Origin of the sequence: Stenotrophomonas sp. SAM-B, from assembly GCF_013387485.1 — a bacterium.
In the GTDB taxonomy this organism is placed as follows: Bacteria; Pseudomonadota; Gammaproteobacteria; order Xanthomonadales; family Xanthomonadaceae; genus Stenotrophomonas; species Stenotrophomonas maltophilia_AA.
This window is the reverse complement of record NZ_JABBXB010000004.1, coordinates 391,704-441,909: the sequence shown is the minus strand read 5'-3', so window position 1 is coordinate 441,909 and position 50,206 is coordinate 391,704. Positions and strand designations below refer to the sequence as shown.

Annotated in this window: 51 protein-coding genes and 1 tRNA gene (1 of these 52 running past the window's edge); 12 read left to right on the top strand and 40 right to left on the bottom strand. The window is 67.1% G+C overall.

From position 1 onward, the window contains the following. The first annotated feature begins 219 nt into the window (after positions 1-219). From HH110_RS12110 to mtnC, 3 genes are all read left to right on the top strand, one after another. A complete protein-coding gene (locus HH110_RS12110; protein ID WP_026069746.1) occupies positions 220-861 on the top strand; it encodes a methylthioribulose 1-phosphate dehydratase in 642 nt (213 codons plus the stop codon). Positions 862-978: 117 nt separating this feature from the next. Continuing rightward, positions 979-1,542 (top strand): acireductone dioxygenase, encoded by a 564-nt coding sequence (locus tag HH110_RS12105; RefSeq protein ID WP_176989891.1) that lies wholly within the window; start codon positions 979-981, stop codon positions 1,540-1,542. Between the two features lie 3 nt (positions 1,543-1,545). Next, positions 1,546-2,244: an acireductone synthase gene (mtnC, locus tag HH110_RS12100; protein ID WP_176989890.1), complete on the top strand. Its 699-nt coding sequence runs from the start codon at positions 1,546-1,548 to the stop codon at positions 2,242-2,244. 191 nt (positions 2,245-2,435) lie between these two features. Here mtnC and HH110_RS12095 read toward each other — a convergent pair whose 3' ends face one another. From HH110_RS12095 to HH110_RS12070, 6 genes are all read right to left on the bottom strand, one after another. Next, on the bottom strand, positions 2,436-5,069 hold the full coding sequence (locus HH110_RS12095) for a glycoside hydrolase family 2 protein (RefSeq protein WP_176989889.1): 2,634 nt from the start codon (positions 5,067-5,069) through the stop codon (positions 2,436-2,438). Positions 5,070-5,150: 81 nt separating this feature from the next. Beyond that, the gene (locus HH110_RS12090; RefSeq protein WP_176989888.1) at positions 5,151-6,344 is read right to left on the bottom strand and encodes an AGE family epimerase/isomerase; all 1,194 of its coding nucleotides are present in this window, start codon (positions 6,342-6,344) and stop codon (positions 5,151-5,153) included. Further along, positions 6,341-7,336 (bottom strand): carbohydrate kinase, encoded by a 996-nt coding sequence (locus tag HH110_RS12085; protein ID WP_176989887.1) that lies wholly within the window; start codon positions 7,334-7,336, stop codon positions 6,341-6,343. The genes HH110_RS12090 and HH110_RS12085 overlap by 4 nt, the downstream gene beginning before the upstream one ends. A 7-nt stretch (positions 7,337-7,343) precedes the next feature. Then, positions 7,344-8,654: an L-fucose:H+ symporter permease gene (gene fucP / locus HH110_RS12080; protein WP_176989886.1), complete on the bottom strand. Its 1,311-nt coding sequence runs from the start codon at positions 8,652-8,654 to the stop codon at positions 7,344-7,346. Positions 8,655-8,698: 44 nt separating this feature from the next. Next, the gene (locus HH110_RS12075) at positions 8,699-9,742 is read right to left on the bottom strand and encodes a LacI family DNA-binding transcriptional regulator (RefSeq protein ID WP_176989885.1); all 1,044 of its coding nucleotides are present in this window, start codon (positions 9,740-9,742) and stop codon (positions 8,699-8,701) included. Between the two features lie 118 nt (positions 9,743-9,860). Then, positions 9,861-12,260, bottom strand: a complete 2,400-nt coding sequence (locus HH110_RS12070) for a GH92 family glycosyl hydrolase (RefSeq protein WP_241696559.1) — start codon at positions 12,258-12,260, stop codon at positions 9,861-9,863. 655 nt (positions 12,261-12,915) lie between these two features. Between HH110_RS12070 and HH110_RS12065 the strand changes: the two genes are divergently transcribed. Continuing rightward, positions 12,916-15,984 carry a TonB-dependent receptor gene (locus tag HH110_RS12065; RefSeq protein ID WP_176989883.1) on the top strand — a complete coding sequence of 1,023 codons (3,069 nt, stop codon included), beginning with the start codon at positions 12,916-12,918 and terminating at the stop codon, positions 15,982-15,984. A 137-nt stretch (positions 15,985-16,121) separates the two neighbouring features. Here HH110_RS12065 and HH110_RS12060 read toward each other — a convergent pair whose 3' ends face one another. The 15 genes from HH110_RS12060 to hisS form a co-directional block, all read right to left on the bottom strand. Then, positions 16,122-16,871 carry a copper homeostasis protein CutC gene (locus HH110_RS12060; RefSeq protein ID WP_176989882.1) on the bottom strand — a complete coding sequence of 250 codons (750 nt, stop codon included), beginning with the start codon at positions 16,869-16,871 and terminating at the stop codon, positions 16,122-16,124. Beyond that, positions 16,868-17,866: a N(4)-(beta-N-acetylglucosaminyl)-L-asparaginase gene (locus HH110_RS12055; RefSeq protein ID WP_176989881.1), complete on the bottom strand. Its 999-nt coding sequence runs from the start codon at positions 17,864-17,866 to the stop codon at positions 16,868-16,870. Before HH110_RS12055 ends, HH110_RS12060 begins: the two co-directional genes overlap by 4 nt. Before the next feature lie 33 nt (positions 17,867-17,899). Then, positions 17,900-18,901 (bottom strand): glucokinase, encoded by a 1,002-nt coding sequence (locus tag HH110_RS12050; protein WP_176989880.1) that lies wholly within the window; start codon positions 18,899-18,901, stop codon positions 17,900-17,902. A gap of 145 nt (positions 18,902-19,046) precedes the next feature. Beyond that, complete coding sequence (locus HH110_RS12045) at positions 19,047-20,645, bottom strand: calcineurin-like phosphoesterase family protein (protein ID WP_176989879.1); 1,599 nt, start codon at positions 20,643-20,645, stop codon at positions 19,047-19,049. A gap of 93 nt (positions 20,646-20,738) precedes the next feature. Next, positions 20,739-21,377 carry a bifunctional phosphoribosyl-AMP cyclohydrolase/phosphoribosyl-ATP diphosphatase HisIE gene (gene hisIE, locus HH110_RS12040; protein ID WP_176989878.1) on the bottom strand — a complete coding sequence of 213 codons (639 nt, stop codon included), beginning with the start codon at positions 21,375-21,377 and terminating at the stop codon, positions 20,739-20,741. After that, a complete protein-coding gene (gene hisF, locus HH110_RS12035) occupies positions 21,367-22,143 on the bottom strand; it encodes an imidazole glycerol phosphate synthase subunit HisF (protein WP_070472955.1) in 777 nt (258 codons plus the stop codon). The genes hisIE and hisF overlap by 11 nt, the downstream gene beginning before the upstream one ends. Then, the gene (gene hisA, locus HH110_RS12030; protein WP_176989877.1) at positions 22,137-22,871 is read right to left on the bottom strand and encodes a 1-(5-phosphoribosyl)-5-[(5-phosphoribosylamino)methylideneamino]imidazole-4-carboxamide isomerase; all 735 of its coding nucleotides are present in this window, start codon (positions 22,869-22,871) and stop codon (positions 22,137-22,139) included. The genes hisF and hisA overlap by 7 nt, the downstream gene beginning before the upstream one ends. Next, the gene (gene hisH, locus HH110_RS12025) at positions 22,868-23,470 is read right to left on the bottom strand and encodes an imidazole glycerol phosphate synthase subunit HisH (RefSeq protein ID WP_176989876.1); all 603 of its coding nucleotides are present in this window, start codon (positions 23,468-23,470) and stop codon (positions 22,868-22,870) included. The genes hisA and hisH overlap by 4 nt, the downstream gene beginning before the upstream one ends. Further along, positions 23,467-24,540 carry a bifunctional histidinol-phosphatase/imidazoleglycerol-phosphate dehydratase HisB gene (gene hisB, locus HH110_RS12020; RefSeq protein ID WP_176989875.1) on the bottom strand — a complete coding sequence of 358 codons (1,074 nt, stop codon included), beginning with the start codon at positions 24,538-24,540 and terminating at the stop codon, positions 23,467-23,469. Before hisB ends, hisH begins: the two co-directional genes overlap by 4 nt. Further along, the gene (gene hisC, locus HH110_RS12015) at positions 24,537-25,625 is read right to left on the bottom strand and encodes a histidinol-phosphate transaminase (protein WP_176989874.1); all 1,089 of its coding nucleotides are present in this window, start codon (positions 25,623-25,625) and stop codon (positions 24,537-24,539) included. Before hisC ends, hisB begins: the two co-directional genes overlap by 4 nt. Then, entirely contained in the window at positions 25,622-26,917 is a 1,296-nt protein-coding gene (hisD, locus tag HH110_RS12010; RefSeq protein ID WP_176989873.1) for a histidinol dehydrogenase, read from the bottom strand. Before hisD ends, hisC begins: the two co-directional genes overlap by 4 nt. Next, a complete protein-coding gene (gene hisG, locus HH110_RS12005) occupies positions 26,914-27,825 on the bottom strand; it encodes an ATP phosphoribosyltransferase (RefSeq protein ID WP_121036643.1) in 912 nt (303 codons plus the stop codon). The genes hisD and hisG overlap by 4 nt, the downstream gene beginning before the upstream one ends. A gap of 11 nt (positions 27,826-27,836) precedes the next feature. Then, positions 27,837-28,157 carry a YerC/YecD family TrpR-related protein gene (locus HH110_RS12000; protein WP_176989872.1) on the bottom strand — a complete coding sequence of 107 codons (321 nt, stop codon included), beginning with the start codon at positions 28,155-28,157 and terminating at the stop codon, positions 27,837-27,839. A gap of 82 nt (positions 28,158-28,239) precedes the next feature. Further along, the gene (locus HH110_RS11995; RefSeq protein WP_241696533.1) at positions 28,240-28,602 is read right to left on the bottom strand and encodes a hypothetical protein; all 363 of its coding nucleotides are present in this window, start codon (positions 28,600-28,602) and stop codon (positions 28,240-28,242) included. A gap of 23 nt (positions 28,603-28,625) precedes the next feature. Then, entirely contained in the window at positions 28,626-30,023 is a 1,398-nt protein-coding gene (gene hisS / locus HH110_RS11990) for a histidine--tRNA ligase (protein WP_176989871.1), read from the bottom strand. A gap of 141 nt (positions 30,024-30,164) precedes the next feature. On the opposite strand from hisS, the gene HH110_RS11985 reads away from it, so the two are divergent. Continuing rightward, positions 30,165-30,926, top strand: a complete 762-nt coding sequence (locus HH110_RS11985) for a Crp/Fnr family transcriptional regulator (protein ID WP_176989870.1) — start codon at positions 30,165-30,167, stop codon at positions 30,924-30,926. 49 nt (positions 30,927-30,975) lie between these two features. Here HH110_RS11985 and thrC read toward each other — a convergent pair whose 3' ends face one another. The 4 genes from thrC to HH110_RS19515 all read right to left on the bottom strand — a co-directional run bounded on the left by thrC (position 30,976) and on the right by HH110_RS19515 (position 35,969). Beyond that, on the bottom strand, positions 30,976-32,268 hold the full coding sequence (gene thrC / locus HH110_RS11980; protein WP_176989869.1) for a threonine synthase: 1,293 nt from the start codon (positions 32,266-32,268) through the stop codon (positions 30,976-30,978). Positions 32,269-32,299: 31 nt separating this feature from the next. Next, positions 32,300-33,232: a homoserine kinase gene (locus HH110_RS11975; RefSeq protein ID WP_176989868.1), complete on the bottom strand. Its 933-nt coding sequence runs from the start codon at positions 33,230-33,232 to the stop codon at positions 32,300-32,302. After that, the gene (gene thrA, locus HH110_RS11970) at positions 33,229-35,751 is read right to left on the bottom strand and encodes a bifunctional aspartate kinase/homoserine dehydrogenase I (protein ID WP_176989867.1); all 2,523 of its coding nucleotides are present in this window, start codon (positions 35,749-35,751) and stop codon (positions 33,229-33,231) included. Before thrA ends, HH110_RS11975 begins: the two co-directional genes overlap by 4 nt. 89 nt (positions 35,752-35,840) lie before the next feature. Continuing rightward, positions 35,841-35,969 (bottom strand): hypothetical protein, encoded by a 129-nt coding sequence (locus tag HH110_RS19515; protein WP_275135822.1) that lies wholly within the window; start codon positions 35,967-35,969, stop codon positions 35,841-35,843. On the opposite strand from HH110_RS19515, the gene HH110_RS19510 reads away from it, so the two are divergent. Then, positions 35,968-36,102: a hypothetical protein gene (locus tag HH110_RS19510; protein ID WP_275135820.1), complete on the top strand. Its 135-nt coding sequence runs from the start codon at positions 35,968-35,970 to the stop codon at positions 36,100-36,102. The two genes, HH110_RS19515 and HH110_RS19510, sit on opposite strands and share 2 nt — an antisense overlap. On the opposite strand, the gene HH110_RS11965 is transcribed toward HH110_RS19510, so the two are convergent. After that, complete coding sequence (locus HH110_RS11965; RefSeq protein WP_176989866.1) at positions 36,099-37,046, bottom strand: DMT family transporter; 948 nt, start codon at positions 37,044-37,046, stop codon at positions 36,099-36,101. The genes HH110_RS19510 and HH110_RS11965 overlap by 4 nt on opposite strands. 66 nt (positions 37,047-37,112) lie before the next feature. After that, positions 37,113-37,802, bottom strand: coding sequence for an AraC family transcriptional regulator (locus HH110_RS11960; protein ID WP_176989865.1), 690 nt, complete (start codon positions 37,800-37,802; stop codon positions 37,113-37,115). Between the two features lie 89 nt (positions 37,803-37,891). On the opposite strand from HH110_RS11960, the gene HH110_RS11955 reads away from it, so the two are divergent. Further along, positions 37,892-38,380: a GNAT family N-acetyltransferase gene (locus HH110_RS11955; RefSeq protein ID WP_176989864.1), complete on the top strand. Its 489-nt coding sequence runs from the start codon at positions 37,892-37,894 to the stop codon at positions 38,378-38,380. Positions 38,381-38,434: 54 nt separating this feature from the next. Here the strand turns inward: HH110_RS11955 and HH110_RS11950 are convergent, their stop codons facing one another. From HH110_RS11950 to HH110_RS11905, 10 genes are all read right to left on the bottom strand, one after another. Further along, positions 38,435-38,722 carry a hypothetical protein gene (locus tag HH110_RS11950; protein WP_046272599.1) on the bottom strand — a complete coding sequence of 96 codons (288 nt, stop codon included), beginning with the start codon at positions 38,720-38,722 and terminating at the stop codon, positions 38,435-38,437. A gap of 159 nt (positions 38,723-38,881) precedes the next feature. Next, entirely contained in the window at positions 38,882-39,331 is a 450-nt protein-coding gene (locus HH110_RS11945) for a PA2169 family four-helix-bundle protein (RefSeq protein ID WP_019183020.1), read from the bottom strand. A gap of 169 nt (positions 39,332-39,500) precedes the next feature. After that, on the bottom strand, positions 39,501-39,770 hold the full coding sequence (locus tag HH110_RS11940; RefSeq protein ID WP_176989863.1) for a PQ-loop domain-containing transporter: 270 nt from the start codon (positions 39,768-39,770) through the stop codon (positions 39,501-39,503). Beyond that, positions 39,770-40,483: a glycosyltransferase family 2 protein gene (locus HH110_RS11935; RefSeq protein ID WP_176989862.1), complete on the bottom strand. Its 714-nt coding sequence runs from the start codon at positions 40,481-40,483 to the stop codon at positions 39,770-39,772. The genes HH110_RS11940 and HH110_RS11935 overlap by 1 nt, the downstream gene beginning before the upstream one ends. After that, positions 40,480-41,067 carry a class I SAM-dependent methyltransferase gene (locus HH110_RS11930; RefSeq protein ID WP_176989861.1) on the bottom strand — a complete coding sequence of 196 codons (588 nt, stop codon included), beginning with the start codon at positions 41,065-41,067 and terminating at the stop codon, positions 40,480-40,482. Before HH110_RS11930 ends, HH110_RS11935 begins: the two co-directional genes overlap by 4 nt. Then, positions 41,064-41,786: a PIG-L family deacetylase gene (locus HH110_RS11925; RefSeq protein WP_342589240.1), complete on the bottom strand. Its 723-nt coding sequence runs from the start codon at positions 41,784-41,786 to the stop codon at positions 41,064-41,066. The genes HH110_RS11930 and HH110_RS11925 overlap by 4 nt, the downstream gene beginning before the upstream one ends. A gap of 23 nt (positions 41,787-41,809) precedes the next feature. Next, positions 41,810-42,802: an acyl-CoA dehydrogenase gene (locus HH110_RS11920; protein ID WP_241696531.1), complete on the bottom strand. Its 993-nt coding sequence runs from the start codon at positions 42,800-42,802 to the stop codon at positions 41,810-41,812. Between the two features lies 1 nt (position 42,803). Further along, positions 42,804-43,967 carry a zinc-dependent alcohol dehydrogenase gene (locus HH110_RS11915; protein ID WP_176989860.1) on the bottom strand — a complete coding sequence of 388 codons (1,164 nt, stop codon included), beginning with the start codon at positions 43,965-43,967 and terminating at the stop codon, positions 42,804-42,806. A 186-nt stretch (positions 43,968-44,153) separates the two neighbouring features. Continuing rightward, a complete protein-coding gene (locus HH110_RS11910) occupies positions 44,154-44,393 on the bottom strand; it encodes a hypothetical protein (RefSeq protein ID WP_176989859.1) in 240 nt (79 codons plus the stop codon). A 92-nt stretch (positions 44,394-44,485) separates the two neighbouring features. Then, positions 44,486-44,974, bottom strand: coding sequence for a DUF421 domain-containing protein (locus tag HH110_RS11905; RefSeq protein ID WP_176989858.1), 489 nt, complete (start codon positions 44,972-44,974; stop codon positions 44,486-44,488). A gap of 156 nt (positions 44,975-45,130) precedes the next feature. Between HH110_RS11905 and HH110_RS11900 the strand changes: the two genes are divergently transcribed. Beyond that, positions 45,131-45,523 (top strand): hypothetical protein, encoded by a 393-nt coding sequence (locus HH110_RS11900; protein WP_176989545.1) that lies wholly within the window; start codon positions 45,131-45,133, stop codon positions 45,521-45,523. 257 nt (positions 45,524-45,780) lie between these two features. Next, positions 45,781-46,245: a hypothetical protein gene (locus HH110_RS11895; RefSeq protein ID WP_176989857.1), complete on the top strand. Its 465-nt coding sequence runs from the start codon at positions 45,781-45,783 to the stop codon at positions 46,243-46,245. 550 nt (positions 46,246-46,795) lie between these two features. Here the strand turns inward: HH110_RS11895 and HH110_RS11890 are convergent. The 3 genes from HH110_RS11890 to HH110_RS11880 all read right to left on the bottom strand — a co-directional run bounded on the left by HH110_RS11890 (position 46,796) and on the right by HH110_RS11880 (position 48,783). Continuing rightward, positions 46,796-47,845 (bottom strand): acyltransferase, encoded by a 1,050-nt coding sequence (locus HH110_RS11890; protein WP_176989856.1) that lies wholly within the window; start codon positions 47,843-47,845, stop codon positions 46,796-46,798. 195 nt (positions 47,846-48,040) lie between these two features. After that, entirely contained in the window at positions 48,041-48,310 is a 270-nt protein-coding gene (locus tag HH110_RS11885) for a hypothetical protein (RefSeq protein WP_176989855.1), read from the bottom strand. A gap of 396 nt (positions 48,311-48,706) precedes the next feature. After that, positions 48,707-48,783, bottom strand: a tRNA-Arg gene (locus tag HH110_RS11880). A 126-nt stretch (positions 48,784-48,909) separates the two neighbouring features. On the opposite strand from HH110_RS11880, the gene HH110_RS11875 reads away from it, so the two are divergent. From HH110_RS11875 to HH110_RS11865, 3 genes are all read left to right on the top strand, one after another. After that, a complete protein-coding gene (locus HH110_RS11875) occupies positions 48,910-49,470 on the top strand; it encodes a phosphatase PAP2 family protein (RefSeq protein ID WP_176989854.1) in 561 nt (186 codons plus the stop codon). 99 nt (positions 49,471-49,569) lie between these two features. Beyond that, the gene (locus HH110_RS11870) at positions 49,570-49,914 is read left to right on the top strand and encodes a hypothetical protein (RefSeq protein WP_176989853.1); all 345 of its coding nucleotides are present in this window, start codon (positions 49,570-49,572) and stop codon (positions 49,912-49,914) included. Positions 49,915-49,996: 82 nt separating this feature from the next. Beyond that, a protein-coding gene (locus HH110_RS11865) for a polysaccharide biosynthesis/export family protein (RefSeq protein ID WP_176989852.1) crosses the window boundary here: on the top strand, positions 49,997-50,206 show its 5' portion. 900 nt of this gene lie beyond the right edge of the window; 210 of the gene's 1,110 nt are visible here — the first part of the coding sequence; it begins with the start codon at positions 49,997-49,999; the stop codon falls past the right edge of the window.

Genomic DNA, 50,206 nt, shown 5'->3' with positions numbered 1-50,206 from the left:
TCAAAGCGGTCTAATCCCCGCCTGAAGCACGCCCGGGCACATCTCCAAAGGCTGCCGGCCAGCGGCCGGCACTACCGCGCCCGTCTGCTGGAGGGGCCGAAGTCCCTCCAACAACACAGTTGCTACAGGGACGTACTTGCGGCGTCCCCCGCAAACCCCATCCCGTCCGGCCCAGCATAGAACCTGCTTTTAGCTGTTGACCTAGCTAAAATGACCGGCATGAGCACTCCCACCTTCCCGTACGACACCGCGCGCCTGAGCGAACTGGCCCAGCTGCTGATCGACAACGTCCGCGAGCTGGCCCACGCCGGCTGGACCCCGGCCACCAGCAGCAACTTCTCCCACCGGCTGGATGACCGCCATGCCGCGATCACCGTCTCCGGCAAGGACAAGGGCCGGCTGGTGGAGGACGACATCATGGTGGTGGATTTCGACGGCAAGGCCGTCGGCCGCCCGCTGCGCCCCTCCGCCGAGACCCTGCTGCATACCCAGCTGTACCGCCGTTTCCCGGAGATCGGCTGCGTGCTGCACACCCATTCGCCGGTGCAGACCATCGCCTCGCGGCTGTATGCGCCGCAAGGCCACATCCGGCTGGAAGGCTACGAGCTGCTGAAGGCCTTCCACGGCAACAGCACCCACGAGATGGCGGTCGATGTGCCGGTGTTCGCCAACACCCAGGACATGGACGTGCTCTCGGCCCAGGTCGATGCCCTGCTCGACACCCAGCCGCTGTGGGGTTACCTGATCGACGGCCACGGCCTGTACGCCTGGGGCCGCACCATGGCCGAGGCGCGCCGCCACATGGAAGCCTTCGAATTCCTGCTGCACTGTGAGCTGGAACTGCGCAAGCTGCGTGGCTGATCGCGCTCAGATTCCTGAAGAGAATCTGTATTCCGCGCTTCGGCATCAGTGCGTCGCCCCCACCCCGGCGCCGCACTGGTACCCTTTCCTTCCCCTCTTCGCCTCGATGCTGCCGCCATGAGCCGACTCCGCATATTTGATGACACCGCCCCGGATGTCCCGCTGTTCGACAGCCGGGATGGCGAGGCGATCGCCGCCGAACTCAAGCCGATCGGCGTCACCTTCGAGCGCTGGCAGGCGGCCCATGAGGTCGCGCCGGGCGCCAGCCAGGACGAGGTCTTCGCCGCCTACAGGGTCGATATCGACCGGCTGGTTGCCACGCACGGCTTCAAGAGCGTGGACGTCGCATCGATCGCACCGGACAACCCGAACCGCGCCGAGCTGCGCAGGAAGTTCCTGGACGAGCACTTCCACAAGGAAGACGAGGTCCGCTTCTTCGTTGCCGGGTCGGGGCTGTTCACCCTGCACGTGGACGGCAAGGTCTACGAGATCGAGTGCGTCAAGAACGATCTGATCGCCGTGCCCGATGGCATCACCCATTGGTTCGACATGGGCGAGGAGCCGAGCTTCGTGGCGATCCGCTTCTTCACCGAGCCGGATGGCTGGGTCGGCCATTTCACCGGCAGCGACATCGCCCAGACCTTCCCGCGTTACCACCCCGCACAGCACCAGGCCGACTGATCCATGCCGCATCCGACCGTCATCCTCACCGATATCGAGGGCACCACCAGCAGCATTTCGTTCGTCAAGAACGTGCTGTTCCCGTACGCGCGCAAGGCGCTGCCGGCATTCGTTGCCGCGCATGGCCAGGAGCCGCAGGTACGCCGCTGGCTGGACGCGGTGGCGGTCGAGATCGGCGGCGCCTGCCAGGACAGCCTGATCGTGGAGACGCTGCAGGGCTGGATCGACCAGGACCGCAAGCACACCGCGCTCAAGGCGCTGCAGGGCATGATCTGGGAAGCCGGTTACCGCAACGGCGACTACAAGGCGCACTTCTACCCGGAAGTCGCCGCCGTGCTGAAGGGCTGGCATGCGGAGGGCAAGCCGCTGTACGTGTATTCCTCCGGTTCGGTCCCGTCGCAGAAGCTGTTCTTCGGCTTCAGCGAGGCCGGTGACCTGACGGGGCTGGTGTCGGGCTGGTTCGACACCGAAGTCGGCGGCAAGCGCGAGGCGGACAGCTACCGCCACATCGTCGAGGCCATCGGGGTGCCTGCCGGGCAGATCGTGTTCCTGTCCGATGTGGTGGAAGAGCTGGATGCTGCGCGCGAGGCCGGCCTGCAGACCCGCCTGCTGGATCGGCTTGAGGATTACCCGCTGCCGCGCAATGGTGAGGCCACGCACGGCCACGACCGCCTCGAGAATTTCCAGCAGATCACGCTGTAACCGGGTACATCCTCCACGCCCTGCGGATGCTGTTCGCACGATACAGGCCCAGCGCCAGCCACGCATGGCGTGGCTCTACACCCTCCGGATGTCTGCCGCGATTGCACGTTCGTGATACGAGGTAGATCCACGCCATGCGTGGATGCTGTTCGCACGATGCCGGCACCACGCCAGCCACGCATGGCGTGGCTCTACCGGATGACGTCTGCCAGGGACTGCAGGCGCAACGTCCGGCGCAGCGTCGCAAGATCCGCATCCGCGCGCAGCCGGATCGTCACCGTCGCGCCCGGCACCAGGTCCAGCGCGTTGTCGTCGAGCGTGGCATCCAGCCCTTCGAACGCGATCCACAGCGCCCGCGCCAGCGTGGCCGAGCGCAGCGTCAACATGTAACCGTCGCCATCGGCGCGCAGTTCGCTGTCGATGGCCGGCCGTGACAGCGCCAAGGCCTTGGCCGGCACGAAATACACCACCTGCTGCGACAGCAGTTTCCCGCCGTCGAACAGCTCGACCACCGCCACGGTGCGCGTCGGATCGGCCCCCTTCAACAGATCGGCATCGGCAAATCGCCCCACCTCCAGCGCGGACAACGGCGGCAGGGCCACGGTATGCCGCTGCTCGCTGCGCAGCGCGCCATCGAGATCGAACACGCGCAGCCGCCATGTCGCCTGCAGGCCCTGTTGGCGATCATTGAGCAGACTCACCCGGGTCATGCCGTCATCGCGCAGCGCCGCGACCGCGTGGTCGGCGAAGAAGCGCCTGGCGTGGAAATGCAGCGCCTTCCAGCGCCCGGCGTAGTCGATGCTCGACCACGACGCACCCGGCCACACATCGTTGAGCTGCCAATACAGCGAGCCCATCGTGTACGGCCGTGAGGCACGGTGATGCAGGGCGGCCAGCTGGATGCCGTCGGCCTGCATCACCTGGCTCAGGTACACGAATGCCGGGAAGTCGCGAGGCGTGCCGTACTCCTCCTCGATATACTTGAGCAGGCGCTGGTTGCCCTCGCCCGCCATGAATTTCTGGTGCGCGCGCACCGTCGGGCTGTCGACCTGCTGCTCGTCGGCGGGAATGATGCCGTCCAGCGTGCGCAGCACCGGCCAGGCCTGCAGTCCGTACTCGGACATGAAACGCGGTGTCTCGCGCAGGTAGGCGGTCACCGGCAGCGCCGGATTGCCCCACACCTGCCAGTAGTGCTTGTCGCCGCGGGTGGAATCGTTGGCCTTTTCGTCCAGGTCGTTGCCCGGTGAGCTCGACCAGTACGGCACGCCCAATCCCTCCTCGGCCACCACCTGGCGCAGATCATTGCCGAACAGGTCCACGTAGCCCTGCCAGACCTTCGCGGCGAACACGGGGTCCGCCGCCGTCAGGTTACGGCCGTGGCCCCAGTCCTTCCACGCGGTCTCTTCTTCGTTGTTGCCGCACCACACCACCACGCTGGGGTGATGGCGCAGGCGCCGCACGTTGTCGCGCGCTTCGTCGACCACGTTCGCGCGGAACGCCGGATCGTAGCCGGGCTGCATGCCGCCCCCGAACATGAAGTCCTGCCAGACCAGCAGGCCCAGCTCGTCGGCGATGTCGAAGAACACATCGTCTTCGTAGTAACCGCCGCCCCAGTTGCGCAGCATGTTCATGTTGGCATCGCGCGCCGCGGTCAGCTCGCGCCGGATCCGCGCCTCGTCCACGCGCGCCGGGAACATGTCGAACGGAATCACGTTGGCGCCCTTGGCGAAGATCGGCACGCCGTTGATCACGAACGCGAAGCCCTGCCCGCCGTTGCGGTCCGCCTCCCGCCGCAGTTTGACGGTGCGCAGGCCGGTGCGCTGCTCGATGCGGGACGCATCGGCGGTCCCCGGTGCCAGGGTGGCGCGCACGGTATAGCGCGCCTGCTCGCCCTGCCCGACCGGCCACCAGCGTCGCGGCTTCTGCAGCGTCACCGGGATCGTGATGCGGTTGTCGCCCGCCTGGAGCATCGCCGTGCGGTCGATGCGCGCTACTCGCTTACCGTCCGGATCGAGTACCTCCAGTTGCACCGCCGCGGTCCCCGCCGCCGCACTCTCCACCTCGACCGCGACCTCGAGGTCCGCGCGGGCCGCGTCCAGGGCGCGGGTCTGCACGGCCAGCGCCGTGAGCCGCTGTGCGTCCCAGCTCTCCAGCCGCACCGGCCGCCAGATGCCGGCAGTCACGTAACGCGGACCCCAATCCCAGCCGAAGTGGTAGCCCGGCTTGCGCACGAAATTGCCGACCATCGCGTCTTTGGGTTCATCGCCATAGGGCGAGGGGTAGTTGCCGGCGATCTTGTGCGGCATCGCCTGCACGTCCGGCAGCAGCGTGCGGATCGGCGAGCGCAGCACGATGCGCAGTTCATTGCCGCGGGCGCGCAACCTGCCGTCGACCCGCGCACGCCAGGTGCGATGGCTGTTGTTCGCCTGCAGCAGCGGCTGGCCGTTGAGGGTGACGGTCGCGAACGTATCCAGGCCTTCGAACGCAAGCTCGGCATGTGCGCGCGCCAGCGTCGCCGCATCCACATCGAACTGCGCACGGTATTCCCAGTCGGCCAGGCCGATCCACTGCAGGCCGGCCTCAGGGGCGCCGACGTACGGATCGGGAATCTGTCCCTGTGCCAGCAGGTCGGTATGCACCGCGCCAGGCACCTGCGCGGTGCGCCAGCCGGCCAACTGTGGATGGGTGCGCAGCTGGGCGTCGCCGGGCAACAGGCGGAAGCTCCACTGGGCCTGCAGCGGCGCTGCCGTCACCGGCAGCACCCACGATCCCACCAGCAGCAACAGCAGCCAGCAGGCCGCACGGACGACACGGAAATGACGCATGGCAGTCTGCCTCGTTGTTGACCCGCTTATGCCGGCCGGCCCGGGGCCGGCACGTTCAGACACCCACTGGCGACCCGCCGATCAACGCACCACGTTGAGCACTTCGTAGCACGCGCCCATGGTGTGGTAATCGGTCTTGCCCGCCGGGCTCTTCTCGTCGCTGTATTTGCGGTTGTCCGCATCCAGGATGCGATACCAGGCGCCATGGCGATGATCGATCATGTGCTGCCAGGCGTAGCCCCACAACCTGTCATACCAGTCCCAGTACACGACGTCGCCGGTGCGCTTGGCCAGCAGCGCGGCGGTGGCCAGGGATTCGGCCTGCACCCAGAAATACTTGTCGTCATCGCAGACGCTGCCATCCGGCGCGAAGCCGTAATACAGCCCGCCGCGCCCGGCGTCCCAGCTGCGTTCCACCGCCACATCGAACAGATGCCGCGCCGTCGGTACCAGCCAGTCGGCCTGCACGTGGCGGTCCAGGATCAGCAGCAGCTTGGCCCACTCGGTCTGGTGGCCCGGCTGGAAGCCCCACGGGCGGAACAGGTGCTTGGGGTCGTCGCGGTTGTAATCCCAGTCGATCTGCCACTGGGTGTCGTAGTGCTCCCACACCAGGCCATCGCCCTGCGCCGCCTGGCGACGGGTCATGTGATCGGCCAGCAGCAGCGCACGATCGAGATAGCGCCGCTCACCGCTTGCCTCGAACGCGGCCAGCATCGCCTCGCACATATGCATGTTGGCGTTCTGGCCACGGTAGTCGCTGAAGTGCCAGTCGGCGTCGGCTTCGTCCTTGTACAGGCCGAACGCCGGTTCCCAGAAGCGCGCTTCCAGCAGCTGCCAGGTCTCGTCCATCCACGACCGCGCTTCGCCGATCCCGGCCTTCAGCGCGCAGCTGTAGGCCAGCAGCACGAAGGCCACGCCATAGCAGTGGTTGGTCGCATCTTCGACCACGCCATCGCGCAGCGTCCATGCATAACCGCCCGTCGCTGGGTTGCGATGCACCTCGCGCAGGTAGCGCAGACCATGCTCGACCGCCGCCAGGTCCTCGGGCTTGCCGAATTCGCGGTAGGCCATCGCATGGTTGAACACGAAGCGGGCGCTGCTGACCAGATGACGGTGGCCGGCGTCATACACGCTGCCATCGTCACGGTAGTAATGGAAGAAGCCGCCGTTCGGGTCGATTTCATGCGGCTGGTAGAACGCCATCGTCTGCGCGATGTGGGCGCGCAGGAACGCGGGCGAGCGGAAGTCGGGGGTCGGCGGAACCGGCGTGGTCATGCGGCGTCATCCTGTTGTTGCTGCAGCAGTTGCTGGACTTCATGGAGGCTGGGCATCGCGGCGAAAGCGCCCTTGCGGGTCACGGCCAATGCACCGACGGCCGCGCCGAAGCGGATCGCCTCGACCAACCCGGCGGGGTCCTGGCAGAACGCGGCGAAACCGGCGCCGTCCCCGCCGCGCTCGCCGATTCCGAACAGCAGGCCGCCGACGAAGGCATCGCCGGCCGCGGTCGAATCCACCGTGGTGACGCGGAAGCCGGTGAGCACGCCGTGGGTGTGGCGGGTATGCCAGCGGATCGGTGCGGCGCCGTCGGTGATCACCACCGCCTGGGCCTGCGCAGCGAGCAGGCGCTCGACCACGGCGGCATCACCGCCGGGCACCGAGGCCGCCAGGTACTCCAGTTCCTCGCGAGAGAGCTTGACCAGGTCGGCCAGCGACAACGCTTCCCACAGCCGCGGCAGCGGGTCGACACCGGTCGGCCACAGCGCCGGGCGCAGGTTGAGATCGAGGCTGACCATCGCACCGGCCTGGCGGGCGCGGCGCATGCCCTCGAGCGTGGCGTCGGCGATCTCCGCTTCGGTCAGGCTGTTGGAGCACACGTGGAAGCTGCGCGTACCGTCGAAGCAGTTCGGGTGGAAGTGCGCGCTGCGGAACAGCAGGTCGGCTGCCGGCGGGCGGTAGAAACTGAAGCTGCGCTCGCCGCTGGCATCCAGCGCGACGAACGCCAGCGCGGTCTTGGCCGCGTCGGTGCGCACGATGCAGTCGGTCGCCACGCCGGCACTGGCCAGGCTCTCGGCAAGGAAGTCGCCGAACATGTCCTGGCCGAGCATCCCGGCAAAATGGGTATCCGCACCGAGCCTTGCGGCCGCCACGGCGACGTTGGCCGGCGCACCGCCGGCGTACTGCAGGAAGGCACGCGGGGTGTCCGGGGTGGCCGGCGGCTGGGCAAGTAGATCGATCAAAATCTCGCCGAAACAAACAATCTTGGACATCGTGGCCTCAAGCTCCCTGGCGGAATCCGACGGCCGGGCGCGAACCGGACAGGCCGTAGAAGATGATGTAGCCGTAGCACAGCAGCGGCAGGATGAAGGACTCATGCAGCCCGATGCTGTCGGCCAGCAGGCCCTGCAGGTACGGCACCACCGCGCCACCGACGATGGCCATGATCAACAGGCTGGAGGCCTTGTTGGTCAGCGTGCCCAGGCGTTCGATGCTCAGCGCGAAGATGGTCGGGAACATGATGGAGTTGAACAGACCCACCGCCACGATCGAGTACAACGCGACCTGCCCCTGGCTGAGCATGGTCAGCGCCAGCAGTGCGACGTTCATGCCTGCGAACAGGGTGAGCAGCACGCGCGGCGAGAACCGGGTCATGATCGCCGAGCCGGCGAAACGACCGATCATCGCCAGCGTCCAGTACGCCGAGACGTAATGGGTGGCTTCCTTCTCGGTGAAGCCGCCGATGTTGGGCAGCGACAGGTAGTTGACCAGGAAGCTGCCGATCGACACTTCCGCACCCACGTAGAAGAAGATCGCCAGCACGCCGAACAGCACGTGGCGATGGCGCAGCGCATCCAGCAGGGTGTGCTTGCTGGTATCGGCCTGCTCGGTGGTTTCAGTCAGCGCCGGCAGGCGGAACAGATAAACGAATACCGCCAGCAGGAACAGCGCCACGGCCAGGCCCACGTACGGGCCCTGCACGGACTGCGCTTCCTGCACGCGGTAGGCGATCTGCTCGGCGGCCGGCAGCGCGCCGATCTCGTCGGCACTCTTGACCGTGTTGCCCAGGATCAGCAGCCCGCCGAAGATCGGCGCGATCGCGGTACCCAGCGAGTTCAGCGCCTGGGCCAGGGTCAGGCGGCTGGAGGCCGTCTGCTCCGGGCCAAGCAGCGCCACGTACGGGTTGGCCGCGACCTGCAGCACGGTGATGCCGGTGGCCAGCACGAACAGGGCACCCAGGAAGGCTTCATACACGCGCAGTTCGGCCGCCGGCCAGAAGCCCAGCGCACCGACCGCGGCAATCGCCAGGCCGGCCACGATGCCCTTCTTGTAGCCCAGATGCGCGACCAGCCGGCCGGCCGGGAGCGACATCAGGAAGTACGCACCGAAGAAGGTGAACTGCACCAGCATCGCGCGGGCGTAGTTCAGTTCGAACACCGCCTTCAGATGCGGGATCAGGATGTCGTTGAGGCAGGTGAGGAAGCCCCACATGAAGAAGATGGTGGTCGCCACGGCCAGCGCGACACGCGTGTTCACCACGGGCGCAGCGGAGGATGAGGATGGGAGGCGGGGCGTAGGAGAGATGGGCATTCAGGTACGCGCCTCAGTGCGCGAGCAGGTGATTGGGGAAACCATCAGACGGTCATCGCGCCACTGCTCTCGCGAACGCGGAGCTGGACCGGTGCAACGGTACGGGCCGGCGCAGCGTCGGGATGGTCCAGACGCAGCAACAGCAGTTCGGCTGCCTGCCGCCCGCGCTCGCGCGGATTGACGGTCAGCGTGGTCAGCGGCGGCGATGCCACCGAGGCCTCGGAAATGTCATCGAAACCGGTCACCGCGAAGTCGCGGCCCGGCTGCACGCCGCGCGAGGCCAGGCCCAGCATCAGGCCCAGCGCGACGCTGTCGTTGTAGCAGACCGCTGCGGTCGGCACGTCACCGAGCGCGAACAGCTCGCCGGTCCGCGCGGCCGCATCCAGACGACTGGGCGATGTTTCGATCAGCCACGCCGGCTGCACCGGCATGCCCGCCTCGACCAGCGCCTGCGCATACCCGGTACGACGCTGATGGCACGAACTGGAGACCGCATGGCCGCCATAGAACGCGATGCGGCGGTGGCCCTGTTCGATCAGATGGCGGGTGGCCAGGTAGGCACCCTGCTGGTTGTCCAGGGTCAGGAAGTCCCACTCTGCGCCGGGCAGTTCGCGATTGAACAGCAGCACGTTGGCATGGCCGAGCACCTGCCGGAGCTGCCCCGTATCACTGCCCTCGGCCGGCGACAGGATCAGCCCGGCCGGCATGTGCTCCATCAAGGTGGTCAGCACGGCCTGCTGCCGCTCCGGCGATTCACCGGTGCTGCCGAGCAGGGTCACGAAGCCCTTGCCGCCCAGCGCTTCGTCCACCCCGGAGGCGAATTCGGCGAAGAACGGGTTGGACAGGTCGTTGATGACCAGGGCCACACTCGAAGACGTGCGCCGACGCAGGTTGGCCGCGCCGCGGTTGTAGACGTAGCGCTGGCGCCGCAGTTCGGCCTCCACCTTGGCACGGGTGTCGACGTTCACCAGGGGGCTGCCACGCAGCACCAGCGACACGGTCGCGCGCGACACGCCGATCGCTTCGGCGATGTCGGTCACGGTGACCGCGCGCGTGCCTTTGCCGGCGGGGGTGGCCTTGTCTTTCATCGGGTCGTCGGGTTCCTCAAGCAAGGTGCAAGCCTAAACGATCGCATTGGCCAGCGGTCCGCGCCCGTGCCGGCGGTCAGCCCCGGGGGGACGACCTCGGCGCAGGCGGGCGCGCCGCTCATTCCAGCACTGCGCCGGGGGTGGCGCAGAACGAGGCCGGCAGCGCCTCGGCCTGCGTACCCCAGCCGTTCTCCGGGGCGGTGCTGCCCAGCGCGAAGGCGATGGTGCCACCGCGCTGCAGCTGCGCCCAGTCCAGCCACACGGGCGCATGCGCGCGGCCGTCGATCTGGACGTTCTGGACGTACTGCAGCTGGCGGCCATCGGCGCCCGGCGCCTTCAAAGTGAGTGTCTTGCCCTGGCCCAGATCGATCTCGGCACGGGCAAAACGCGGCGTATGCAGCAGGAACTCGCCGCTGCCCGGCACCGCCGGATACAGACCGAGCGCACTGAACAGGTACCACGCCGACATCGTGCCCAGGTCATCGTTGCCGGTCACGCCGTTGGGCGCATTGGTGAACAGCTGCTGCGCGGCACGCACCACGGTCGCGGTCTTCCACGGCTGCCCGATCAGCGTATACATCCACGGCGCGTGCAGGTCGGGCTCGTTGTTGGGGTTGTAGCGGTACTGGTTGTAATAGCTGTACGGCCCGACCACCCATTCCTTGCGCGCGGCGGTCAGCGGCGACTTCACGAGTGCGTCATAGGCGAAGAACGTATCCAGCCGACGGGCCGCCTGCTCACGACCGTGCATGGCCTGGACCAGGCCGGGCACGTCCTGCTGCGCCAGCCACTGGTACTGCCACGCGGTGCCTTCATGGAAACCATGGTGCGAGCGCGGGCTGTACTTGCCGTCGGCGGGCAGGTACCACGCGCCATCTTCCATGCGCGGACGCGGGAAACCGTTGAAGTCGCCCTCCTCGTCCCGCACCGACGGGTCCCACACCTTGTGCCAGTTGCGGCCGCGCTCGCGCAGCACACCGGCATCGGCGGCATGCCCGAGGCCATCGGCCATCTGCGCCAGCGCGCAGTCGGCCAGCGCGTATTCCAGCGTCGCCGAGCCACCGTGGTGCGGATCCACGTCCATGCCCTTGGAGGGGAAGGCGCGGTCGTACTGCACGTAGCCGTTGGTCAGGTAGCTCGGGTTGCCCGAACGGCCTGCATGACGCGAGTTCATCGGCGGTACCTCGAACGCGTTCTTGCGCAGCGCGGTGTAGGCCTCGCCTTCGCGGCCGGCGAGCGCGCCGAACCGCCAGAGGTCCACCAGGAACGGCGTGACCGGATCACCCGTCATGATGTTGGTTTCGAAGTTGGCATAGCCCCAACGCGGCAACCAGCCACCCTGCGCTTCGATGGCCAGCAGGGTCCGGCCGATATCGCGCGCGACCTCCGGCTTGGTCAGCGCCAGCCACTGGTTCTGTGCGCGGTAGGTATCCCACAGCGAGAAGTACTCGTAGTAGGTCCAGCCATCGGCGCGATGGATGGCGTCGTCGTAACCGCGGTAGCGGCCATCGGCATCACTGCCGGTCAGCGGCTGCAGCAGCGCGTGGTACAGCGCGGTGTACAGCACGGTGCGATCATCGTGGCTGCCGCCCTGTACGCGCACCGCGGCCAGCTCCTTGCGCCACTGCTGCTGCGCAAGCTGGCGCATCTGGTCGAAGCCGAGCAGGCGGTCGCCCTGCATGCCATCGCTGCGCAGGTTGGTGCGCGCGCCTTCGGCATCCACGTGCGAGATCGCACTGACCGCAGTCACGGCGCGGCCCTTGCCCAGGTCGAAGCTGAGCCAGGCACCGCTGGGCTTGAGTTCGCCCTCCATGCCATGGCGTGCGCCCGGCAGGCCGCCGCCCTCGCCCCAGATACCGAACGCCTTGAACGGGCGATCGAACTCGATGCGGAACCAGGTGGTGTACTGATGCCCACCGCAGAAGCTCTTGGTGACCAGCTTGCCTTCCACGGCACGGTCGCCGACCACGTCGACCACGCTGCCGATCACCGAATGGCGCTCGTTGGCCTGGCCGAGGTTGACCAGCACATGGCCGGTCGTCGCGTCGGCGGCAAAGGTGTAGCGCTCGGCCGCGGCGCGGGTGCGCGCGGTGGCCTCGGCATCGATGCCGCCGTAATTGGTCAGGCGCACCTTGTAGTAGCCGGCCTGGCCGACTTCACCGTCGTGCGTATAGCTCGAGGCGTAGCGCTTGTGGTCGAAGCTCTTGGCGTCGTCGGTGTTGAAGTCACCGCCCGGGCCGATGCTGCCGGTCACCGGCAGGACCGAAACCTGGCCGCCCTGCTCCCAGCAGCCCGCGCCGGACAGGAAGGAGTGGCCGAAGCCGCGGATCTTGGGATCGTCATAGCGCCAGCCGGCGTAGTGCTCGCCGATCGGGCTGACCTGGATCAGGCCGAACGGCGCCGAGGCGCCCGGGAACGTATTGCCATCGTCCTTGCTGCCGATGAAGGTGTTGACCTCACGCTCCAGTGCAGCGGGCGCGGCCTGCAGCAACAGCGGCGCGCAGCTCAGCGCCAGCAGGAAGGCCAGGCCGGCCAGCGGGCGGCGGCGTGCCGGGACGGCATGGGCGGCGGGAACAACGGAAGGACGCTTGGAAAAACGGGTCACGGACACGGACTCCTTGGCGGACGTGGCGGCAGCGCGAACCCCTGGCGGTGGGTGCCGCGGGTTCCCTGGACTGGGCGACCCAATCCACACCCCGGTGAATTTAGATCGATTTAAGTAAAGCACGGGAATTTCAGGCGATGCATTCTGCGCTGCAACATGGCCCTGCCTGGGGCGGCCATTCACTGCCCATGCCGCTTCGCACTCGTACCTGGGCAACCCGGGTCGGAAGTCCGATTCATGGTGAGCGGCCCACCCGCAGGGCCGGGGCCGTCCGGCCTGTGCCGCCGGGGACAGGGCCCTCGCCAAGCGAAAGCTCCCCGGGAATCCATATTGCGGAGCAGCATGCTTCGCCCGCACGGTCGTGTTAAAAATCACCCGCCAATCGTTTAGATCGATCCAACTTAAAACGGTCACGATTGCCGGAAGTGGGGAGCCGGGGGACTGCCCCACGCGATGCATGCGGGACGCGCCAGGCAACTCGACGCTCTGGAGAATGGGCTTCAAACATTAGATCGATTCAAAGAATTCGTATCGCCACCGTGTCAATCCAGGAGAGGGAGAGAGTGGAATGAAGATGTCACGCATGCACCGCCGCGTTACGTTGTCCGCGGCCATCGCAAGCGCCTTGGCCGCGGCCGTCGTGCCCGCCAGCGCGTTCGCGCAACAAGCGACCCCGGCCGCGACCGGCACCCCTGATGCGACCACGCTCGACAGCGTGACCGTCACCGGGTACCGCTACGCCATCGAAAAGAGCCTGCAGCAGAAGCGCGACGCCAACGCCGTGGTCGAAGTGATCACCGCCGAGGACGTGGGCAAGTTCCCCGACAAGAACGTCGCCGATGCGCTGCAGCGCGTGCCCGGCGTGGTGATCACGCGCAGCGGCGGCGAAGGCAAGAGCGTCAGCGTACGCGGCCTCGCGCCCGATCTGACCCTCACCCAGTTGAACGGCAATTACGTCGCCACCTCGGAAACCAACAACGAGGCGTCGCGTTCGTTCAATTACACGCTGCTGCCGTCGAACATGCTGTCCAGCGCGGAGCTGTTCAAATCTCCGGAAGCGCGCATCGACGAAGGCGGCATCGGCGGCACGGTGATCCTGCACACCCGCCGTCCGCTCGATATGGAAGCCAACTCCGGGTACGTGAATCTGGAAGGCACCTCGTCGGACACCAGCCACGACATCGATCCGCAGGCCTCGGCGTTGTATTCCTGGCACAGCAAGGACGAACGCTTTGGCGTGCTCGTGGGCGTGACACAGCAGAAGCGCACCAGCCGCACCATGGAAGCCAGCACCGAGGACTATCAGTGGTATGGCGCCGGCGACGCGCGTGATGCCAATGGCAACGCGCTGCCGCAGGATGGCATCCACTACTGGTGGGGGCAGTCCGGTTTCAACAACCAGACCGGCGGTAACTACAGCGACTTCTTCATGCCGACCTCGGTGAACTTCGCTGTGAAGGAAGAGAAGCGCGAGCGCAAGGGTGGCCAGCTGACCTTCCAGTTCAAGCCGCTGGACAACCTGACCCTGACCGCCAACTACTTCCGCTTCGAGCTGCAGGGTGATTACACCCAGAACATGCTCAAGGTGCCGGAGTGGAGCATGGCCCGCTTCGACGGCGACGGTAACTGGGCCGGCGGCCGGCTGCTCAACGGGCTCGACTTCGATCCCAGCGGCAGCATCGTGACCGGCGCGCAGTTCGAGAAGCTGCCGGGCAAGGCCTACATCTGCAGCGAAGAACAGGCCGCAGCGGCCGGCCTGGCGCCGGGCGGCTGGGGTCCGGACGATTGCACCCTCCCCACCCCGCAGCTGACCGGTGGCTACAGCAAGGAGAAGGCGCTTTCCCAGACCGCCGACCTGGCCGTCGAGTGGGACATCAGCCCGTTGTGGAAGGCCTCGTTCACCGGCGGCCGTACGTGGTCCGAAGGCGGCCCGTCGATGAACTTCCGCATGTCGGCCAAGCCGCGCCGCAAGGTTGGTCCCGACTACCTGTCGGGCAATCAGTACACCGCATGGGACCTGACCGGCACGCCGTCGGTGCAGTTCTCGCCGGACCTGCAGCAGCAGTTGATGGCCGGCATTGCAGAAGTCGACACCGGCTCGACCGATTCGTCGTGGATGCAGACCGAGGTCGAACAGAACTACTTCCAGGCCGACTTCACCAAACTGTTCGAAACCGGCTGGCTGGACTCGATCCAGTTCGGCACCAAGTACCGTGATGGCAAGGTCCACCGCAACACCGGCAACACCTACTGGGTGTGCCAGGGCCTGGACCCGTCCGACTACGACAACAACCGTTACCAGGCCGGCTGCGATTCGACTGCCGGTGATGCGCAGCCGGGCTTCTTCCTGTCCAACCCGATCAGCAACATCGCGGGCGGCTTCAACGCCAACGTATTCCCGGGCATCAACTACCCGGCCTACATCAACTACCTCAACCAGACCTACGGCGGCTCGCACAACCGCACCGAAGAAGACTTCGTCTACGACGTCAACGAGAAGATCTACTCCGGGTATTTCCAGGCCAACTTCCGTACCGAGCGTCTGCGCGGCAACGTCGGCGTGCGCGTGGTGCGTACCGAGCAGTTCGCCCAGTCCAGCGATTCGGTCGAGCGCTTCAACGATTACTTCGTCGACAACGCCAACGGCTCGCCGATGAGCTGCGATGATCCGGCCGCGGATCCGACCCTGCGCTGCCAGGGCGGCTTCGTGCGCCTGCCGGACAACCAGGTCCGCGACAAGGTGTACACGCTCAGCTCGCTCGACAAGACCTACACCGACTTCCTGCCGAGCTTCAACATCGCCTGGGACATCACCGACACCTTGGTGCTGCGCGGTGCCGCCTCGAAGGTCATCGCACGTCCGGGCTACACGAGCATCGCTTATCCGGGCGGCCTGAACTACATCAGCGAGGAATACAGCAACGACCGCCGCGTCGCCGGCGGCACCGATACCCCCGGCTGGTACGGCTCCGGCAGCAACAAGAACCTGGAACCGTTCGAAGCCGTCCAGTTCGACCTTGGCGTGGAGTGGTACTTCAAGCCCGGCTCTGCCGCGGGCGTGGCACTGTTCCGCAAGAACGTGGACAACTTCACCGTGCCGGTGGTGCGCGACCAGCAGATGACCGTCGGCGGCCAGACGGTCACCGTGCAGAAGTACGCCACGGAAGCCAACGGCCGTGACGGCGTTTCGCAGGGTGTCGAGGTGTACGGTCAGTACACCTTCGACATGGGCTTCGGCGTGCAGGCCAACTACACCTACAACGACACCAACCTCGCCTCGATCGTGCTGGATGGCGAGGAAATCGGTGCGTCGCCGCTGGTGGGCAGCGCGAAGAACCAGGCCAACGTCACGATCTTCTACGAGAACGACACGATCCTGGCCCGCGCCTCGTACAACCGCCGTGGCGAAGTGGTGGGCGGCCTGAACAACGGCCTGACCACCTACACCAAGCCCTACGACCAGCTCGACCTCAACGTGGCGTACAACATCACGCCGGACTGGACGGTCACCGCCTCGGTGCTGAACGCCACCAAGTCCGAGCTGCAGAGCTACATCGGCGGTGACAGCGAAGCCCGCCTGCTGTCCAACATCTACGCCGGCCGCCAGCTGTACTTCGGCGTGAACTGGAAGTTCTAAGCATCACCCGCCCCCGCCTCCGGGCGGGGCAACGGTCCTCCACGGCAGCTGCGCTTCTACAGGCGGCTGCCGTTTTTTTTTAACGGCGTTTTTCTTAACAGGGACGGAGGTAGTTAATTGCGGACGTGCGTCGCGGATTAACTACCTCCGTCCCTATTATCAAGCGCCGCGCGCAGTGCTATGACGTGCGCTGTGTCGGTCACGTTCCAGTCCGGCGACAATCCGATCAGCGCCGGATTTTGGTGGCGCATCGCCGAGTGCTGCGTGGCCTTGGCCGAGGCGTGCAGTTCAAGGCAACCGCTGCGCTCGACAACCTCCACGATGTTGGCCGCTGAGATTCCCGCGCCGGCCATCAGCGAAATCCGGTCACCGGCCTGCGTTACCAGCGCACTCAGGACGTCGGCACCGGCCAGGGCACTGGCCTGCCCGCCCGAACTCAGGATGCGCTGGCAGCCCAGCGTCACGATCTGCTCCAGCGCCGCCGGCAGATCGCGTGCGGCATCGAAGGCGCGGTGGAAGGTGATGCCGAGCGGGCCTGCCGCGGAAATCAGTTCACGGCACAACGCCATGTCGATGCCGCCGTCGGCATCCAGGCCGCCGATCACCACGCCATCGCAGCCGAGCGCACGGCACTGCGCGATATCGCGCAGCATGATCTCCGTCTCCAGCGCGGTGTAAAGAAAATCGCCAGGACGCGGCCGGATCAGCACGAACAACGGAATATGCAGGCGGTCACGGGCGACCGCGATGCTGCCCTGCGACGGCGTGGTACCGCCCTCGGCCAGGTTGTCGAACAGCTCGATCCGGTCCGCGCCGCCCTGCTGGGCGGCCAATGCGGAGGCCACCGAGTTCGAGGCGATCTCCAGCAGCCGCCGCCGCGCGCTCACGTCTGCTCGCTCGTGTAGACCGAGGCGGAATCGCGCAGATCGTCCTGCCGGTCCTTGTCGCAGACTGCATAGACGAAGCCGCGATGCAGCGCATAGGCGCCGACCTCACCGTGCTTGTTCAACGCGAGGAAGCACACCTGCAGCGTCTTGCTCGCCTCCGGCCGCTTGCGCACCACCCGCGCGATCGCCTCGCGGCAGGCCTCGGCCGGTGATCGGCCCTGGCGCATCAGCTCGACCACCAGGAACGAGGCGGCATTGCGGATCATTTCCTCACCGACGCCCGAGGCGGTCGCCGCGCCCACCTCATTGTCCACGTACAACCCCGCGCCGATGATGGGGCTGTCGCCGACGCGGCCGTGCATCTTCCAGGCCATGCCACTGGTGGTGCAGGCACCGGCCAGACGCCCCTGGGCATCGATGGCGAGCATGCCCAGCGTGTCGTGGTTGCTGCTGTCGCCGGGGCGGCTGCGTCGCTCGGCATTGATCTCGGGGGTGTACTGCGCGGTCTTGAGCCACTCACGCCACGCCGTCTCGGCTTCCGGGGTCAGCAGCTTCTTCCGCTCGAAGCCCTGCTGCACAGCGAACTGCTGCGCGCCCTCGCCCACCAGCATCACATGCGGGGTCTGCTCCATCACCCGCCGCGCCACCGAAACCGGGTGCGCGATATCGCTCAGCGCCGCCACCGAACCACAGCGGCCATCGCCGTCCATGATGCTGGCGTCCAGGCTCAGCACCCCATCTCGATCCGGATTGCCGCAGCGCCCGACCGTGGGGTTGCACAGGTCGCTCTCGGCCCAGCGGGCACCGGCTTCCACCGCATCAAGCGCGGAGCCGCCGGCCGACAGGGTTTTCCAGGCCACCTGGTTGGCCCCCACGCCGAAATCCCAGGTGGACACGACGCGCGCGCCGCTGGCGGTGCGTGCCTGCAGCGTCGGCAGCGCGAGGGCGCCGGCCGCCAGGGCACTGGCCTGGAGAAATCGCCTGCGGTCAGTCATGGGTACGTCTCCAGTTATCGGACAATGGAAGAACTACGCGACGATACAGCGATGCTCCGCATGCCAGACCGCCGCGCCGAGCACGCCGAGTTCGCCGTGGTCCACGCGCCAGATCGGTACCTGGCGGAGCACGTCCTGCATCACGCCCTTGGCCAGGAAACGCTCGCGGAAGCGGCCGTCGCGCAGGAAGCGGTCCACGCGCGTGGAGATGCCGCCAGCCAGATAGACCGAGCGCGCGCCGAAGGTGGTGGCCAGATCGCCGGCCAGACTGCCCAGCCAGGCGCAGAACACCTCCAGCGTCTCCACCGCCACCGGATCCACACCGTCATGCGCGGCCGCGATCAGGGCTTCGGTGCTCGCCCAGTGCGGTGTGACCCCACGGATATCGCACAGGCAGGGATACAGGTTCATCAGGCCGCCCCCGGACAGCACGCGCTCGTTGTCCACGTGCTCCCAGCGCTGCAGCAGGCGCGAGAGCACCTCCAGTTCCAGCGGATTGCAGGCGTTCAAGGCGGCATGGCCGGCCTCGCTGGCCAGCACCGGACGCTCACCGCCCTCGAAACGCAGCGCCGCGCCCAGACCGGTGCCGGGACCCAGCACCAGCGCCGGCCAACGCGGCCCCGCCTCGGGTGCACCGTTGAGGGCCACCATGGTTTCCGGCGCCACGTGCGGAATCGCATAGGCGACCGCTTCGAAATCGTTGATCAGCGCCAGCGACACCAGCCCCGAATCGTGACGGGTCTGCGCGACCGACACCGGCCACGGCAGATTGGTGTTGACCAGATGATCACCGTCCAGCAGCCCCGCGATCGCGACCACGGCACTGTCCGGCGCTGCGGACAGGCTGGCGATGAAGTCGGCCAGGATCGCGGCCAGGCCGGGGTGATCAGCGCAGGCATAACGCCGCAGGCCGCTCAGCCGTGGCGCAGCGCCCGCGCACACGGTGGCCAGCGCGACGCGGGCGAACGTGCCGCCAACATCGGCCACGATCAGCGTGTCAGAGTGGGAATCCCGCGGGGCCGCCGTCCGCGACACCTCAGGTTGAGCCGGAACCGGTACCGCTGCGCTCACTCGCTTGCCTTGGTTGAATCGATTGAATCCCGGCGATTCTCAGGCATCGCCGGGGGAATGCAAAGCCACGCCTGCCATACAGCGCCGTACTGAAACGACTGCGGCGTGATCAGGGCTTGGCGGTCTGCAGGCGGTAGCTGGTGCTGGCCATCGCGGTCGGGCCATCGCCCTGCACCGCACGCACTTCCACCTTGTGCTCCCCCACTGCAAGGTTGGTGGGGAGCGCGCCGCGCCACAGGTGCGGCGACGGCGTGGCTTCCGGCGAGCGGTCGAAACCGCGCAGCCGCTCGGCGGTATCGTCGGCGACATTTTCCTGCAGCAGCCGCGGATCGGGCTGCTCGACACGCTTCATCGGCTGCCATGCGCCATCGTCCACGCGGTACTCCACCAGCGAATCGGCCTGACCCATGAACACGTTGGCGTACACACCCCAGGCTGGGTACGCGCCCTGGCGCAGCACCTTCGGCGCGTGCAGGGCGATCTGGTAATCGTCGGGTGCGCGCGCCACGTAATAGCGCAGACCATAGTCACCGCCGGGCTTGACCGAGAGCACCGCATAGCCGTTCGGGGTGCCATCGCTCATGGTCGCATCGGGAATGCCGTTGCTGTCCTTCACCCCCGACCAGAACGCCCCGCAGGCCGCGCCCACGTTGTATTCGTGCAGCGGCTTGCTGCCCTGCCAGCCTTCGGCGGCGCCGTGGTAGTAGTGCTGCTGGGTGTGGCTGTGCCCGCTGAGCACCAGCACGTTCGGGAAGTCCTTGAGCAGCGCGAAGAGCCTTGCGCGGTCGGCATGGCGGAACGTCTCACGGCCCGGTGCCGCATCGAACAGCGGGATGTGCATGCCGAGCACGATCAGCCGATCACGCGGCACGCCCTTCAGATAGTTGCCGAGGAAGGCGAACTGGTCCGCGCGCAGGCCGCCGACGTAGCTCGGCTTGGCCTTGGGGTCGTAGACCACGTCATCGAGGAAGACGAAGCTCGCCCCGCCTTCTTCCACCGCGTAGGTATCCGGGCCGTACACGGCGCGCCAGCTGTCCAGCGAATGCGCGTCGTTGCCGGCATCCATGTCCAGGTCATGGTTGCCCGGTACGTGGAACCACGGCACCTGCAGCTGCGCGGTGACCTTGTTGATGTCCGGGTACAGGCTCAGATCGTCGTTGACGATGTCGCCCAGGGTGGTGCCCAGGCGCGCCGGATGCTTTCCGATGATCGGATCGACGATGGCGCGCTGGTAGTAGGCGATGTCCTGGCGGCTGGCGGTCTGCGAATCGGTGAAGACCAGCATCTCGAAGCCGTTGCGCGCCGCGTCCGTGCCCTTGGCCGGCTCCAGCGCGAAATCCCAGTTGCGGGTTGCGCCGCCGGTGGCGTGGATCCCGTCGTATTTCAGCTTCGGCGAGCCCTGCGGCGCATAGTGGCGCCAGTACGAGGGCAGCCCATTGGCGGCGGCCGGGAAGCGGTACTCGTCCGGCTTGATCACGAACACGGTCTGCCCCTCGCGCACCGGCAGGCTGTAGCTGCCATCGGCGGCGGTGCGCACGATCGTTTCCCCGTTGGACACCTGCACGCCGGCCAGGCCAGGATCGGTCGGGCCGCGCCCCGGCTTGCCGTCACGCTCCTGATAGACCTTGCCGGTAATCGTCGTGCCGGCAGCCCAGGCAGGCGAAGTCATCAACAGCAGGCAAGCCAGCCAAGCGGCAGTACGGGTCATCGAGGGCGGTCCGATCGGGGGTGGGGAATTGTAGAGCCGCACATCATCGCCTGCACCGCGTTTCACCGACGTTAAACGATGTCCCGCCCGGGCTTACCCCGCGTGGCGCGCCGCCAGCACCGCCACCGCGTCGTCCAGCGACAGGCCACGCGCGCGCAGCAGCACGGTCAGATGGAACAGCAGATCGGCCGACTCGCCCAGCAGCGCGTCATCGTCCTGGACGACCCCGGCCAACGCGGCTTCGACGCCCTCCTCGCCCACCTTCTGCGCGATGCGGCGGATGTCGCCGTCGAACAACGACGTGGTGTAACTGCCGGCCGGGCGCTGCTGCTCACGTTCGCGCACCACGGTATCCAGCCGGCCCAGGAAGTTGCCCGGCGCCTGCGGGAAGCAGCTCTCGCTGCCGGTGTGGCAGGTCGGCCCGGCCGGGCGCGCACTGACCAGCAGGGTGTCGTTGTCGCAGTCGATCCGCACGGCCGTCACCGCCAGTACGTTGCCGGAGGACTCGCCCTTGGTCCACAGCCGCTGCTTGCTGCGGCTGTAGAAGGTCATGTGACCCGTGCCCAGGGTCTGCTCCAGCGAAGCCGCGTTGGCGTAGCCCAGCATCAGCACGCGCAGCGTGTCCGTATCCTGCACCACCACCGGCAGCAGGCCATCGCCCTTGCCCCAGTCCAGCTGCGCCAGCGCCGCGCGCGACGGGCGCACGTCGATGGAATTCACCTCAATAGACATCTCGAACCTCGATCTGCTGCTCGCGCAGGAACTGCTTGAGCGCGGGAATGGCGATGGCACCACTGTGGAAGACACTGGCGGCAAGCGCGCCATCGACGTCTGCCTGGTCGAATACATCGGCGAAGTGCTGCATTTCGCCGGCGCCACCGGAGGCGATCAACGGCACCTGGCACAGCGCGCGCGCCTGACGCAGCTGGGCCACGTCGTAACCGCGGCGGACGCCATCGCTGTCCATGCAGTTCAGCACGATCTCGCCGGCGCCCCGGCGCTGTGCCTCCACCAGCCAGTCCAGGGTGCGCACCGCCACCGCCTGGGTCTTGTCCGGATCGCCACTGAAGCGGCGCACCCGCCATTCGCCATCCGGTTCGCGCACCGAATCGATACCGACGACCACGCACTGCACGCCGAACGCATCGGCCAGTTCTTCAATGAGCTCTGGCCGACCGAGGGCCGGGGAGTTGATCGAGATCTTGTCGGCACCGGCATGCAGCACGCGCCGTGCGGTCTCGACATCGCTGATGCCGCCGGCCACGCAGAACGGAATGTCGATCAGGCGCGCGATGCGCTCGATCCAGGCCACGTCTACCGCGCGCCCCTCCGGACTGGCACCGATGTCATAGAACACGAGTTCGTCCGCGCCCTGGTCGCGATAGCGCATCGCCAGCTCGGCGATGTCACCCATGTCCACGTGGTCGCGGAAACGCACACCCTTGACCACGCGACCATCGCGCACGTCCAGGCACGGGATCAGGCGGCGGCTCAGCATGCCAGCGCTCCTTCCAGGGTCATGCGCCCTTCCAGCAGCGCCTTGCCGAGAATCGCGCCACCACAGCCGACGGCCTTGGCCTGGGCCACGTCGTCGGCATCACGCACGCCGCCGGAGGCCTGTACCGCCACGCCCGGCAGCAGGCGCGCCAAATGCTGGTACAGATCGATGTTCGGCCCCGAAAGCATGCCGTCGCGGGCGATATCCGTGCACAGCAGGTGCCGCATGCCGGCCTCGGCATAGCGCTGGGCCAGTACGTCCAGGGTGTCCTCAGCAGTTTCGGTCCAGCCATGCACCGGCAACAGCCAGCGGCCGTCCTCGGCCTGGCGGGCGTCGAGGGCGATGGTCAGCCGTTCAGGGCCAAATTCGCGCAGCCAGCCAATCACCGTGTCCGGCTCGCGGACCGATACCGAGCCGATCACCACGCGGGTGGCACCGGCGTCGAGGATGCGGGCAACGTCATCGCGCGAGCGCACGCCGCCGCCAGTCTGCACCTGCAGCCCGGTCTGCGCCGCGATCGAGGACAGCAGCGGTGCCAGCGTGTAACCGCCCGCACGGGCCGCATCCAGATCGACCAGATGCATCCAGCTCGCGCCCGCCGCGGCAAACGCCTGCGCGCGCGGCAGCGGATCATCGCCGTAGGTGGTCTGCTGCGCGTAGTCGCCCTGCAGCAGGCGCACCACGCGGCCTTCGCGGATATCCAGGGCGGGATAGACGATGAAACTCATGTCGGTTCGTTCTCGATGAAATTGCGCAGGATGCGCGCGCCGGTGTCGGCCGAACGCTCCGGATGGAACTGGGCACCACTGTGCCGGCCGCGCTGCACGACGGCCGCGAACAGCCCGCCGTGATCGCAGGCGGCCACGGTGTCTTCGCCCAGCGGCGCGGCGTAGCTGTGGACGAAGTAGGCACTCGCCCGTGCCGGCACGCCGGCCAGCAGCGGCGACTCACGCAGCGGCAGCAGCCGGTTCCAGCCCATGTGCGGCACGCGGATGCCGGTTGCAGGGCGCAGGTGGCGCACGACCCCGGGCAACAGGCCCAGGCATTCGACATGGCCTTCTTCAGAACCATCGAACAGCAGCTGCATGCCCAGGCAGATGCCGAGCAGCGGCACCTGCAGGTCGCGCAGCGGCTGGACCAGACCCTGTGCATGCAGGCGTGCCATGCCGTGCGGGGCCGCGCCGACGCCAGGCAGGATCACCCGCGAGACGCCCTCCAGACCCTGCGCATCGCGGACCAGCCGCACCTGCACGCCCAGCCGTTCCAGCGCATAGCGGACCGAGCCGAGGTTGGCGCCGCCCGCATCGATCAGCGCAACCTCGGTCACAGCGCCCCCTTGGTGCTCGGCAGCGCGGTGCCCTGCCGCGGCAATGCCTGGCGCAGTGTGCGGGCCAGCGCCTTGAAGCAGGCCTCGACCTTGTGGTGGTCGTTGTCACCGCGCACGCTCAGGTGCAGGTTCAACCCCGCCGCATCGCACAGCGAGCGGAAGAAGTGCGGCACCAGCTCGGTCGGCATGTCACCCACGCGCTCGCGCTTGAACTCGCCTTCGAACACGAAATACGGGCGGCCGCTGAAATCCAGCGCGGCGCTGGCCAGGGTTTCATCCATCGGCAGCGTGAAGCCGTAGCGGCCGATGCCGCGCTTGTCGCCGAGCGCCTCGCGCAGGGCCTGGCCCAGCGCCAGGCCAGTGTCCTCGATGGTGTGGTGCTCGTCGATGTGCAGGTCGCCCTCGGCCTGCACGCTCAGGGCGAAACCGCCGTGCTTGCCGATCTGCTCCAGCATGTGGTCGAAGAACGGCAGCCCGGTGTGGGTCTGCGGTTCGGCGGTGCGATCCAGGTCGACCTCCACCCGGATCCTGGTTTCCTTGGTAGTGCGCTGCACGGTGGCCCGACGCGGCGCATCGGCCAGCTCATGCGCGATCGAGGTCCAGTCCCAGTCGCCGCCGAACTGTTCGGTGCGCAGCTGGAAGCCACGAATCTTCATGTTTTCGGCGAACTGGATGTCGGTCAGGCGGTCGCCCACCATCGCCGAGCGTGCCCAGTCGATGCTGCGGTCCTGCAGGTACGGCAGCATCATGCCGATGCCCGGCTTGCGGGTCGGCGCGTTGTCCTGCGGCCAGCTGCCGTCGATCAGCACGTCACGGAAGGTGATGCCCTGGCTGGCGAAGATCTGCAGCATCAGGTCGTTGGGGCCGTCGAAGCTGGCCTGCGGATAGCCTTCGCTGCCCAGCCCGTCCTGGTTGCTGACGATCACGAACTGGTAGCCGGCATCGCGCAGCTTGAGCATCGCCGGGATCACATCGCGTACGAAGCGCAGCTTCTCGTAGGCGTCGATCTGGAAATCGGCGGGCTCTTCGATCAGGGTGCCGTCGCGGTCGACGAACAGAATCGGGGTCATGCGGCAGCCCTCCGGGCCGTCAGGGCAGCGAGTACGCGGTCGTTCTGCTCCGGGCTCCCGAGGGTGATGCGCAGTGCATCGCCCAGCTGCGGCGCGGCTCGCTGGTCACGCACGACCACACCGGCTGCGAGCAGCGCGTCGAACGCGCCCTGTGCGTCGGCAAAGCGGGCCAGCAGGTAGTTGCCCTGCGACGGATAGACACGCAGCACGCCGGGCAGCGCGGCAAGACCGGCCTGCAGCCGCGCACGTTCGGCCTTGATCTGTGTGATGCGCTGGGTGGTCACCGCGAGGTTCTCCGGGCCAAGGCCCGCCAACGCGAGCTCCGCACAGGGTGCGGGCACGGGATACGGAGCCTGGCAACGACGCAGCACCTGGATCAGGGCGGCATCGGCGATCAGGCTGCCGATGCGGACGGCGGCCAGCGCATGCGCCTTGGACAGCGTCCGCAGCACGGCGATGTTCTGGTAGCGGCCCAGCAGCGTGCCGGCGGAGGCCTGCTCGGCATACTCACCGTAGGCCTCGTCCACCACGACCAGCGCCCTGCCCTGCAATGCGGTGGCCACGCGCTCGATCTCGGCCAGCGTGATCACGCTGCCAGCGGGATTGGACGGCGAGCACAGGAACACCAGCTTGGCGTTGCCGGCCAGCGCAGCGGTGATCACGGCGTCGATATCGGCGACGAGCGCATCGCCCTGGTCGGCCAGCGGTATCTCGATCACCGGCGCGTTCTGCAGACGGGCACAGACGGCATACATGCCGAACACCGGCGGCGTGGTCACCACTGCATCCCGGCCCGGCTCGCACAGCGCACGCACCAGCAGGTCGATGGCTTCGTCACTGCCACGACCGATCAACAGTTGTTCGGGCGCACAGCCATAGAGCTCTGCCAGCCGATCGCGCAGGGCCACCGGCTGCGGATCCGGGTAGCGGCGCGCACTGCCCGCGATATCGGCCGGATTGGCCCAGGCCGATTCGTTGGCGTTGAGCCAGACATCGCCGACCAGCGCGCTGCTGCGCGCCGAGGAGTACCCGGTGAACGCCTGCAGGTCCTCGCGAACCAGCGACAGAATGGAGGCAGTGCTCATGCCGCCGCCTCCATGCGCAGGGTCACGGCATTCTCGTGCGCATCCAGGCCTTCGGCGCGCGCCAGCACGCGGGCGCACTCGCCGATCGCGGCGATGCCGGCGGCCGTGGCCGACTGCACACTGATCAGGTTCTGGAAACTGGCCACGCTGACGCCGCTGTAGGCGCGTGCGGCGCCAGCGGTCGGCAGCACGTGGTTGGTGCCGCTGCAGTAATCGCCCAGCGCTTCGGGGGTGTAGTCGCCGAGGAATACCGAGCCCGCCGCTTCAACCTTCTCCAGCCACGCGCGCGGATCGCGCAGCGCCAGGATCAGATGTTCCGGCGCATACCGGTTGCTGATCGCGAACGCATCATTCAGCGAATCGACCAGGATCAGGCGCGAGGACGCCAGCGCCTGCGCGGCAATCTCCGCGCGCGACAGCTGCGCCAGCTGCGCTTCAACCGCCGCTTCAACCCGGTCGACCATCCCTGCGTCGTCGGTCAGCAGCAGCACCTGCGAGTCCGGTCCGTGCTCGGCTTGCGAGAGCAGATCGGCCGCGACGAACGCGGGATTGGCGCCGGCATCGGCAATGACCAGCACTTCCGACGGTCCGGCCGGCATGTCGATCGCGGCCGCGCCGTCCTGGGCCACCTGCTGCTTCGCTTCAGTCACGTAGCTGTTGCCCGGGCCATACAGCTTGTCGCAGGCCGGGATGCTGTCGGTGCCGTACGCCATCGCCGCGATCGCCTGCGCGCCGCCCAGCTTGAAGACGCGGTGCACACCGGTCAGGCGCGCGGCCACCAGCACCGCGGGATCGGCACTGCCGTCCTTGCGTGGCGGCGTGCACAGCACGACTTCCCGGCAGCCGGCCAGCTGTGCAGGCACGCCCAGCATCAACGCGGTCGACGGCAAGGGCGCGCTGCCGGCCGGCACATACAGCCCCACCCGGCCGATCGGGCGCACCACACGCTCGCAACGCACACCGGGCGCGGTCTCGACCGCATAGCCTTGGCTCATGCCGGCCTGGTGGAAGGTCCGGATGCGCGCGGCGGCATCGATCATCGCCTGCCGAAGCTCGGCGGAGACGGCCTGCTCGGCAGCGGCGAATTCCGCGTCGCTGACCTCGAAGCTCTCCGGTGCCACCCCATCGAAGCGCAGGGTGATCTCACGCAGCGCGGCATCGCCGCCTTCGCGCACCGCCGCGATCAAGGCCGCGACGGACTCACGGGTACGCGCCGCCACGGCCTGGACGGGGCGTTGCAGCGCCTGCGCCTGGGCGCCGGCATCCAATTGGGACCACGTCAAACGATTCATGCCAGCGACCGCTCCACACTCAACACCATCAACCCCTGCGCGCCCGCGCGCTCCAGGTCCTCCAATCGCTGCCAGGTCAACGCACCGTGGCACATGGTCTGCAAACGCAGGTGGCCGCCGTCATCGGGCAGCTGCACCAGCGGATCGGCATCAGGCAGCAGGCGGGTCAGCTCGGAGACCCGGTCCAGCGCGGCGCGGAACATCAGCAGCTTGCTGTCCTGGACCTTCACCACCCCATCGAGTCGGCGCAGCAGCATCGCCATCAGACCGGCGCGCGCGTCATCGGGCGTGCGTACCGGACCGGCCAGCACCGCTTCGCTTTCCAGCAGGGTTTCGACCGGCTTGAGCTGGTTGGCGGCCAGCGTCGCGCCGCTGGAGACCAGATCGCAGATCAGATCGGCGGTGCCCAGCCGTGGGGCGATCTCGACCGAGCCGGACAGTTCGACCACCTGCGCATCCACGCCGCGCTCGGCCAGCCAGTCGGCCAGGATCGCGGGGTAGCTGGTGGCGATGCGCTTGCCGGCCAGCTGCTCCACGCCCGTCCATTCCCACTCCTCCGGCACCGCCAACATCAAGCGGCACTGACCGAAGTTGAGGCCGCGCAGCGCCTGGTAGGCATCCGGCAGACCGATCCGGCGGCGCGCGGCGCCCTGCTCGTCCAGCTCATTGCGGCCGACGATGCCGAAATCGCACACACCATCGGCGATCAGGCCGGGAATGTCGTCATCGCGGACCAGCAGCAGGTCCACCGGCAGCGATTCGCCATAGCAGAACAGCTTGTCGCGGCTCTGCCGCCAGCTCAGCCCGCAGGCGGTCAGCAGGCTGCGCGCAGGCTCGGCCAGTCGCCCGTTCTTCTGGATGGCGATACGCAGCCGGTCACGTGCCGGGGCGGTCTGGGTTGCACTCATGGGGGAGGTCTCTACTCGGATTCGGGGGAGGTCGGCGTGGCGGCGATGGCGGCGGCATAGCCGCCGTGGCCGTGGTCCAGCGAGCGCGCCACGCGCCCGGTGGTGGTCACGCTGACCCCGGTCAACTCATGGATCTCGCGATACGGCACGCCCTGCTGCAGCAGCGGCACGACCCTCCAGCGGTCGGAAAGCGCCTCCAGCTCGGCCGGCGTGCACAGGTCGCGCAGGAACGCGGTCACCGCCTCGGGATCGGCGAGGGCAGCAAAGGCACGCGCCAGCGGGGCCAGATCGGCCTGGGCATCTTTTTCACGGGGGATCGGACGTAGTTTCATCGTATCAATGTAATAGCGTGCTATTACATTAGCCCAAGCGAGGGGCACGGTCAAACCGCTGCAGTGAGCGGACCGGAAGTGTTCAGGGTCCGGAAACGAACAACGCCCGCATGGGCGGGCGTTGTTCCGGGCATCCAAGGAAGCGTGCTGACCAACGGGCGGCAGCTACCGGGTCGGCACCTACCGGCAGCGGACGTCGGCGCGCAGGGCGCCGCTGCAGGCATTCGCCGAGCAGGCTGCCCTGGCGGCTGGGAAGCGACTCCACGGCCTCCAAGACTCCGGCGCTGCCGGAACACTGGTTGCTGGCCAGCTCGCGCAGATCGCGCTCAAGCTGTTCCCGACTGATCACATGGCAGCGATCGACCACCAACCGGTAATGCCCGGGGCCGATCCGCTTGCTGCGCAGCTGCGGGTCGCTCTGGCAGCCGGCGAGCAGGAGCAGCATCAGCGCCCCTGCCCCGACCCGCTTCATGCCATCGCCTTGGCCTGCTCCAGCTCGACCTGCAGCGCGCTGGCCAACTCGTCGCGGGCGACCTCGAACTGCTGCTCGCGCAGCAGGTCCTTGACCGCGACCACGCCACGCGCCAGCTCATCTTCACCGGCCAGCACGACGAAACGGATACCGGCCTTTGCGGCGTACTGGAACTGCTTGCCGATCTTCTTCGGCTCCATCTGCACTTCGGCATTGATGCCACCGACGCGCAGGCGACGGGCGATATCCAGCGACTCGGGCAGGCCGTTGTCGTCCATCAGGGCCACCAGCGCATGCACGCTGCTGTCCTCGATACCGGCGATCAGGCCGGCTTCGCGCAGCTGCCAGAACAGGCGGGTCAGGCCGATGGAAATGCCCACGCCCGGCAGCTTGGACTTGCTGTAGTGGCTGGCCAGGTCTTCGTATCGACCGCCCGAGCAGATCGAGCCGATCTGCGGGTGGTCGGTCAGCGTGGTCTCGTAGACGGTGCCGGTGTAGTAATCCAGGCCGCGGGCGATGGAGAAGTTCAGGCAGTACGCGGTTTCCGGCACCCCCAGCGCCTTGACCAGCTGCAGCACTTCGCGCAGTTCGGCCACGCCCTGCGTGAGCGTTTCGCTGGCAGCGCCATCGACCAGCAGCGCATCCAGCTGCGCCAGCGCATCGGCATGGCTGCTCGAGCGCACGGCCACGAACGCCAGGATGCGCTCGACCTGCTCGGCCGGAATCGCAAAGCCCTCGCCCACCAGCGTCTCGCGCACGTAATCGGCGCCGCGCTTGTCCAGCTTGTCCACTTCCCGCAGCACGGCCAGCTGGCGCTCGCCATCGGCCACGCCCAGGCTTTCGAAGAAGCCGCGCATCAACTTGCGGTTGTTGAGCTGCACCGAGAAATCGCCGATGCGCAGTTCAGCGAACACCGCATGCATGACCGCCAGCACTTCGGCGTCGTAGCGGGTGCTCAGCGTGTCCTTGCCGATCACATCGATGTCGCACTGGTAGAACTCGCGGAAACGGCCACGCTGGGCGCGCTCGCCACGGTACACGCGCTGCATCTGGTAACGGCGGAACGGGAAGGTCAGGTCGTGCTCGTGCTCGGCGACATAACGCGCCAGCGGCACGGTCAGGTCGAAGCGCAAGGCCAGTTCCGGCAGCGCTTTCTCTTCCGCTTCGGCGGCGTTGGCCAGCGCACCGGTGGACTGCACGAAATACACCTGGCGCTCGGTCTCGCCGCCAGACTTGGTCAGCAGCACATCGGAAAGCTCGAACACCGGCGTCTCCACCGGCAGGAACCCGAACCGCTCGTAGTTGCGGCGGATGACGTCCAGCATGCGCTGGAACGCGATCTGCTCACGCGGCAGCAATTCCATGATGCCGGGCGGCGTACGGGGCTTGATCACTTGCGGGACTCCTGCGGAAACGGGGGGATGAGCGAGCGGCATATTCTAGCCGCAGCCGGCGCAACGAGCCGCATCCGGGCGCCGGGGCCGGGCCAATGGCGGCATGAAGTATCATGGGCAGGCCCTGCTTGCTGACCTGACATGACCCGGCCTCACTCCGGTACCGCGCTTTCCGCTGTTGAAGACCCCGCCGCCCCCGGCTGCTCGCCCCTGCGCGATTGCCTGCATTGCTCGGTGCGGCACCTGGCGGTGTGCTCGGCGCTGTCGCCGGATGAAGTGCAGGCGCTGGAACGGGTCACCGTGTCCCAGGCACTGCCGCTGGGCTCCACGCTGGTCCGTGCCGGTGAGCCGCGCCAACATGTCTATACGATTACGGCCGGTGCGCTGCGCCTGGTCCGCACGCTGGCCGACGGCCGACGCCAGATCAGCGGTTTCGTGCTGCCCGGCGATTTCCTGGGACTGAGCGGCAGCGATCATCACCGTTACGATATCGAAGCCATCGCCGACAGCCGCGTCTGCCGCGTGACCCTGCCGCAGATGAAGGACCTGCGCTCGCGCTTCCCGCACCTGGAACGCAAGCTGCTGCAGCGCGCCTGCCAGGAGCTGGATGCGGCCCAGGACGCCGCGATGGCGCTGGGCCGACTGCAGCCGGCCGAGAAAGTCGCCGATTTCCTGCTGCGCCTGGCCGCGCGCGAAGCCCTGCTCGGTGAACCTGGCCTGCGCGTGACCCTGCCGATGGGGCGTGGCGACATCGCCGACCATCTCGGCCTGACCATGGAAACGGTCAGCCGCACCTTCACCAAGCTGCGCCAGCAGGGCCTGATCGCCCTGCCCCATCTGAACACCGTCGAGATCCTGGACGAAGCCGCCCTGCAGAAACTCTCGGCCGACGAATCCTACTAGTCGCGCCGGGCACTGCCCGGCTGCTCCGGCGTTCCGCGTGTCACCCGCCTCACCCGCGCAACAACACCTCACGCAACGCCTCATACTCCGGCGCGCATGCCTCGGCCGTCGCGGACCGCTCCAGCAAGGCGGCCAGTGCCGGCGGCACCTCCAGCGGCTTCCCGATCAGCGGCTCCACCACCGACTCGAACTTGGCCGGATGCGCCGTCGCCGCGACCGCCCAATGTCCCTGCGCGCCCGCGGCCCGCAGGTGCTCCAGGCGCGCCACCGCGGTTGCCGTATGTGGGCAGAAGACTTCGCCATGCAGGTCATGGCGCCGGCGGATCACTTCGCGGATCGCCGCATCATCCACCGCCTCGGCAGTGAACGCGGCCCGGAGCGCCACATCATCCTCGTTGTACAACCAACGCAGCCGCTCGACGTTACTCGGGGCGCCCACGTCCATCGCATTGGCGATCGTCGCCACGCTGGTCCGCGCCTGGTAGTCCTCGCCGTGGAAGTAGCGCGGCAGCACATCGTTGGCATTGGTGGCCAACGCGATCTGCCCCAGTGGCAGGCCCATCGCGCGCGCCAGGATCGCCGCCATCGCATTGCCGAGGTTGCCGGTGGGAATCACCAGGTTCAGCACGTGGCCGGTCTGCGCCTGGTGCACCAGCGCCGCATGCGCGTAGTAACTCATCTGCGGCAGCCAGCGGCCCAGGCTGATGCTGTTGGCCGAGCTCAACGGCACCTGGTCCTGCAGCTCGCGATCGCCCAGCGCCTGCTTCACCATCGCCTGGCAATCGTCGAAGGAACCGGCCACACGCAGCGTCTGGATGTTGTCGCCGAAGCAGCCCAGCTGATGTGCCTGCCGCGGCGAGACCCGGCCATCCGGGTACAGCACCACCACACGGATCCCGGGCTGGCGGTGGAACGCGGCCGCGACGGCGGCCCCGGTGTCCCCCGAGGTGGCGACCACGATTGTCAGCGGTCGTTCGCGCCCCTGCTGCAATCGGGCCAGGCATGCGGCCAGGAAGCGCGCACCGAAATCCTTGAACGCCGCCGTCGGGCCATGGAAGAGCTCGAGGACATGGTCATCGGCCGTCGCCAGTGGACGCAGCGGCGCATCGAAATCGAATGCCTGCCCGCACAGGTCAGGCAGCGCTTTCTCCAAGGCATCGTCATGGAAGTACGGGGCCAGCACCGCCGCGGCGGTCTGTGCGAAGGAACCCTGCGCTGACCAGCTCTGCAGCTGCGGGCGATGGTCGGGAACATACAGGCCGCCGTCCGGGGCGAGTCCGGCGGCAAGCGCCTGGCTGAGCGAAGCGGCGGGTGCAGCGTGACGCGTGGAAACGAACTTCATCGGATATCCCAACGTAGAAAGAGTGGAGGCGTCAGAGCAGGCGTGCAGCGGGAGCGTTCAGGGGCGACACCCAGCCCTGACTCGCGAAGCCTGCGTCCGCGAACGCGTGCTGGACCGCGCCCTGCGCAGCAAGCGCAGCGTCACGCCGCTCGAACCAGGCAAACACGCTCGGCCCCGCGCCCGAAATGCTGGCGCCCATCGCCCCGGCATCCAGTGCCGCATCGCGCGCGGCGGCGAACCCGGCGATCAGACCGGCCCGACGCGGTTCGATCAGTACGTCACGCAGGCCGGCGCGGACCAGCGAGGCATCGGCGGTGTAGCAGCCACTGAGCACCAGCGCCAGATTCGCGCTCTGCGCAACAAATTCGCCCAGGGCGTAATGGCCCTGCAGCGCGGCGCGTGCGCGGCGCGTCTCCAGCACCGCATCCGGATGCACCAGCAGGCTGTGCCACGCCGCCGGGACAGGCACCGGCACCAGGCGATCGGCGGTACTCAAGACCAAGCCACCCAGCAGCATCGGGCCGAGGTTGTCGCCATGGCGGCCACCACTGGCCACCGCCTCGCCAGTCAACGCGAACGGATACAACGCCTCACGCGTCAACGGCTTCGGCAACAGCGCATTGGCCGCGACCAGCGCCGCCACGCACGAGGCCGCCGAGCCGCCCATCCCCGAGCCCAGCGCGATGCCCTTGTCGATCTCCAGCTCGAATCCAAACGGCAGATCCAGCGCAGCGCGCAGCGCGATCAGCGCAGCGCCGGCGGTGTTGTCCTCGGCCACCCGCGGCAGATCCACCGTGGTGCCGCGGATCGCGTGGATGCGTACCACGGGCTCCGCGATACGCCGCACCGTCACCGTATCGCCGACGCCCTCGATGGCGTGGCCGAGGATGTCGAATCCCACCCCCACATTGCCGACCGAGGCCGGCGCGAACGCACGTGCTTCAACGATGCTGCCGTCACTCACAGGCGTGCTCCTTCGCCCACCGCCACGCGCAGCACATCGGCGAACACGCCGGCGGCGGTGACCTCCGGCCCGGCGCCCGGGCCCTGCACCACCAGCGGGTTGTCGCAGTAGCGGCGCGTGGTGAACTGCACCACGTTGTCGGTCAGGCGCAGGTTGGCGAAGGCATGCCCGGCCGGCAGCGCGACCAGGCCGACTTCAGCGCCGTCCGGCGTCAGGCGCGCCACATAGCGCAGCACCGCGCCGTCCGCTTTGGCGACTGCCAGGCGCTCGGCGAACACCGCATCGATCTGCGGCAGGCCGGCCATGAAATCGTCCACGCTGGCCTGGCGCAGTGCTTCAGGCACCAAGCTCTCCACGTGCACCTGCTCCAGGCTGAGCTCACGGCCCGCCTCACGCGCCAGGATCACCAGCTTGCGCGCCACATCCACGCCGGACAGGTCATCACGCGGGTCCGGCTCGGTATACCCCATGCCCCGCGCTTGGCTGACCAGCTCGGAGAACGGCACCTGGCCGTCATACTTGTTGAACAGCCACGCCAACGTGCCGGAGAAGATGCCGTCGATCGCCAGCACTTCATCGCCGGTATCGACCAGGTCGCGCAGCGTGGTGATCACCGGCAGGCCGGCACCCACCGTGGCCTCGTAACGGAAACGCGCGCCGCTGCCGGCGGCCGCCTCGCGGATCGCGTGATAGCGCTCCAGCGGACCCGCACCGGCCTGTTTGTTCGGGGTGACCACGTGGATGCCCGCCGCCAGCCAGCCGGCATAGCGGTCGGCCACGTCGGCACTGCCGCTGCAGTCGATGATCAGCGCGTGCGGCAGGTGGGCGGAGAGCAGGTGTTCGGTGAATGCGTCCAGATCGCTCGGCTGCGCAGGACCGGACAGCGCCGCGCGCCAGTCGCCTTTCAGGCCGCGCTCGTCCAGCACCATCCGCGTGCGCGAGGCGACCGCGCGCAGGCGTAGATCCACGTTGGCGCGGCCGAGCAACTGCCCCTGCGCCGCCTGCAGCTGGTCCAGCAGCGCTGCACCGACGTTGCCCGGGCCGATCACACCGACCGAGAACGTCTGCGGCGACAGCCAGAAGCCTGCATGCGCCGCACGCAGGGCCTTGGTGGCGTGACGGCTGTCCACGGCCACGGAGATGTTCCGCTCGGACGAGCCCTGCGCGATCGCCAGGATGTTCACCTGTGCGCGGCCCAGCGATTCGAACAGGCGCGCGGCCACGCCGGGCTGCCCGGCCATGCCATCGCCCACCGCGGCCAGCACGCTGACGTTGTCGGTGAGCTGCACGCGCTGCACCTGGCCCAGGCTCAGCTCGTGGGCGAAGGCCTGCAGCAGCGACTCGCGCGCACGCACGGCCTCGGCCTGTTTCACCACGCAGCAGATCGAATGCTCGGAGGAGCCCTGCGAGATCATCACCACCGACACATGCGCATTGCGCAGCGCCGCGAACACACGCTCGGCCGTGCCCGGCACGCCGATCAGGCCGGTGCCCTCCAGATTGAGCACGGCCAGGTCCGGGCTCAAGGTCAGCCCCTTGATCGGGCCGGAGACGGTGCGCTCGGCGGTGATGCGCGTCCCCGGATGATCCGGATGGAACGTGTTGCGGATGATGATCGGCAGGCCACGCTCGATCGCCGGGGACATCGTCTGCGGGTGCACCACCTTCGCGCCGAAGTACGCCAGCTCGCAGGCCTCGTCGTAACTCAGCGCTTCCAGCTGGACCGCCTCGGGCACCACCCGCGGATCGGCCGAGAGTACGCCGTCCACATCCGTCCAGATGTGTAGCTCATCGGCGTTGAACAGCGCGGCGAAGATCGCACCGGAATAGTCGCTGCCGTTGCGGCCGAGCGTGGTGATGCGGTCCTGGCGGTCGCGGGCGACGAAGCCGGTCGCCACGATGCGCACCTGCGGGTGCTGCAGGCGCCACTGGGCCAGGCGTTCGGCGCTGCGCACCCAGTCCACATCCACGCCCAGTTCACCGCGCTCGATCACCAGCACATCGCGCGCATCCAGCACCGCGCAGTCTTCGCCCAGCGTCTGCAGATACTTCCCGAGCAGCTGCGCCGAATACACCTCGCCCATGCCCTGCACGCGGTCCAGCACCTCGGTGGGCAAGCCACCGATCACCGCCAGCGCGCCCAGCACCTCGGCCAACGCGTCGAAGCGCTGATCCAGCCACTCCACCGTCGCGCCGGCGTGCTCCCCCAGCAGGGCCACCGCCGCCCCGCGATGGCGCGCACGCAGCGCATGCCACTGCTCGCGCCAGGCCGAGCCATCGTCGGCCGCCAGCGTCGCCACCGCGATCAGCGCATCGGTGACGCCCTTCATCGCCGAGACCACGGTGACCTGCATCGCCTCGTCACGCGCCAGCAGCAGCTGCGCCACGTGGCGATAGCGCTCGGCATCGGCGACCGAGGTGCCGCCGAACTTGTGGACCACGGTGGCCACGCCGGCCCGCGACGCGACGGAGACGGCAGGCAGGGCGGAAGGTGGAGCGGAAGCGGCGACAGAAGACATGCTGACCTCGATGGGAGGCCCCGCGTCATATCAGGTTCGAGAGTCTCCCCCGCCACCTGATCTGGGTGCGGGGCCGTGGTTTTCGGAAATTACGCGAAGACGACGGGCCGCACCGGGCGAGTGGTGGCGGTGGTAATGATGGTGGTACCGGTCAACACGGCCTGGCCGCCCGCGGAGGCGGGAACGAGCAGGTAGGCGTGGGCGACGGTGATGACCATGGGCCAAGAAAACTACGCCGCCGCCCTGCTTGTCAAGTGCTGCATCGCAAAAGATCGCCGCACGTCATCTGCACTGATCGTCGGCCAACAAGTTGCGAATGACACCATCCAGGCGGCACAACGGCTGCCCTAGCCAACGTGCTCGGCCACCGCCGCGGGCGGCCGATGCGCATGCGCGCACATCAGCACGCCGGACACCAGGCAGATGATCGCCACCGTCTCCATCAGCGTCGGCCAGCGCTGCTGCCAGGCAAAGCCATAGAGCAGCGCGAACAGGGTTTCGAACACGATCATCTGCCCGGTCAGGGTCAACGGCAGGTTGCGGCTGGCGCGGTTCCAGCACGCGTTGCCGAGCACCGAGGCCACCACGGCAACGCCTGCGCTGATCAGCCAGAAGTTCAGCCACTCGCCGGGGGGATGCGCCGTCGTACTGGTCACGAAGGCGCTGGGCACCAGCACCAGGGCGAGCCCGCCGGTGGTGATGCCGGTCAGCAGCGACCAGTCGTGCCCGGACAGGTCCGGGCGGCGGGCCAGCCAACGGCTGTTGCCGATCGAATACACCGCCCAGGACAACAAGGCACCGACCGCGCACAGCAGGCCCAGCAGCCTTCGCCCGGGCGAGCCCTCAGCGTGTTCGGCCATCAAGGCCTCATAGCCCACCAGCGCCACGCCGAGCAGGCAAAGCAGCAGCGCAGGGGCAAGGCGTCGCAGCGGCACGGCGCCTTCCTCGCGCACGCCGGCCAGGGTCACCACCACCGGAATCAACCCGACGATCAGCGAAGCGGCGGCACCGCCGGCCCACTGCACCGCGTTGGCCAGCAGCAGGAAATAGACCAGGTTGCCGGCCAGGCTGAGCCACAACAGGCCCCGCCACTCGGGCCAGCCGAGCCGGTCCTTGAGCTGCCGCCAGTGCGGTGCCAGCAGCACCACGGCAATCAGGCCATAGACCAGGTACCGGCCGGCCGAGAGCTGCACGGCGTTGAAGCTGTGCAGCATCGCCGGGGCCAGGAACACCACGCCCCACAGCGCGCCGGCGGCAATGCCATTGGCGATGCCCACGCCCATCGATCGTTTCATTGTGGCTCGCGCTTGTGCATTGGCCGCGCAGTGTAGGAGCCGCGGGCGGCGGCGTCTTGACCGAGGCTACTGCCGCCGGAATGCCTGCGGGGTCAGCCCGGTTTCCCGGCGCAGGGCGCGGGTCAGTGCACTGTGCTCGGAATACCCGGCATCCAGTGCGATCGTGGCGATGCTGTCGGTGCTGGTGAGCAGCCGATGCTTGGCCCAGCGCAGCCGGCAGGCGCTGAGCCAGGCCTGCGGCGGTACCCCGAACTCCTGCACGAAGGCTGCGTGCAGGCGACTGCCGCTGATGCCGACCAGCGCCGCCATGCGGGCCACGTTCCAGTCCGCGCCTGGATTGGCCGTCAGCCGGGTGCACAGCGCATGCAGCCGCGCTGCGCTGCCGGCGGGCGCGTACTGCTGCAACAGGACTGCCAGCAGATCGTGGTTGGCGTGCTCCGCCGCACCCGTGAGGCGCTGCCGCAACCCCTTGGGCAGGGCCAGCCAGCGCTGGCGGCGCAGGTGGTCGAGCGTATCGTCATCGATCACCCCGGCCGGGCAGTCGACGATCAGCATCAGGTGGTCGCCATCACCGGTCTGCGCATGTCCCTCGCCCGGCGCCACGAAGGCCCCCTGCAGCACATCCAGGCGGCCGCCAAACGCATCGACTTCAACGTCCAGGTCTCCGCGCAGCGGCAGCACCCATTGCGCAAAGTCGTGCCGGTCCACGTCGCTGGAGGTTCCGTAACACCGCAGGTGGCAGGCGCTGGCAGGCATGTCGATAGTCTGCGCGCAGGGCAAAGGGCACCGCAAGCCGCGCATGCGCGTACCATGGCGGCCGACCCGTACAACATGGAGCGTTTACCGTGGCCTGCACCATCGTTCCGCTGAGTGATCGCCCCGACCTGCTGCCACTCGTGGCCGGGTGGTACTTCCAGGAATGGGGACACCATGTTCCCGGAATGGCGCTGTTGGATGAGCAGCAACGGCTGGAGGTCTTCCTGCAGGACGACGAGCTGCCGCTGCTGCTGATCGCGCTGGACGGTGAGGTTCCCGTCGCCGCCGCGCAGCTCAAGTTCCATGAACGCACCGAACGCCCCGAACGCCTGCATTGGCTGGGCGGCGTGTATGTCGATCCGGCGCACCGCGGGCGCGGCTTGGCCGAGAAGGTCATCGCTGAACTGGTGGTGCGCGGCCGGGCGCTCGGCGTGCGCGATATCTACCTGCAGACCGAAGCCGATGATGGCGGCCTGTATCGCCGGTTGGGCTGGGCCCCGTTGGAGTCCGTGCCGCATGCCGCAGGGATGCCGGTGCGGATCATGGTCCGCAGCGTGGCCGCCGATCCGGTCGACTGAACGCGCGGTGGCGGCCGCGGGCCGCAGGGATGAATGCGACGCCGTTGAACGGCGTCAGCGGAAGCGCACCGGCTGCGGCGCCGGGCGGTCGGCCAGCGAGCCGAGGGTGAAGGTGTAACCGGCTTCTTCCAGCAGCTTGCGCATGCGCAGCTCGGCGCGCTTGGGATACGCCAGCGACGTCGGTGCATGCAGCGCGTACGAGGTCGATTTCCCGGGCAGCGTTTCGCGGGTCACCGAGGACTGATTGGTCTCGCACGCGTTGGCCCACAGGTCCATCAGCACCTTCGGGCCGATGGATTGATTGTTGCTGAGACGAAGCGTCAGCCAACGCATGTGTTCCATGACAAATCCAAGCGGCTCTTTGTCCCGAGTATGCACCAATTCCCGCACCACCGTTCGGCGCCGTGCGGGCCCTGGCCAACGCCGGGGTCGCCGGGCACAAACGAACAGCCCCGGCAGTGCCGGGGCTGTTCTGGTAGCGCTTCAGGAAGCGACTGGAACTCAGTGCTTCATGGCGTGCTTGCGGTCGCGCATCACCGCATGGCATTCCTGCACCTGCGGCAGCAGACGCTGCACTTCCTGACGCGCGGCGGGCGAGGTGTCGGCGTCGGTCAGGGTGTCCTTGAACGCCTTCAGCAGGCGATCCTCGGATTCTTCCAGCTCGGCCACGTAGCCGTACTGCTTGTCGCCCAGGGTGGCGCGCACCTTGCCGTAGAACTGCTGCATGGAACCGACGAAGGTGCCATGGTCGGCCGGCTTGCCGCCTGCGGCGACAACGGTGGCGCTCAGCGAGCGGACGATCTCATTCTTGACACCGGCAATACGGGTGAAGAGCGCCGCCAACTCGGCATCTTCGACCTTGCCTGCGGCCTCGGTGTAGAACTCCTGGCCATCACGGGCGATTTCGATCAGGTCGTTCAAGTTATGCGCGGTCTTCGATTCGGTATTCACTGCGATGTACTCCTGTTGGTCCGGTTTGGCCCGTGTGTTGTTGTCGGGGTGAGTCGACTTTTCCGCATCGGCCATGAAGTCGGCGTGACACTGAAATACCAGTGTTCAGAGAGCTCAACGCACTGCGTGATCGATGTGCACGACGCGTCGTCGGCGTGCGAAATGCGTGTTACTTCCCTGCCCTTCTCCGCTTCATCCATGACAGGCATTGCCCCGCAACCGCAGTGAGCAGGATCAGCGAATTGGTCACCACGAACACGATCGATCCGGTGGCCGCGCTGTACGCGATGAACAGCACCGACGCAGTGATCTGGCCGACGAACAGCCACGTCGATACCGCCTGCGCGTCGTCGGCCGTCCACTGCTTCCAGATCTGCCGCCACAGCGTGGCAATCAACACGGCGGTCGCCGCCCAACCGAGCAGGTCGATCGGCTCCATCAGCGCGCCAGCAACGACGCCGGCGCGACGTCGCCCATCACGTCATCCGTCGCCAGCGCAACGCGCTGCTCCAGCCGACGCAGGAAGTCGCTGAAGCCATGCGGCGCACGCGCCTGCCGGCGGGCGCTGGTCATCACCCGCGGTCTGGCCAGGCGCGCGACCCGCATGCCCGCGCCCTGCATGGTCTGGATCAGCGCGACGTCCTCACCGGTCGCCAGTGGCGCGAAGCCGCCTGACTGCCGATACGCCGCCGCGCTGAAGCCCATGTTGGCGCCGTGCACGTGCGGATGCCCGTCCACCGCATGCTCACCCTGCAGGAACTGCTCGCGCACGGCCTGCGGATAGTCCAGCCAGTCGCCCACCGCCACCACGCCGCAGAACGCACTCGCGCCGCAGCGAAGTTGCCGCGCAAGCCAATCCGGCGGCACCACGCTGTCCGCATCCGTGCAGCCGATCCAGCGGGCGCCAAGCGCCAACGCCCGCTCGCTGGCCGCCGCGCGGGCGACGCCGACGCAGCCCGCCTCCACGCTGACCACCTCCACTCCCATGCGCTGGCAGATCCAGCCGGTCGCATCGGTACAGCGGTCCAGCGCCACCACGATGACCACCGGCTCGTCGCGCAGGGCCGGATGCAGGGCGGCCACCTGCAGCGACTGCAGGCAGGCAGCGATCAGTTGTTCTTCGTTGTGCGCGGGAAGGGTCACGGCAATCATCGCAGCCCCTCGCGCTCGGCGACGGACGTGGTGTCGGCTGACCACCCCTCCAGCAGCATGTCCTCGTCACGATAGGAAAACAGGCGAGGCAGACAGGCATCCAACTGCGCGTGCACGAACGCCGCGCTGCACCGCGCCTGTTCGAACGGCACGCGCCAATGGCAGGCGACCACCACGCCCTGCGGCGCCAGCGAGGTGACCACCTGCGCGGCGGTCTGCTGCATGTCTTCCGGGGTCAGGTAGTAGCCCATCTCACCGAGCACGATCAGATCGAACTTGCCGGCCGGCCATGACTGCGGGTGTCGTGCCTGTTCGATGGTGACGTGCGCGTGGCCCCGCGTCATCACGCGCGCGGCGGCAACCGCGCCTTCGCTCAGATCGGTGGCGAGCAGCTGGTCACAGCGCTCGGCCAGGGCCGCCGTCAGGACGCCGTTGGAGCAGCCCAGCTCCCAACCCCGGGAAAAACGCGCGCGCGGCAGGCTCGCCAACGTGAGCGCGCGCTTGCGACGCTCGTACCAGCGGGTGCGGTACTGAAAGGGATCCTCTTCCTGGTACAGCGCGTTGAAGTAGGCGACATCGCTCATCCGATCAGCACCTCGTAATTCCGTTCGAACCGCTGCAGCACCGTGGCAGGCAGGATGGGGTCGCAGTCCAGCCCCTCCACCGCGCCGGTCTGGCTCACGAACTGCCGGATGGCGTCGCGCTTGCGCGCCACGATCGCGTCATCCAGCACATAGCGCGTGGCCGGCACCCAAGCCGTCGGCGCCACCTGCGGGTCCAGCCAATGCCACCCCCAGACGGGATATTCCTTCAGTGCCGCACCTCGCGTGGCGCAGGCCTGCACACACGCGCGGGCGACCGCTTCATGGTCCGGATGTCCGTCGAAGCGCCACGGCGCCAGCACCAGATCATCGGCCTGCAGCACGTCCGCCAGCTGCTCGGCAATCCACGTTTCGCTGGCCGTCACCGCGCCGTCGTCGATGTGCCAGGAGAGCCGCTCGGCACTCGCCAGACCCAGGCAACGAAGCGCCTCATCCAGTTCAGCGGCGCGGGCCGCGCGCAGCCGTTCGGGCGTCCACGCAGGGTGATCGGGATAGCAGGCCTCGCCGTCGGTCACCGAAACCACCACGAGTCCCAGGCCCTTCTGGTGGGCAAGCGCCATCAGCCCGCCGCAGGCCAGCACTTCATCATCGGGATGCGGCGATACCACCACCAGCCGCCGCGCAGTGCCGAACGAGGCCGCAGGCGACCCAACGGGCAGCGTCTGCAACCAGGGCGATGCCGACCATTGCGCTTCAGTCACGCCGCCGCCTGCGATCTGACGATTCACAGCGTCCACGCACGCCCCTCCCGGTGCATCAGGTTGCCGAGATGCTGCCAGTCGCGGTCAGCGTGACTCTGGCGGATGAAGACGGTCAGGTCGGCCCAGCGCCGCGCGTGGGCCGGATCCATGCACATCGGCCCTGGACCGAGCGCCCTCCCCACCCGGTCCAGGGTCAGGGTGGCAGCCCGTTCAACCGCGCTGCGCGCCCGCACGATTTCCTTCTGGTGAGGCAGCTCGGGCTGCGCATCGATCAGCGCGGCCAGTTCGCGCAGCAGTGAGGCGCACGGCGACAGCGCCAGATCGATCTCACCCAGCAGGCCGGCCACCGTGCCCGGCTCATCGGCCCGCGCGTTGTGCAGCAGCGGCTCGGCCAAGGCACTGGCACCACCGAACCAGCAGGCGGCAATGCCTGCGCCGCCGTGCCAGAACCCGGGGCGCTGCAGGTAGGCATCTGCCGCGCCGACCTCGATGGCCGGCACCTGATCGAAGCGCGCGGTTCCACTCGGCACGCGCCCCATCCCTGTCGCCTGCCAGGTCTGCGGCAGGAAACTCACACTGGCGCGGCGCACCGGCGCCAGGAACAGGCGCGAGCGCCCGTCATCGCGCACCGTCACCAATGCGTGGTCGACCCAGCCGGCGCCGGAGCACCAGGGTTTGTCACCGGAGAGGGTGCCGCTGGCCCGATCAAAGCGTAGGGTCGCTGCCGGCCCTTCGGCCGCCCATACCGCTCCCAGCCGATCCCGGTCGGGAGTGGTGGCGTCTAGTTCCTGCAGGATCGCCTGTGCGTCGTAATGTGCTTCCAGCACCTTGGCCAGGCACAGATCACGTGCCGCGATATGCGCCAGCGCCTGCCAGCGCAACAGCGTGTCCCCGCTGCCGGGGCGCGGCAACGAGGGTTGATGTTCGATCCACGCGCGGGCCTGCGCCTGCAGGTCATCGGTCTCGGTCACCGGCTGTGGAGCGGCCGGTACTGCAACGGGAGCTACGGCACTCATGTCAGGGCGTCAGGATCACCTTGCGGCAATCCTCCTCTTTGCGGTCGAAGATTTCGTAGCCACGCACCGCGTCTTCGAGCGACAGGCGATGCGTCACGATCACGCCCGGGTCCAAGCGGCCTTCGCCGATGTGGTCGAGCAGCTCCGGCATCAGCTTCTGCACATGGGTCTGGCCCATCTTGAAGGTGAGGCCCTTGTCGAACGCATCGCCGAGCAGGAAACCATGGATGAAGCCGGCATACACGCCGGGAATGCTCACCGTGCCGCCGCGACGGGTGGCTGCGATGCACTGCCGGATCGCCACGCCACTGCTGCCTTCCACCTTGAGCGTGGTGAGCGCCGATTCCAGCGCGCTGCCCTCCGCTTCGAAACCCACCGCCTCGATCGTGGCGTCGACGCCGCGTCCGTTGGTCTGGGTGATGATGTACTCGGCAGGATCCTCGACCTGGGTGAAGTCGATCGGGGTGACCCCGTAGGTCTGCTGCGCAAAGGCGAGGCGATACGGCAGATGGTCGACCATGAAGATCGTCTCCGCCCCCAGCAGGCGGCAGCACGCCGCGCTCATCAGCCCGACCGGACCGGCACCGAAGATCGCCACCGTGGAGCCGGGCTTCACCCCGGCATTGATCGCGGCCTGGTAACCGGTCGGCAGGATGTCGGACAGGAACAGCACCTGCTCATCGGACAGCGCATCGGGAATACGTAGCGGCCCGACGTTGGCCTTCGGCACGCGCACGAACTCCGCCTGCCCGCCCGACACGCCGCCGTAAAGATGGCTGTAACCGAACAGCGCCGCCGGCGGGCGGATGCCCTTCTGGTTCACGGCAGCGCCCTTGCCGGTATTGGTGGTCTCACAAGCCGCGAACTCGGCCCGGCGGCAATGGAAGCATTCGCCGCACGCGATCACGAAGGGAATCACCACGCGGTCGCCCGGACGCAGGTCCATCACCCCCGCGCCGACCTCCTCCACCACGCCCATGAATTCATGGCCGAGCACGTCGCCGGTGTGCAGATCGGGAATCTTCCCGCGGTACAGATGCAGGTCCGAGCCGCAGATCGCTGTGGCGGTGACGCGCAGGATGATGTCGTCCGGGGCGGCCAGCGCAGGATCCGGCACGGTATCAACCCGTACATCCTTGCTGCCGTGGTAAGTCAGTGCGCGCATAGCAAACTCCGTGTCCAGGTACCTCTTTGGTACGTGGTACGGCGTGGCAGCGTCGTGACCGCACCGTGTGCGGGGTGTCTATCCGGGTCAGTGCACCGCGCGGCAGGACCGGAACGCATGGCGCTCCGTAGTGCGTGAGGACTGAATCATTCATTCTGCAGGCGCGGCCCGTGCCCCGCCCGTCGCTTACTCCACCGAGGGCGCCGAAGGCGCCTCTGGATCCGGCGGCAGTTCCTGCGGCGGCGCCGCCGGCGCAGGATCACCCTCCGGCGGAATTTCCTGCGGGGGGTCCTGTGCCGGCGGGTCGCCACGGCCGGGTTCCTCCACCGGCGGCGCGGGCGGCACCGGCTCCGGGGTCGGGGCCGGCACCTGGGCGATCACTTCATCGAATGAGGCCATCGTTTCACTGTCCAGTGTCATGTACATCGCGCGTGTTCCTGTTGAGGGGCTGCGCTCGACGCTACGCGGCGTACCGTCAACATCCAGCGACGGCCATACTGGCGGGCGAACGCTTTGGCTCAGTCATCTCCCTCGGAGCGGCGCTTGTTCACGGTGATCTCGCCGGAGGTTTCCAGCACCGCCAGCTCGACCTGCCCGAAGCCCTCGCAGCCATTGGCGCGCATCGCCACCTCCAGATCGGCCGGGCTGACATTGCAGCGCTTCACCTGGTCCCAGTAGATCGTGCCGTGCCGCGCCAGCACCACCGGCACGCCTTCCACGATCTGGTTGAGTCGCTTGCTGCGCGCCCCGACGAACCCGACGAACCAGTTCAGCCCAATCAGGGTCGCGGCCAGAATGAGCCCGCCGGGCAGCGAGGTGTCCTCCCCGATCAGCGAGTTCTGCACCGCCGTGCCCAGCAGCACGATCACCAGGATATCGAAGGGCGTGGACTGCCCCATCGAACGCTTGCCACTCATCCGCGTCAGCAGCAGGACCACGACATACACCGCGACGGCGCGGACCACGAACTCCCACCATTCCATCCCCAACTCGAACATCTCATGCATCGCGGCAGCCTCCATGTGGCGAGGTCTGGACGATAGGAACTTCGAAGTGAAGCCGGTGGGAGCACCCGCCCTTCACGGCACCCCCGCTCCTTCGTAACAGCCGCAGGGCTAGCGTCGAGCCATAACCGCCGTACCCGTTCGCGCAGGAGCCACGCCATGCAGCACGACAAGACACCGCCCGCCTCCACCGAAGACGCCCACGCCACGCACAACCTGCCGCCGGGGGAAGGCAAGGTCGACAGGAAGCGCACCTCGGAGAACCACGACGAAGCGCTGGAAGAGACCTTCCCGGCAAGTGATCCCATCTCGCCGTTCGTCGCGGCCAAGCCGCCGAAGGACGACAAGGACGCGAAAGATCCGGACGCCGACCGCCTGAAGGCCGAGAACGACGGCTACAACCAGCACGGCCATGGCAAGGGCGGCAAAGCCGGTGAAGGTGAGCCGGACGGGGTGCGAGAGGACGACGGCATTACCCAGCCGAACTTCGGCCAGCATGGCACGGCCGGCAAACAGACGCTGGATCACTGGTCAAACGAGGACATGTCATGACTACTGCACCGCGATCGCCCGCTACGAAAGAAGACGACCAGCAGAAGAGCCACACGGCGGACAAGCTGAGGAACGATGACGCCCGGTGGAAGGAGAAGGACATGCCGGAGGCGGAGCATGGGGCGACGCCTGAGGATTATGAGCGCCCAGGAAAGGTGTGAGCTTAGTGGCCGAAAGGCGGTGGCCGGAGCACCCGGCCCTGTAAATGCACCATTTGCTCAGCTACCATTCGCTCCCTAATTCAAGGAGGAATGGGTATGAAGAAGTGCGCACTGTTGGCTGCGATGGTGTTGACGGTTGCGGGGTGCGGCCCGACGGATCACGAAAAGCAGATCGCACGGGTGGAAGCTGGGCTCAAAGAGCACCTCAAGGACCCCGACTCCGCCAAGATCGTCGTCACGGACGTCTTCCCGATGTTCGACGGAGAGGTTGCCTGTGGGACCGTGAACTCCAAGAACAGTTTCGGTGGTTACACCGGGGAGATGACGTTCATCCTTCCGATGGCCGCGAACGGGACGATGTGGAGTCCAAGCATCGCCGACAGCGAACTGCTTTCGTCAATGCTTCCGGATGACTGCGCCTTCATGAAGGCGTACGCCCAGCGGCCAGGCATGGTCGGCGTACCGGCCGGATTGGAGCAGCTGACGGCATTCTCGAGGGAATACAAAGCGTTTGCGGCCAAGAGTGTGAGCGAGGCCCTGGAAAAGCAGCGACGGCAGTAAGAAGTAGGATCCAAAGACGCGGCAGTAGCTCGGCGTTCTTTGCCGGAGCGCCTTTCCCGCCTGAAGAATCTGGGACTCGGCAGGACCGGCGATCATTGGCAACCTACGCAGATCAATGACTTCTTTGTGGCCTGCGGTCAGTGGGGGGCAGGCGGTGAGGCGGCCTGATCGCCGTCAAATACTGAAGCCGATTGGCGATGACGTCGAAGCCCACGAGCTCTGCGCGCAGCCGAGCCGCCCCGCGCTGGCACGTCGCCGAGAGTCGCCGAGAGTCGCCGCCGTGGCTGTTATGGAGGTCGTCGGCCTGCCGCCATAGCGGCGCCGCCTTCACGAGCGCCTAGCGCGCAGTGCCGACTCCAGGCGAATCCGCTGCTGATGCCTGAACCGCCCACAGTTCACGCAGATACCGAGCCCCACACCCCTTGACCGGCTTACGCCCAGCCGACGAGGGCCATCCGGGTGGCGAGGACCGGCGCGGCAACCAGCCAGCTCCGCTGGAGCAAGGTTGCCTGAGGCAAAGTAGGCGACGGGTGCCGACGCCACATAGCTGTCAGGCGATCCCCACCCATCGCAAAGCAGTCCGACGGCCCTTAACCAGATATTCGAAGGCAATCGCCCCGACTGCGCAAATCACGATGGTGATGATCACGGCTGCGCCCACGAATGCTGGTTGCAGTGCTTCAACGCCTGGGATTCGACGTAGCCCGCCCTGAACAGCGCCAAGAACGAGCATGTGCGACAGGTAGAAGTAGAAGCTGCGCGCCCCCAGCCAACTCATCGCCCATCGCCAACCACTCAGAATGGTCCAGGTGCGGGCCAGCGCAACCGCGAGAGCGCACACGCACAGGGATGTGATCATCGACGAGAGCTTCAGCTGCGATATCGCGAGATCGACAGCGCCAGGGAGCCACATGTATGCCTCAGCAACTGAAACCGCCGCAGACAAAATCGCCAGCGCGAGCCAAGCCTGCCAGTAGCCGAACGACGAACCCAACTCGCCCCGGCCAAAGACCAAGCCAGCCAGATAGAAGGGCAGCCACAGAAAAAATGGCAGCGCGTTGTAGGGGAAATGCGACCAAGCGCCATCAAAGCCGCTAGCTCGGATACCGTAGGTGAACGTGCAGGACGCAACGATGGAAACCGGGATTGCCAACTTGAGCGCGCCGTACGACAGGCGTTCGAGAGCCGGGGAAAGAAGGGCTATCTGCAACATCACAATCACGTAGTAACCGACGGATGTCACCGTGCCCGTGACGAGCATCTCAGGCAAATCTGCAACTACCAACTTTCCCATCAGCACCTTGGCACACGCGTACACAGCCGCCCACACTAGATATGGAGCAAGCAGACGCTTCAACCTAGCTTTAACACCAGCCAGATAGGCGGTGGCTGGTGTTCCATGTAGAGCGAACATGCCTGAGAGGAAGACAAAAAGCGCCACCGGAAAATTGATGAACTGCCTCAGCACAATTGCAAAAGTACTGTTGGCACTGCCCTCAGGGAAGACGAGTGCGCTACCGCACGCGTGTATGGTGACAACCGCGACAATCGCGAGACCCTTCCATACGTCCCAGTAGAGATTTCTCACAACTTTGCCCAAGCGAATTAAAGGTCGGTCTTATATCACGATTGGCGCAATCGTCATCAAAGTCTCATGAGATACGTTCTACCCTCCGATTGTTCGTCTCTACGTCACGACCGCGCGCATCTTCAACCGAATCGCCATTGCGGCGTCGGCCCGATTGTTCTTGATGGAGATTCTGCAGAGATCACTGTCACGGCCTCCACCATTTTCTCAATGCCTTTCCCCGCATTTCCGATAGCGTAGTTCAGTGCCGATCATCCAAGCCTTGAGCAGGCTGCCAATGTCGGTGGAAACATTGGTGAGGATCGTGGGATCGGCCGAGCTGGCCAGCAGCAGCTTCTCATTGGCTTCAGTACAGACTGCTGCGGCCAAGACGTCGCCGTTTTCACGACTGAGCAGCAGGATGGCGATCAGTGCGTCGACAATGGTCTCGGGGACGTCGCTGCGCTGCTGCCCGACGAATTCATATGCTGCAGGCACTAGTTAGGCACACGGATTCTTCTGCGGGGCGTCAATCCACTCGCGTAGCTGAAGGCGCATCGCGTCGAGCTGATCGTCACCGCCACGCTGTTTTCGAGCGTATGAATCACACACCGGAAATCCTAGTGACCATCTCCGTATCCGCAATCAAGGGATGGGCAATCATCGCAACCCCCAAGTCCTCGCCATCTCCAGCCCGCCGCTTGGTTTCACGGCTACCGATTACAGCGATCGAGATCCTTGAAGCAGCGGCTGCGATGACGCCAACAGCAGCAACCCAGTCCGCGCAAGAGCCAGCCATAGATTCGTCGCTGTGCCAACTGTGCCAAAGGAGGCCCAGGACGTGGCGAAATAGAGCATTGCGCCCCCATGTACCCCAGGGTACGCCCTTGATTTTGGTGACCCCGGCCCGATTCGAACGGGCGACCTTCCCCTTAGGAGGGGGACGCTCTATCCAGCTGAGCTACGGGGCCTGGAAGAGGTGTGAAGGATACAGCGTGATCGCCTATGCGGCCATCCCGCATGGCCACCGTACACGTAGAGGGACTGCTTCTCCCCTATCCTTTCGTGCCCACACCCACCCGCAGCATAGTCCGTCCATGGATCCTTTCCTCTGGGGAGCTCTCTCCCTGCTTGGCGACAGCCGATTACTGCTTCCGGCGGCCGCCACGTTGATGCTGCTCGGTTACCTGGATGGAACGTCGCCCTATCGACGATGGTCATGGGGACTTGGCGCGGTCGGCGCCGCTGTCCTGACGAGCAAGTTGGCCTTCCTGGGGCTGGGAATCGGATTGACTACACCTCAGTTCACCGGTTTCAGCGGACATGCCGCATTTTCTGCCGCCGTTTGGCCCGTTCTGTTGGCCAGCGCAACCCCTCGGCGACCACGTGTGGGGGCGGTATCGGGCCTGATACTTGCCGCGCTCGTAGCAGCATCGAGGCCGCCACTGCATACCCACTCCTGGACCGAAGTCATCACCGGCTGGCTGTTGGGCGCGCTGGCAGCGGCGTGGGCACTGCGTGGTGCTGTTCCTGCCGATTTTCATCGGCCGTACTGGGCCACCGCCGCACTGGCCGTTGGAGGCACCTGCCTGGTCATTCTCTGGAATGTGCGTCCACACACCCTGCTACTACTGGTCACAGGCCATCCGCCCCACTGAGACCACGTCTCCCTCATCACGCCGCGGCTTGACATCAAAAGCGCCCAACCGTGATCATAGGGATGAATTACCCCCTAACGGAGTAGGAGAACCCGTTCTATGAAGAAGATGCTTGCCGTAATCGCCCTGGTAGGTCTGTCCTCCCCGGCTTTCGCCCAGGACGCTCAGGTTGAGCAGACGGGTGCTGCTACCGAAACCACGACCTCTTCTGAAGTCGCTGGCACCGAAGCTGCTGGTTACTCGACCGCCGCCATCGCCGGCACCACCGTGGGCGTGATCGCTGCGGGTGCCGTGCTTTACAGCATCGCGGGTGACAGCTCCAGCGGCTCGAACGACGATGGTGGAAACAATGGCGGCACCGATCCGGGCGGCCCGGGTACGGGTGGCACCGGCGGTACGGGTGGCACTGGCGGTACGGGTGGCACCGGCGGCACCGGCGGCTGATTTAGCCAAAGCCTGAATCCATGCCCTCGCCGGGCCATGCTTGGCGAGGGTTTTTTATGCCCGCCGAAAAATCAGACTCTACATGACCATGAAGTTCACCTGCCTTGCGGTCGCCCTGTTGGCGACTGCCACCCTGTCCGGCTGCATGCTTGCGCCAGGACAGCACCTGCGTCACAGCGATGTATCGGCCGACCGGCAAAGCGATGATCGCACGTTGGAGATGGTCACCATCACTCCTAAACTCATCGCGATGGATCGCGCGACGCAGGATGAGCAGGTTCTTCCGCCTGAA

Bases quoted from the DNA above. Each gene is read 5' to 3' on its own strand.
- HH110_RS12110 (WP_026069746.1), top strand. From the start codon at position 220: ATGAGCACTCCCACCTTCCCGTACGACACCGCGCGCCTGAGCGAACTG.
- HH110_RS12105 (WP_176989891.1), top strand. From the start codon at position 979: ATGAGCCGACTCCGCATATTTGATGACACCGCCCCGGATGTCCCGCTG.
- mtnC (WP_176989890.1), top strand. From the start codon at position 1,546: ATGCCGCATCCGACCGTCATCCTCACCGATATCGAGGGCACCACCAGC.
- HH110_RS12095 (WP_176989889.1), bottom strand. From the start codon at position 5,069: ATGCGTCATTTCCGTGTCGTCCGTGCGGCCTGCTGGCTGCTGTTGCTG.
- HH110_RS12090 (WP_176989888.1), bottom strand. From the start codon at position 6,344: ATGACCACGCCGGTTCCGCCGACCCCCGACTTCCGCTCGCCCGCGTTC.
- HH110_RS12085 (WP_176989887.1), bottom strand. From the start codon at position 7,336: ATGTCCAAGATTGTTTGTTTCGGCGAGATTTTGATCGATCTACTTGCC.
- fucP (WP_176989886.1), bottom strand. From the start codon at position 8,654: ATGCCCATCTCTCCTACGCCCCGCCTCCCATCCTCATCCTCCGCTGCG.
- HH110_RS12075 (WP_176989885.1), bottom strand. From the start codon at position 9,742: ATGAAAGACAAGGCCACCCCCGCCGGCAAAGGCACGCGCGCGGTCACC.
- HH110_RS12065 (WP_176989883.1), top strand. From the start codon at position 12,916: ATGAAGATGTCACGCATGCACCGCCGCGTTACGTTGTCCGCGGCCATC.
- HH110_RS12055 (WP_176989881.1), bottom strand. From the start codon at position 17,866: ATGACTGACCGCAGGCGATTTCTCCAGGCCAGTGCCCTGGCGGCCGGC.
- HH110_RS12045 (WP_176989879.1), bottom strand. From the start codon at position 20,645: ATGACCCGTACTGCCGCTTGGCTGGCTTGCCTGCTGTTGATGACTTCG.
- hisIE (WP_176989878.1), bottom strand. From the start codon at position 21,377: ATGTCTATTGAGGTGAATTCCATCGACGTGCGCCCGTCGCGCGCGGCG.
- hisF (WP_070472955.1), bottom strand. From the start codon at position 22,143: ATGCTGAGCCGCCGCCTGATCCCGTGCCTGGACGTGCGCGATGGTCGC.
- hisA (WP_176989877.1), bottom strand. From the start codon at position 22,871: ATGAGTTTCATCGTCTATCCCGCCCTGGATATCCGCGAAGGCCGCGTG.
- hisB (WP_176989875.1), bottom strand. From the start codon at position 24,540: ATGACCCCGATTCTGTTCGTCGACCGCGACGGCACCCTGATCGAAGAG.
- hisC (WP_176989874.1), bottom strand. From the start codon at position 25,625: ATGAGCACTGCCTCCATTCTGTCGCTGGTTCGCGAGGACCTGCAGGCG.
- hisD (WP_176989873.1), bottom strand. From the start codon at position 26,917: ATGAATCGTTTGACGTGGTCCCAATTGGATGCCGGCGCCCAGGCGCAG.
- hisG (WP_121036643.1), bottom strand. From the start codon at position 27,825: ATGAGTGCAACCCAGACCGCCCCGGCACGTGACCGGCTGCGTATCGCC.
- HH110_RS12000 (WP_176989872.1), bottom strand. From the start codon at position 28,157: ATGAAACTACGTCCGATCCCCCGTGAAAAAGATGCCCAGGCCGATCTG.
- HH110_RS11995 (WP_241696533.1), bottom strand. From the start codon at position 28,602: ATGCTGCTCCTGCTCGCCGGCTGCCAGAGCGACCCGCAGCTGCGCAGC.
- HH110_RS11985 (WP_176989870.1), top strand. From the start codon at position 30,165: ATGACCCGGCCTCACTCCGGTACCGCGCTTTCCGCTGTTGAAGACCCC.
- thrC (WP_176989869.1), bottom strand. From the start codon at position 32,268: ATGAAGTTCGTTTCCACGCGTCACGCTGCACCCGCCGCTTCGCTCAGC.
- thrA (WP_176989867.1), bottom strand. From the start codon at position 35,751: ATGTCTTCTGTCGCCGCTTCCGCTCCACCTTCCGCCCTGCCTGCCGTC.
- HH110_RS19510 (WP_275135820.1), top strand. From the start codon at position 35,968: ATGGGCCAAGAAAACTACGCCGCCGCCCTGCTTGTCAAGTGCTGCATC.
- HH110_RS19515 (WP_275135822.1), bottom strand. From the start codon at position 35,969: ATGGTCATCACCGTCGCCCACGCCTACCTGCTCGTTCCCGCCTCCGCG.
- HH110_RS11965 (WP_176989866.1), bottom strand. From the start codon at position 37,046: ATGAAACGATCGATGGGCGTGGGCATCGCCAATGGCATTGCCGCCGGC.
- HH110_RS11960 (WP_176989865.1), bottom strand. From the start codon at position 37,802: ATGCCTGCCAGCGCCTGCCACCTGCGGTGTTACGGAACCTCCAGCGAC.
- HH110_RS11950 (WP_046272599.1), bottom strand. From the start codon at position 38,722: ATGGAACACATGCGTTGGCTGACGCTTCGTCTCAGCAACAATCAATCC.
- HH110_RS11940 (WP_176989863.1), bottom strand. From the start codon at position 39,770: ATGGAGCCGATCGACCTGCTCGGTTGGGCGGCGACCGCCGTGTTGATT.
- HH110_RS11935 (WP_176989862.1), bottom strand. From the start codon at position 40,483: ATGATTGCCGTGACCCTTCCCGCGCACAACGAAGAACAACTGATCGCT.
- HH110_RS11930 (WP_176989861.1), bottom strand. From the start codon at position 41,067: ATGAGCGATGTCGCCTACTTCAACGCGCTGTACCAGGAAGAGGATCCC.
- HH110_RS11920 (WP_241696531.1), bottom strand. From the start codon at position 42,802: ATGAGTGCCGTAGCTCCCGTTGCAGTACCGGCCGCTCCACAGCCGGTG.
- HH110_RS11915 (WP_176989860.1), bottom strand. From the start codon at position 43,967: ATGCGCGCACTGACTTACCACGGCAGCAAGGATGTACGGGTTGATACC.
- HH110_RS11910 (WP_176989859.1), bottom strand. From the start codon at position 44,393: ATGTACATGACACTGGACAGTGAAACGATGGCCTCATTCGATGAAGTG.
- HH110_RS11905 (WP_176989858.1), bottom strand. From the start codon at position 44,974: ATGCATGAGATGTTCGAGTTGGGGATGGAATGGTGGGAGTTCGTGGTC.
- HH110_RS11900 (WP_176989545.1), top strand. From the start codon at position 45,131: ATGCAGCACGACAAGACACCGCCCGCCTCCACCGAAGACGCCCACGCC.
- HH110_RS11895 (WP_176989857.1), top strand. From the start codon at position 45,781: ATGAAGAAGTGCGCACTGTTGGCTGCGATGGTGTTGACGGTTGCGGGG.
- HH110_RS11875 (WP_176989854.1), top strand. From the start codon at position 48,910: ATGGATCCTTTCCTCTGGGGAGCTCTCTCCCTGCTTGGCGACAGCCGA.
- HH110_RS11870 (WP_176989853.1), top strand. From the start codon at position 49,570: ATGAAGAAGATGCTTGCCGTAATCGCCCTGGTAGGTCTGTCCTCCCCG.